General features: G+C 68.8%; 61 protein-coding genes and 1 pseudogene (2 of these 62 only partly in view). 31 read left to right on the top strand and 31 right to left on the bottom strand.

Annotated features, from left to right (window positions below; genetic code table 11):
- The 3 genes from NO878_RS11995 to NO878_RS12005 all read left to right on the top strand — a co-directional run.
- A protein-coding gene (locus NO878_RS11995) for a hypothetical protein (protein ID WP_379823202.1) crosses the window boundary here: on the top strand, positions 1-49 show its 3' end. The gene continues 668 nt to the left of window position 1, outside the view; the window shows 49 of its 717 coding nt (coding positions 669-717); its start codon lies off the left edge, out of view; its stop codon occupies positions 47-49.
- Between the two features lie 199 nt (positions 50-248).
- A complete protein-coding gene (locus NO878_RS12000; protein WP_256406234.1) occupies positions 249-1,535 on the top strand; it encodes a glucose-6-phosphate isomerase in 1,287 nt (428 codons plus the stop codon).
- A gap of 30 nt (positions 1,536-1,565) precedes the next feature.
- Positions 1,566-2,504 (top strand): CPBP family intramembrane glutamic endopeptidase, encoded by a 939-nt coding sequence (locus NO878_RS12005; RefSeq protein WP_256406235.1) that lies wholly within the window; start codon positions 1,566-1,568, stop codon positions 2,502-2,504.
- 1 nt (position 2,505) lies between these two features.
- Here the strand turns inward: NO878_RS12005 and NO878_RS12010 are convergent, their stop codons facing one another.
- On the bottom strand, positions 2,506-3,465 hold the full coding sequence (locus tag NO878_RS12010) for a hypothetical protein (RefSeq protein ID WP_256406236.1): 960 nt from the start codon (positions 3,463-3,465) through the stop codon (positions 2,506-2,508).
- Between the two features lie 107 nt (positions 3,466-3,572).
- On the opposite strand from NO878_RS12010, the gene NO878_RS12015 reads away from it, so the two are divergent.
- The gene (locus NO878_RS12015) at positions 3,573-4,145 is read left to right on the top strand and encodes an NUDIX hydrolase (RefSeq protein ID WP_256406430.1); all 573 of its coding nucleotides are present in this window, start codon (positions 3,573-3,575) and stop codon (positions 4,143-4,145) included.
- Positions 4,132-4,575 (top strand): desampylase, encoded by a 444-nt coding sequence (locus NO878_RS12020; RefSeq protein WP_256406237.1) that lies wholly within the window; start codon positions 4,132-4,134, stop codon positions 4,573-4,575. The genes NO878_RS12015 and NO878_RS12020 overlap by 14 nt, the downstream gene beginning before the upstream one ends.
- On the opposite strand, the gene NO878_RS12025 is transcribed toward NO878_RS12020, so the two are convergent.
- The 5 genes from NO878_RS12025 to NO878_RS12045 form a co-directional block, all read right to left on the bottom strand.
- Positions 4,554-5,558, bottom strand: a complete 1,005-nt coding sequence (locus NO878_RS12025; protein WP_256406238.1) for an AIR synthase family protein — start codon at positions 5,556-5,558, stop codon at positions 4,554-4,556. The genes NO878_RS12020 and NO878_RS12025 overlap by 22 nt on opposite strands.
- Positions 5,559-5,637: 79 nt before the next feature.
- Complete coding sequence (locus NO878_RS12030; RefSeq protein WP_256406239.1) at positions 5,638-6,870, bottom strand: MFS transporter; 1,233 nt, start codon at positions 6,868-6,870, stop codon at positions 5,638-5,640.
- A gap of 51 nt (positions 6,871-6,921) precedes the next feature.
- A complete protein-coding gene (locus NO878_RS12035) occupies positions 6,922-7,815 on the bottom strand; it encodes an alpha/beta fold hydrolase (protein ID WP_256406240.1) in 894 nt (297 codons plus the stop codon).
- 46 nt (positions 7,816-7,861) lie between these two features.
- Positions 7,862-8,377 carry a phosphate-starvation-inducible PsiE family protein gene (locus NO878_RS12040; RefSeq protein WP_256406241.1) on the bottom strand — a complete coding sequence of 172 codons (516 nt, stop codon included), beginning with the start codon at positions 8,375-8,377 and terminating at the stop codon, positions 7,862-7,864.
- Between the two features lie 80 nt (positions 8,378-8,457).
- Positions 8,458-8,802 (bottom strand): cupin domain-containing protein, encoded by a 345-nt coding sequence (locus NO878_RS12045; RefSeq protein WP_256406242.1) that lies wholly within the window; start codon positions 8,800-8,802, stop codon positions 8,458-8,460.
- A 190-nt stretch (positions 8,803-8,992) separates the two neighbouring features.
- Between NO878_RS12045 and NO878_RS12050 the strand changes: the two genes are divergently transcribed.
- The 4 genes from NO878_RS12050 to yciH all read left to right on the top strand — a co-directional run bounded on the left by NO878_RS12050 (position 8,993) and on the right by yciH (position 13,523).
- On the top strand, positions 8,993-9,955 hold the full coding sequence (locus tag NO878_RS12050) for an AAA family ATPase (protein ID WP_256406243.1): 963 nt from the start codon (positions 8,993-8,995) through the stop codon (positions 9,953-9,955).
- A gap of 1 nt (position 9,956) precedes the next feature.
- Positions 9,957-10,967, top strand: coding sequence for a DUF58 domain-containing protein (locus NO878_RS12055; protein WP_256406244.1), 1,011 nt, complete (start codon positions 9,957-9,959; stop codon positions 10,965-10,967).
- Positions 10,964-13,156 (top strand): transglutaminase TgpA family protein, encoded by a 2,193-nt coding sequence (locus NO878_RS12060; RefSeq protein WP_256406245.1) that lies wholly within the window; start codon positions 10,964-10,966, stop codon positions 13,154-13,156. Before NO878_RS12055 ends, NO878_RS12060 begins: the two co-directional genes overlap by 4 nt.
- Before the next feature lie 73 nt (positions 13,157-13,229).
- Positions 13,230-13,523, top strand: a complete 294-nt coding sequence (yciH, locus tag NO878_RS12065) for a stress response translation initiation inhibitor YciH (protein ID WP_049935096.1) — start codon at positions 13,230-13,232, stop codon at positions 13,521-13,523.
- 46 nt (positions 13,524-13,569) lie between these two features.
- Here yciH and NO878_RS12070 read toward each other — a convergent pair whose 3' ends face one another.
- The 3 genes from NO878_RS12070 to NO878_RS12080 form a co-directional block, all read right to left on the bottom strand.
- On the bottom strand, positions 13,570-13,917 hold the full coding sequence (locus tag NO878_RS12070) for a rhodanese-like domain-containing protein (RefSeq protein WP_256406246.1): 348 nt from the start codon (positions 13,915-13,917) through the stop codon (positions 13,570-13,572).
- A 38-nt stretch (positions 13,918-13,955) separates the two neighbouring features.
- The gene (locus tag NO878_RS12075; protein ID WP_256406247.1) at positions 13,956-15,131 is read right to left on the bottom strand and encodes a hypothetical protein; all 1,176 of its coding nucleotides are present in this window, start codon (positions 15,129-15,131) and stop codon (positions 13,956-13,958) included.
- Positions 15,132-15,192: 61 nt separating this feature from the next.
- A complete protein-coding gene (locus NO878_RS12080; RefSeq protein WP_256406248.1) occupies positions 15,193-16,542 on the bottom strand; it encodes an ABC transporter substrate-binding protein in 1,350 nt (449 codons plus the stop codon).
- Between the two features lie 295 nt (positions 16,543-16,837).
- On the opposite strand from NO878_RS12080, the gene NO878_RS12085 reads away from it, so the two are divergent.
- From NO878_RS12085 to NO878_RS12100, 4 genes are read left to right on the top strand one after another with little or no spacing between them, the layout of a single operon-like run.
- Positions 16,838-18,277 carry a branched-chain amino acid ABC transporter permease gene (locus NO878_RS12085; protein WP_256406249.1) on the top strand — a complete coding sequence of 480 codons (1,440 nt, stop codon included), beginning with the start codon at positions 16,838-16,840 and terminating at the stop codon, positions 18,275-18,277.
- A gap of 1 nt (position 18,278) precedes the next feature.
- Positions 18,279-19,964, top strand: a complete 1,686-nt coding sequence (locus NO878_RS12090) for a branched-chain amino acid ABC transporter permease (protein ID WP_256406250.1) — start codon at positions 18,279-18,281, stop codon at positions 19,962-19,964.
- Complete coding sequence (locus NO878_RS12095; RefSeq protein WP_256406251.1) at positions 19,961-20,932, top strand: ABC transporter ATP-binding protein; 972 nt, start codon at positions 19,961-19,963, stop codon at positions 20,930-20,932. Before NO878_RS12090 ends, NO878_RS12095 begins: the two co-directional genes overlap by 4 nt.
- A gap of 2 nt (positions 20,933-20,934) precedes the next feature.
- On the top strand, positions 20,935-21,642 hold the full coding sequence (locus NO878_RS12100; protein WP_256406252.1) for an ABC transporter ATP-binding protein: 708 nt from the start codon (positions 20,935-20,937) through the stop codon (positions 21,640-21,642).
- Positions 21,643-21,646: 4 nt separating this feature from the next.
- Here the strand turns inward: NO878_RS12100 and NO878_RS12105 are convergent, their stop codons facing one another.
- Entirely contained in the window at positions 21,647-21,829 is a 183-nt protein-coding gene (locus NO878_RS12105) for a glycine zipper domain-containing protein (protein WP_256406253.1), read from the bottom strand.
- A 173-nt stretch (positions 21,830-22,002) separates the two neighbouring features.
- On the opposite strand from NO878_RS12105, the gene NO878_RS12110 reads away from it, so the two are divergent.
- The 3 genes from NO878_RS12110 (at position 22,003) to NO878_RS12120 (ending at position 26,303) form a co-directional block, all read left to right on the top strand.
- Positions 22,003-23,733, top strand: a complete 1,731-nt coding sequence (locus NO878_RS12110; protein ID WP_256406254.1) for a methyl-accepting chemotaxis protein — start codon at positions 22,003-22,005, stop codon at positions 23,731-23,733.
- A gap of 118 nt (positions 23,734-23,851) precedes the next feature.
- Positions 23,852-26,077 (top strand): type II/IV secretion system ATPase subunit, encoded by a 2,226-nt coding sequence (locus NO878_RS12115; protein ID WP_256406255.1) that lies wholly within the window; start codon positions 23,852-23,854, stop codon positions 26,075-26,077.
- Between the two features lie 52 nt (positions 26,078-26,129).
- Positions 26,130-26,303: a hypothetical protein gene (locus NO878_RS12120; RefSeq protein WP_256406256.1), complete on the top strand. Its 174-nt coding sequence runs from the start codon at positions 26,130-26,132 to the stop codon at positions 26,301-26,303.
- Positions 26,304-26,339: 36 nt separating this feature from the next.
- Here NO878_RS12120 and NO878_RS12125 read toward each other — a convergent pair whose 3' ends face one another.
- The 10 genes from NO878_RS12125 to NO878_RS12170 all read right to left on the bottom strand — a co-directional run bounded on the left by NO878_RS12125 (position 26,340) and on the right by NO878_RS12170 (position 36,016).
- Complete coding sequence (locus NO878_RS12125; RefSeq protein WP_256406257.1) at positions 26,340-26,987, bottom strand: hypothetical protein; 648 nt, start codon at positions 26,985-26,987, stop codon at positions 26,340-26,342.
- Between the two features lie 45 nt (positions 26,988-27,032).
- A complete protein-coding gene (locus tag NO878_RS12130; RefSeq protein ID WP_256406258.1) occupies positions 27,033-27,818 on the bottom strand; it encodes an SDR family NAD(P)-dependent oxidoreductase in 786 nt (261 codons plus the stop codon).
- Positions 27,819-27,870: 52 nt separating this feature from the next.
- Complete coding sequence (locus NO878_RS12135) at positions 27,871-28,722, bottom strand: ABC transporter permease (RefSeq protein ID WP_256406259.1); 852 nt, start codon at positions 28,720-28,722, stop codon at positions 27,871-27,873.
- Positions 28,723-28,728: 6 nt separating this feature from the next.
- Positions 28,729-29,634 carry an ABC transporter permease gene (locus NO878_RS12140; RefSeq protein WP_256406260.1) on the bottom strand — a complete coding sequence of 302 codons (906 nt, stop codon included), beginning with the start codon at positions 29,632-29,634 and terminating at the stop codon, positions 28,729-28,731.
- Positions 29,631-30,695 (bottom strand): ABC transporter ATP-binding protein, encoded by a 1,065-nt coding sequence (locus NO878_RS12145; RefSeq protein ID WP_256406261.1) that lies wholly within the window; start codon positions 30,693-30,695, stop codon positions 29,631-29,633. Before NO878_RS12145 ends, NO878_RS12140 begins: the two co-directional genes overlap by 4 nt.
- A 28-nt stretch (positions 30,696-30,723) precedes the next feature.
- On the bottom strand, positions 30,724-31,785 hold the full coding sequence (locus NO878_RS12150) for an ABC transporter substrate-binding protein (protein ID WP_256406262.1): 1,062 nt from the start codon (positions 31,783-31,785) through the stop codon (positions 30,724-30,726).
- Between the two features lie 65 nt (positions 31,786-31,850).
- Positions 31,851-33,236: a cryptochrome/photolyase family protein gene (locus tag NO878_RS12155; protein WP_256406263.1), complete on the bottom strand. Its 1,386-nt coding sequence runs from the start codon at positions 33,234-33,236 to the stop codon at positions 31,851-31,853.
- An 85-nt stretch (positions 33,237-33,321) separates the two neighbouring features.
- Positions 33,322-34,059: an SDR family NAD(P)-dependent oxidoreductase gene (locus NO878_RS12160; RefSeq protein WP_256406264.1), complete on the bottom strand. Its 738-nt coding sequence runs from the start codon at positions 34,057-34,059 to the stop codon at positions 33,322-33,324.
- A 116-nt stretch (positions 34,060-34,175) separates the two neighbouring features.
- A complete protein-coding gene (locus NO878_RS12165; RefSeq protein WP_256406265.1) occupies positions 34,176-34,928 on the bottom strand; it encodes an ABC transporter permease in 753 nt (250 codons plus the stop codon).
- 53 nt (positions 34,929-34,981) lie between these two features.
- Complete coding sequence (locus NO878_RS12170; RefSeq protein ID WP_256406266.1) at positions 34,982-36,016, bottom strand: ABC transporter ATP-binding protein; 1,035 nt, start codon at positions 36,014-36,016, stop codon at positions 34,982-34,984.
- A 119-nt stretch (positions 36,017-36,135) separates the two neighbouring features.
- On the opposite strand from NO878_RS12170, the gene NO878_RS12175 reads away from it, so the two are divergent.
- From NO878_RS12175 to hisE, 4 genes are all read left to right on the top strand, one after another.
- On the top strand, positions 36,136-36,909 hold the full coding sequence (locus NO878_RS12175) for a hypothetical protein (RefSeq protein WP_256406267.1): 774 nt from the start codon (positions 36,136-36,138) through the stop codon (positions 36,907-36,909).
- 182 nt (positions 36,910-37,091) lie between these two features.
- The gene (locus NO878_RS12180) at positions 37,092-37,256 is read left to right on the top strand and encodes a preprotein translocase subunit Sec61beta (RefSeq protein ID WP_256406268.1); all 165 of its coding nucleotides are present in this window, start codon (positions 37,092-37,094) and stop codon (positions 37,254-37,256) included.
- On the top strand, positions 37,256-37,861 hold the full coding sequence (gene pdxT, locus NO878_RS12185; RefSeq protein ID WP_256406269.1) for a pyridoxal 5'-phosphate synthase glutaminase subunit PdxT: 606 nt from the start codon (positions 37,256-37,258) through the stop codon (positions 37,859-37,861). Before NO878_RS12180 ends, pdxT begins: the two co-directional genes overlap by 1 nt.
- A gap of 72 nt (positions 37,862-37,933) precedes the next feature.
- Positions 37,934-38,245: a phosphoribosyl-ATP diphosphatase gene (hisE, locus tag NO878_RS12190; RefSeq protein ID WP_256406270.1), complete on the top strand. Its 312-nt coding sequence runs from the start codon at positions 37,934-37,936 to the stop codon at positions 38,243-38,245.
- Here the strand turns inward: hisE and npdG are convergent.
- From npdG to NO878_RS12215, 5 genes and pseudogenes are all read right to left on the bottom strand, one after another.
- A complete protein-coding gene (gene npdG / locus NO878_RS12195; protein WP_256406271.1) occupies positions 38,242-38,910 on the bottom strand; it encodes an NADPH-dependent F420 reductase in 669 nt (222 codons plus the stop codon). The two genes, hisE and npdG, sit on opposite strands and share 4 nt — an antisense overlap.
- A gap of 125 nt (positions 38,911-39,035) precedes the next feature.
- Positions 39,036-39,209: a hypothetical protein gene (locus NO878_RS12200; RefSeq protein ID WP_256406272.1), complete on the bottom strand. Its 174-nt coding sequence runs from the start codon at positions 39,207-39,209 to the stop codon at positions 39,036-39,038.
- A complete protein-coding gene (locus NO878_RS12205) occupies positions 39,206-40,072 on the bottom strand; it encodes a TIGR01548 family HAD-type hydrolase (RefSeq protein WP_256406273.1) in 867 nt (288 codons plus the stop codon). The genes NO878_RS12200 and NO878_RS12205 overlap by 4 nt, the downstream gene beginning before the upstream one ends.
- A gap of 87 nt (positions 40,073-40,159) precedes the next feature.
- Positions 40,160-40,829, bottom strand: a pseudogene (locus NO878_RS12210) (beta-class carbonic anhydrase).
- Positions 40,830-40,885: 56 nt separating this feature from the next.
- Positions 40,886-41,305, bottom strand: coding sequence for a UPF0146 family protein (locus NO878_RS12215; protein WP_256406274.1), 420 nt, complete (start codon positions 41,303-41,305; stop codon positions 40,886-40,888).
- 39 nt (positions 41,306-41,344) lie between these two features.
- Here NO878_RS12215 and NO878_RS12220 point away from each other — a divergent pair, with 39 nt between their 5' ends.
- Positions 41,345-41,866, top strand: coding sequence for an archaemetzincin family Zn-dependent metalloprotease (locus NO878_RS12220; RefSeq protein WP_256406275.1), 522 nt, complete (start codon positions 41,345-41,347; stop codon positions 41,864-41,866).
- On the opposite strand, the gene NO878_RS12225 is transcribed toward NO878_RS12220, so the two are convergent.
- Positions 41,863-42,312 (bottom strand): YbhB/YbcL family Raf kinase inhibitor-like protein, encoded by a 450-nt coding sequence (locus tag NO878_RS12225; protein ID WP_256406276.1) that lies wholly within the window; start codon positions 42,310-42,312, stop codon positions 41,863-41,865. The genes NO878_RS12220 and NO878_RS12225 overlap by 4 nt on opposite strands.
- An 80-nt stretch (positions 42,313-42,392) precedes the next feature.
- Here NO878_RS12225 and hmgA point away from each other — a divergent pair, with 80 nt between their 5' ends.
- The gene (gene hmgA, locus NO878_RS12230) at positions 42,393-43,640 is read left to right on the top strand and encodes a hydroxymethylglutaryl-CoA reductase (NADPH) (protein WP_256406277.1); all 1,248 of its coding nucleotides are present in this window, start codon (positions 42,393-42,395) and stop codon (positions 43,638-43,640) included.
- On the opposite strand, the gene NO878_RS12235 is transcribed toward hmgA, so the two are convergent.
- Both NO878_RS12235 and NO878_RS12240 read right to left on the bottom strand, forming a co-directional pair.
- Positions 43,641-44,165 carry a DUF5817 domain-containing protein gene (locus NO878_RS12235; RefSeq protein WP_256406278.1) on the bottom strand — a complete coding sequence of 175 codons (525 nt, stop codon included), beginning with the start codon at positions 44,163-44,165 and terminating at the stop codon, positions 43,641-43,643.
- Between the two features lie 40 nt (positions 44,166-44,205).
- Positions 44,206-44,973 (bottom strand): helix-turn-helix transcriptional regulator, encoded by a 768-nt coding sequence (locus NO878_RS12240; protein ID WP_256406279.1) that lies wholly within the window; start codon positions 44,971-44,973, stop codon positions 44,206-44,208.
- A gap of 119 nt (positions 44,974-45,092) precedes the next feature.
- Between NO878_RS12240 and NO878_RS12245 the strand changes: the two genes are divergently transcribed.
- The 4 genes from NO878_RS12245 to NO878_RS12260 all read left to right on the top strand — a co-directional run bounded on the left by NO878_RS12245 (position 45,093) and on the right by NO878_RS12260 (position 47,268).
- The gene (locus NO878_RS12245) at positions 45,093-45,983 is read left to right on the top strand and encodes an ArsR/SmtB family transcription factor (RefSeq protein WP_256406280.1); all 891 of its coding nucleotides are present in this window, start codon (positions 45,093-45,095) and stop codon (positions 45,981-45,983) included.
- Positions 45,984-46,193: 210 nt separating this feature from the next.
- Entirely contained in the window at positions 46,194-46,562 is a 369-nt protein-coding gene (locus NO878_RS12250) for a MarR family transcriptional regulator (protein WP_256406281.1), read from the top strand.
- Positions 46,563-46,565: 3 nt separating this feature from the next.
- Positions 46,566-46,895 (top strand): type II toxin-antitoxin system PemK/MazF family toxin, encoded by a 330-nt coding sequence (locus NO878_RS12255; protein ID WP_256406282.1) that lies wholly within the window; start codon positions 46,566-46,568, stop codon positions 46,893-46,895.
- A gap of 55 nt (positions 46,896-46,950) precedes the next feature.
- Complete coding sequence (locus NO878_RS12260; RefSeq protein WP_256406283.1) at positions 46,951-47,268, top strand: MTH1187 family thiamine-binding protein; 318 nt, start codon at positions 46,951-46,953, stop codon at positions 47,266-47,268.
- On the opposite strand, the gene NO878_RS12265 is transcribed toward NO878_RS12260, so the two are convergent.
- The 3 genes from NO878_RS12265 to nasA are packed head-to-tail and all read right to left on the bottom strand — an operon-like array spanning position 47,265 to position 50,850.
- Positions 47,265-47,396, bottom strand: coding sequence for a hypothetical protein (locus NO878_RS12265; RefSeq protein ID WP_256406284.1), 132 nt, complete (start codon positions 47,394-47,396; stop codon positions 47,265-47,267). The genes NO878_RS12260 and NO878_RS12265 overlap by 4 nt on opposite strands.
- Complete coding sequence (locus tag NO878_RS12270; protein WP_256406285.1) at positions 47,396-48,745, bottom strand: MFS transporter; 1,350 nt, start codon at positions 48,743-48,745, stop codon at positions 47,396-47,398. The genes NO878_RS12265 and NO878_RS12270 overlap by 1 nt, the downstream gene beginning before the upstream one ends.
- Positions 48,742-50,850, bottom strand: coding sequence for an assimilatory nitrate reductase NasA (nasA, locus tag NO878_RS12275; RefSeq protein ID WP_256406286.1), 2,109 nt, complete (start codon positions 50,848-50,850; stop codon positions 48,742-48,744). The genes NO878_RS12270 and nasA overlap by 4 nt, the downstream gene beginning before the upstream one ends.
- 332 nt (positions 50,851-51,182) lie before the next feature.
- Here nasA and mch point away from each other — a divergent pair, with 332 nt between their 5' ends.
- The 5 genes from mch to NO878_RS12300 form a co-directional block, all read left to right on the top strand.
- Positions 51,183-52,115, top strand: coding sequence for a methenyltetrahydromethanopterin cyclohydrolase (gene mch, locus NO878_RS12280; protein WP_256406287.1), 933 nt, complete (start codon positions 51,183-51,185; stop codon positions 52,113-52,115).
- Positions 52,112-52,606: a double winged helix-containing putative transcriptional regulator gene (locus NO878_RS12285; RefSeq protein ID WP_256406288.1), complete on the top strand. Its 495-nt coding sequence runs from the start codon at positions 52,112-52,114 to the stop codon at positions 52,604-52,606. The genes mch and NO878_RS12285 overlap by 4 nt, the downstream gene beginning before the upstream one ends.
- 44 nt (positions 52,607-52,650) lie before the next feature.
- A complete protein-coding gene (locus NO878_RS12290) occupies positions 52,651-53,160 on the top strand; it encodes a DUF8056 family protein (protein ID WP_256406289.1) in 510 nt (169 codons plus the stop codon).
- Positions 53,161-53,342: 182 nt separating this feature from the next.
- A complete protein-coding gene (locus NO878_RS12295) occupies positions 53,343-53,810 on the top strand; it encodes a DUF5812 family protein (protein ID WP_256406290.1) in 468 nt (155 codons plus the stop codon).
- A gap of 55 nt (positions 53,811-53,865) precedes the next feature.
- A protein-coding gene (locus tag NO878_RS12300; RefSeq protein ID WP_256406291.1) for a mechanosensitive ion channel family protein crosses the window boundary here: on the top strand, positions 53,866-54,324 show its start. The gene runs 609 nt beyond the window's last position; only the first 459 of its 1,068 coding nucleotides appear in the window; its start codon is at positions 53,866-53,868; its stop codon lies beyond the right edge, outside the window.

Raw genomic sequence — 54,324 nt, forward strand, 5'->3', positions numbered from 1 at the left:
ACTCGCGGTTGTCGTCGCGATGGTGTATCTGCGCTGGCCGGCGGCCTAATCGACCGACTGCCCCAACGAGAAACAGCGCGCCGACGCCGACCGACACGCAATCCATCACCAGCGTGAGGGCGGTGCCGACTCGTCCGGAGGCCCCGCTGCGTCGCGTCCCCGTCCGCAGAGCGCTGGGGATCGTCCCCCGTCCGCTCGGGTTTGCCGAACTGGAAACGGTTTTCCCGGAGCGCACCCCCGATTCGGCCATGTACGTCGACCTCGGCAACGCGCTCGACGCCGAACCGCGACTCACGCGCGAGGCCCTAGAGCGACTGGACGAACGCGTCGCCGACGCCCACGACCGCATCGACCGCCTGCGGGACGAAGGCGCACACGGCTACGCGTCGCTGAACCTCCCCGAGACGGTCGACCCGGCGGCCATTCGCCGGGCGGTGGCCCGCTTCGACGACCCCGCGGCCGTGCTCACCGTCGGCATCGGCGGGAGCGCCCTCGGCGCCGCGACCCTCACCGAGGCGCTCGGAACCGACCTCGACGCGTACGTCCTCGACAACGTCGACCCCACCCACGTCGCCGCCCTCCTCGATACGCTTCCCCTTTCCGACACCGTCGTCCACGTCGTCTCTCGCTCTGGCACCACCGCCGAGACGCTCTCGAACTTCCTGGTCGTGCGCGAGGCGATGGCCGACGCCGGTGTCGACTGGACCGAGCGCACCCTCGTCACCACCGGTCCGTCGGGGAACCTCCGAGACCTGGCCGCACGCCACGACCTGCCAGTCCTCGACGTGCCCGCAGGCTCTCCCGGGCGCTTCTCGGTCCTCTCGACGGTGGCGCTCCCCGTCGCCGCCCTCGCCGGCCACGACATCGAGGCACTCCTCGACGGCGCGCGCGCCGAGGCCGACCGGCTCACGGGTTCGCTGTTCGAGGCACCCGCCTACGCCTACGGCGCGACCTGCTACGCCCTCGAACGCCGTGGCGCAGGCGTCAACGCGATGATGCCCTACGCCGAGTCCCTGGAGTCCTTCGCGGAGTGGTTCGCCCAGCTCTGGGCCGAGAGCCTGGGCAAAGACGCCGTCGGCCAGACGCCCGCCCGCGCGCTCGGTGCGACGGACCAACACTCACAGCTCCAGTTGTACCGCGCCGGCCCGCGGGACAAACTCGTGACGCTCGTCCGCCCGCGCGAGCGCCCCGACGTCTCTATCCCCGAGACGGACTTCGACGGCCTCGATTACCTCGGGGGCGGAAGCCTCGGTGACCTGCTCGAGGCCGAGTTTCGGGCGACCGAGGCGAGTCTCGCGGCCTCGGACTGCCCGAACGTCCGGATCGAGGTCGACCGAATCGACGAACGAGGTGTCGGCGAACTCCTCTACGGCATGGAGGCGGCCTGTACTCTCTACGGCGAACTCGCGGGCGTCGAGACGTTCACCCAGCCGGCCGTCGAGTGGAGCAAGCGCGCCGCGCGTGGCCTCCTCGGCGGCGGCGACGTCGACGCCGACGACGCGGTGCCCGAGAAACGCCGCCTCGTCATCGACTGATACTTACTTTCGGGCCGACAGATATCGGGTATGGTCAACGAACTCCTCGTACCCGGGGCGATGTTGCACCTGCTCGTCGGGCTGGTGCTCGCGACGCTCGTCCACCAGGACGCGTCGCTCCGGGGGAGCGACCGCGCGGCCGAACTCGGGGTCGCAACTCTCGCCGTCGGACTGGTCTTTGCCGTCGGCTACTACCTCCGCTGTGAGCGGATCGGCGATCTGCCCCCCGACGCCGGTCGGCGCCGCGCCTCGCTCGTCGACCGCGGGTGGGACCTCCTCCGGGGCCTCCTCCTCATCGTCGCCGCCTTCCTCGCGGCCACGGCCGTCGTCGGTCTCGGGATGAGTGCTCTGGTCGGGGCCGGCGTCATCGTCCGCGACACGCTTGAATACCGCGTCGTCGCCTCCGTCTTCCAGTTCGTCGGCTTCGGCCTCGCCGTCGGCGGCTACCTCGCCATCACCCGCGAGTGGGAACTCCTGCAGGTGCGCCGGCCCTCCGTCCGAGAGGTCGGCCTGATCGCCGTCGGCGTCCTCGCACTCGTCGGCGCCCAACTCGTCATCGCGCGTCTCTTGACGGCACTTAGCGTCGACGTAGCCCAGAATCAGGTCGTCGTCACCGGTCAGCGCGACCCCAGCTACTTCCTCTATATGATTCCCGTCGCCATCCTCCTCGTCGGCCCGTTCGAGGAACTCGTCTTCCGGGGCGGCGTGCAGGGTATCCTACGGCGGACCTGGGGTCCCTCCGTCGCCATCGCCCTCTCCAGTGTCCTGTTCGGACTCGTCCACTGGATTGCCCTCACCGGCGGGGGCGGCTCGCGGCTTCCGTACGTCACCGTCGCGGCCGTTCTCGGCCTTGTCCTCGGCTACCTCTACGAACGGACCCGCAACCTCGTCGTCCCGGCGGTCGTCCACGGCCTCTACAACACCGTATTGTTCGGCGTCCAGTACCTCTCCGCGACGGGGATGGGCTAGGTCACCGTACCTCGATATCCAACTCGTCGAACTGCTCGTCGAGTCGGGACTCGACGCCGGCCCAGTCGACCGGTGGTTCGAGATCATCGAGCGCCGCCTCGAACGCCTCGACGGACGCCGCCACCGCGCTCCACGACTCCTCGAAGCCGTCCATCGAGTCGGCGGTCATCTCGAGGCGCTCCGAACACGTCTCGTGACGCGCCACGAGGTCGGTGACCCGGTCGCGGATCGCCGCTAGGTCGTCGTCGTATGCCCCGTCTTGCCGATTCAGCCACGCGCTGAGTTCGTCCCCGTCGAGTCGGAGTTCGTCGAGGATGACGCCCATGGTCTGCTGGAGGTGGTAGGCGGCCAGCCATCGGTCGAACGCGCGGTCCTCGTCTCCTTCGCCCACTTCGATCCGGTCGAGGAGACCGTCTGTGTTGTCGAGATATCGCTCGAACCCCTCGAGTTCGTCGCGAAACGCGTCGATCCGTGCCGCGGGGTCGTGGAGCCACGACTCGAACTCGTCGAGGGCCTGGTCGACGTGATGGAGGCCGTGTGCAACCTCGTGGACGGCCCGCTCGCACGCGGCCAGCCGCTCGGCACCGGTATAGAGGTCGGCGGCCGATGCTGGCGCCGTCGGCGCTGCGTCGAGTCGGTCGCCCGCCGCCGACAACTCCGCGCGCAGTGTCTCGAACTGTGATTCGAACTCCTCGACCTGCGCCCGAACCTGGTTGTGTTCGCGGTCCGCCGCCTCGACCCCTGCCAGCAGGTCACGGAGGCGCGACTCCGCGGCGTCGACGTCCTCGGCCGTCGACGCCCGCTCCCGTCGGCACTCTTGGTACCAAGACGTGAACGCCTCGGTCACGTCCGCTCCGTCCGCCGCACGCTCCGCCAGCGCGTCGAGTACGTCGGCGTCCGCCGCGTCGACGCGTTCGCGGACGGTCGCCACGTCGAGGTCCTGCTCTCGGTCGTCGGTCATCGACGGCCCTTCGAGGGGTTCGCATTTAGGTGATTCGAGGCGCCCCGCGGAACCGACGGTCAGAGCGCATCGAAGACGCCATTACCCTCGCCTTCGGAACGTCGATCATGAGTGCGAACGAGGGCGACACCGGGGCGTCGGAGCAACACCCCAACGCCGAACAGGCGGTCATCGCCGTCGACGGAGACGATCAGGAGCAGGGGACGGTCAACCGCCTCGACGCACACACCGGCGAGGGCGTCCGTCACCGTGCGTTCACCGCTATCGTCTTCGACGGCGAGGGGCGAGTGCTGCTCGCACAGCGCGCGCCGGGCAAGCGCCTCTGGGACACCCACTGGGACGGCACCGTCGCTTCCCACCCGCGGCCGGGGCAGACCCAGAAGGAGGCCACCCGCCAGCGACTCGTCGACGAACTCGGCGTCACGTCCGACCAGTACGACGACCTCCGGGTGACCGACAAGTTCGAGTACAAACGCTACTACGAGAACGCGGGCCTCGAGTGGGAGGTCTGTTCTGTCCTGCAGTGTACCCTCGACGACACGAGCCTCGACCCCGACGAGGCGGAGGTCGCCGGCCGCCTGTGGGTCGACTACGACCACCTCCACGAGAACCCGGCATGGTACCGACAGCTCCGCCTCTGTCCGTGGTTCGAGATCGCGATGCGTCGTGACTTCGACTGATCCGATCCGGCTCCGCCCGGCCGTCCGCGACGCCCTCCTCGACCACGCCCGCGAGGGTGCCGCCCGCTCGCCGCCAGCGGAGGTCTGTGGCGTCCTCGCGGGGGCGCGCGGCCCACCCGACCGCGTGACCGACACGCACCGCGTCGACAACGTCGCCGCCAGTCCCCGCAAGGCGTACGAACTCGACCCTGCAGCCACCGTGGCGACCGTCGACCGGATCGAGAACGCGGGCGAGGACGTCGTCGGCTTCTATCACTCACACCCGGAGAGTCCCGCGGTACCGAGCGCGACCGACCGGGCGAAGGCGACCTGGACCGGCTACGTCTACGCCATCGTCTCGCCGCCGGAGACCATCCGTGCCTATCGATTCACCGGCGAGCGTGATAATCCGTTCCGGGAGCTTCCCGTTCAGGTCGAGAGCCGCGAGTAGGCGGCCCACGAAGCGTCGACCGACGGCGCCGTGATCTGCTCGCCGTCGACATAGACCCCTTTGCCTTCGACTACCTGCCCGATCCGGGCGGCGGCCGTCCCTCGCTCGTCGAGCGCCGCGAGCACTGCGTCCGTTCGCTCGGGGTCGACGGCGGCCACCAGCGACCCCGAGGCCGTGGCGGTCCAGGGATCGATATCGAGGGCGGCACACGTCTCGGCGACGCCTGGCCGGACGGGAATCCGGTCGCGCTCGATTTCGAACCGGGCGCCTGCGCCCGTCGCCATCTCGACGAACGCGCCGTAGAGACCGCCTTCGGTGGCGTCGTGCATCGCGGTCACCGGCCCCGCGGCCGCGGCGGTCAGGGCGTCGCGGACGCAACTCGCCTCGTCGAGTCGTTCCTGAGCCGTCGCCAGCGTCGCCGGCGGGAGATCGATCCGCTCGGGGAACAGCGTCGTCAACAGCCCTGTCGTCTCGACGGCCGGCCCGCCGGTCACCAGCAGGTCGTCACCCGGTCGCGCTCCGTCCGGGCGCACCACGTCCGCGGCGTCGCCGACGGCAAGCGCCGTCGCCCCGCCGACCCAGGGGAACGAACACCCCTCGTACCGGGCGGTGTGGCCGGTGACGATGCTCACGCCGAGATCCGCCGCCTCGGCGTGGAGGCCCTCCCACACCGCCCCGAACGCCTCGTCGCTCATCTCGGGTGGCAGGGAGAACGAGACGGCGAGATGCGAGGGCTGGAGACCGCTGACCGCGACGTCCGCGAGGACGACGTCGAGTGCGAAGCGGCCGGCGCGCTCGTAGCCGAGCGCCGGGAGGACCGAGACGGGGTCGGTGGCGATGGCGACGACTTGGTTGCCGACCGACAGCAGGCCGAAGTCGACGCCGGGTGTCGGGCCGAGGCGCACGTCGTCGCGTTCGGCGCCGAGACGGGGGCGCACGTGGGTCTCGAAGAACTCACGGTCGATCTTTCCGAGATCCGGCATACCGTCGCTGGCCGCGCCGGGAGTAAAGGCGTGCCGCTCGCCGCGCCGGACAGCCGACCCGCACGGCCGTCACCGCCGCCTACTGTCCGGTGGTGGCGGACACCGCCCGGTCGGCGCACAGTACGCACACCGTCCCAACGGCGACGCTCCCGACGACGACGGCGAGGAGCGTCCCGCGGACGGCGGCGCTGAAGCCAACGCGGGGCGTGGCGAACGCGACGGCCCCGCCCATGACGACGGGCGCGACGGTGCTGCCGATCCGGCCCGCGGACTCGCCGAGGCTGACGAGCGACCCCCGGAGCGACGCGGGGGCGACCGTCGAGATCGTGCTGCGATAGAGCGTGAGCACGACCCCGAAGCCGGCGCCGACGACGAGAGAGCCGACGCCGGCGACGGGAAGCGAGGGGGCGAGCGCGACGGCCGCGAGGCCCACTCCGGCGGCGGCCGTCCCGACGAGCAGGGGGGCCTGCCGGGTGTCGAAGGCGGCGGTGAGCCGCCCCACCTGGGAGCCGCCGACCGAACTCGCGACGCTGGCGACGGCGACCAGCGCCCCCGCCACGCCAGGTGTCCCGTCCAGTAGACGCACCACCACGATGGAGTTGTAGGTGAGAAAGCCAAACCAGACAAAGGAGGGGACGGCCCGGCCGAGCAACACCAGTGCGATCCGGGGTGTCCGGACGAGCGCGAGCAGTCGCCGCACGTCGAGGCCCCCCGGCTCGGGGGCGGCAGCGGGTTCCTCGAATCGCCGGTGGACGACGGCGGCCGCCGGCAGGCCGAGCGCGAACAGGTAGAAGGGGTACTGCCACGCGACGGCGACGAGCAGCCCGGCGAGAAACGGAAAGAACGCGAGGGAGGCGCCGACGGTGGTAAAGCGGAGGCCCTGGGCCGTCGCCTCGCGCTCGCCGGTAAAGAGGTCGCCCGTGGCCGCGATGAGGACGGGCGCGATGCCAGTGAAGCCGACGCCTTGGACGAGTCGCAGAGCGACGGCGACCCGAAAGTCAGTCGTGAAGGCAAGTCCCAGGCCGGCGGCACCGAACAGGGCCAGCCCGGCCGTGAGCACCGGCTTTCGGCCCACCCGATCCGACACCATGCCGACGAGTGGGATGGCGAGGATTCCCGGGGCGGTGAAGGCCGCCATCACGAGACCGATCTGCGTTCCTTCGACGCCGTAGACGCCGGTCAGCGAGTCGAGCAACGGCGAGACGAGCGAGGCACCCATCGGCGAGACCACGCTTCCGAGGAGGATCACCCTGAACCGCGGGTCGGCCATCACGTCCGCGTCGTCGCCGGCGAACCGTGTTGCGAGTCCCACGACGGTCGCTGTGGGTCGTCGGCTTTGAGCCTTCCCGTTTCGGACGGCCGGTCACTCGGCGGCGTCGAAGCCTGTTTGCAGGTGGTCGACCACCTGGTCCGGCTGCTCGTGGTGGAGCCAGTGGGTCGCGTCGTCGAGCAGGACGGCTTCCCCCTGCCGGCAGTAGGCGACGCTCTCCTTGGCCATCGACGCCCGGAGGAAGCGGTCGCGGACGCCCCAGATCACGCGCGTCGGTGGGTCGACCGGATCGGTTCGTTCGGGCGGCGGATACCGCGCCACCGCCCGGTACCAGTTCACCATGGCGGTGAGCGCGCCGGGCTGGCGCCACGCCGCTCGGTAGCGCTCGAAGTCGGCGTCGTCGAACGCTCCGGGGCGGCTGGACTCGCGCATCGACCGCTCGAAGAGGCGGTAGTTCCCCGCCCGCGCGGCGAGTTCGGGAAGTCGAGGGAGTTGGAAGGCGGCGAAATACCAGCTCCGACGGCGTTGGTCCCACGACCGGTCGAGGGTCCGTCGCATCACCGTCGGATGCGGGACGTTCAGCGCCGCGAGCGTCCGGACTCGGCTTGGGTGATCGAGCGCCAGCCACCAGGCGACCGCGGCCCCCCAGTCGTGGCCGACGACGTGGGCGGTGTCGGCGCCGACGGCGTCGAGGAGGCCCGCGGCGTCGGCGGCGAGTGTCGGCAGGCGGTAGGCGCCGACCCCCGACGGCTTCCCGCTCGCGTTGTAGCCGCGCTGATCGGGGACCAGCACCCGATAGCCCGCGTCGGCGAGGCGGCGGGTCACCGGGTCCCAGCCGTACCAGCACTCGGGAAAGCCGTGCAGGAGGAGCACCGGCTCCCCGTCGGCGGGGCCGGCCTGCACGACGTGGAGGCGGACGCCGTTCGCCGTCACGACGGTCGACTCGCCCTCGGACGCCCGGGGACGGGCGGGATCGGGATCGGTCACGTTCCGGCCTACGGCCACAGCGATAAAAGCCCGCCGTGTAGGTCGCTCATCCCATGAGCTGTTGGCCGTTCCCCCGCTCGACGAGCAGGAGTCCGACCAGTCCGAGAATGAGCACGGCGTAGGCGACGGCGGCGAGGAGGGCGTTGGTCGTCGTCGCGTACTCGCCGGTCCGGAAGATGATCGTCTTTCGCACCATCGCGATGACGCCCGTGTAGATGACCAGTCTGACGATCCGACGGGTCTCGCTCTCCTGGGTGTAGGCGATAACCGTCTCGTACACCTCGACGATGATGAGCAGGAGGAGGCCCGTGTCGATGAAGCCGATGACGACCAGCGGATCGGTGATCCGGCCGGCACGGGTCGCCTGGACGATTTGGATCATGAGGTCGACGACGCCGATGGCAAAGAGCAGCGCGAAGATTCCGGCGGCGACGAGTTCGACCGCGTGAACAAACCGGTTGGTAATCGCCGCGACCCGATCTGGATTCGTCCGGCTGCGCGGTTCGAGTCGTTCGGACGAGTCGTCCTCGGCCGTCGGTTCGTTCTCGGTATCCTGTCCCACAGCACACACGTACGTGATTCGACCCCTAAAAGACGAGGCCGCCCGTGGCTCGGCGGCGGGACCTGCCCGGCGCCGGCCGCTCAGTCGCGGTCGGTCCAGAAGTCGAACGAGCGCCCCGGTGCGAAGACGTCGAGGCCGACGGCGCGTTCCTCGCCCGTGTTCTCGACGCGGTGGGGTTCGTCGGCGTCGAGCCACACCGAGTCGTTCGGGCCGAGGGTGACCGCGTCGTCCGCGGTGGCGACGGTGAGTTCGCCCGACAGACAGAGACAGACCTGTTCGTTCTCGTGGTCGTGCATCGGCGAACTGTGCCCTGGCGGCTTCTCGAACCACTCGAAGGAGAAGCGGTCGCTCCCGGCGAGCGCGACGCGCCGCCACCCCTCCTCGGGTTCGTAGGTCTCCGCCTCGTCGAAGGCGACGGGCTTCATCGGGGCACCTCCGCCGGACTACCGGTGGCCGGAATCATGTGATTCCCACCGCGGGCGACGGGCAAAATCCTTTCCTCGATACACCCGGTGGCCGAAGGTATAGGTAGGCCCGGGTGTTATACTATCTCACCCACTGCTGTTCCCGGTCGGTTGCCGACCTCGGGCCGGCCGTCGGCCCGCTTCATCACCCATGACGGACGCAGGTATCCCGGACTCGGAGCACGCCGAGCAGGTCCCGCCACTGTCGGTGTCCGCCGCCACGACACTCACCGACCGCATCGTCGACAACGTCGAGGAGGTCATCGTCGGCCAGCACGACGCCATCGAGCACATCCTCGTCGCGACCCTCGCCCGCGGACACCTCCTTCTCGAGGACGTCCCAGGGGTCGGCAAGACGGTCCTCGGACGAGCCGTCGCCACCTCCGTCGACTGCTCGTTCAAGCGCGTCCAGTTCACGCCCGACCTCCTTCCCTCGGACGTGACCGGCGTCAACGTGTTCAACCAGAAGACCCGGGAGTTCGAGTTCCGCCCCGGACCCGTGTTCGCGAACGTCGTCCTTGGCGACGAAATCAATCGCGCCCCGCCGAAGACCCAAGCCGCCCTGTTGGAGGCGATGGCCGAAGGGCAGGTGACCGTCGACGGCGAGACTCGCCGGCTCCCCGACCCCTTCACCGTCATCGCGACGCAGAACGACGTGGAGCCGGGACGAACCTACGACCTGCCGATGGCCGAGGTCGACCGCTTCATGAAGAAACTCCGACTCGGCTACCCCGACGAGGACGCCGAGACGCGCCTGCTGGAGCGGGTCGCCGGCGCTCACCCCATCGAGTCGCTCGACCCCGTCGCGACCCTCGACGACCTGCGGGGCGCCCGCCAGACCGTCGCGAACGTCACGCTCAGCGAACCCGTCCGGCGGTACGTCTCGCGGCTGGCCGCCTACACCCGGGAGGAGGCCGCCCTTGGCGTGAGTCCTCGGGGTGCCATCGCCCTCACCCGCGCCGCGCAGGCGCGGGCCGTCCTGAACGGCCGCGAGTACGTCGTCCCCGACGACATCCAGACCGAGGCGCCGAGTGTCTGGAGCCACCGCATCGACACCGACCGACCGGGGCGCGACGTCGTCGACGCCGCGCTGACCACCGTCACGGTCGAGTGAGATGCCCCGGCGCCTTCTGCCGACCCGTCGCGGGATCGCGGTTGGCGTCGTCGCCGTCACCGCCGTCGCCGCGGGCGCGACGTTCGGCCCGCCGTCGCTCGACGCCGTCGTCGTCCCCGCGGGCGTCGCGCTTCTCGCCGCGGGCGTCCAACTCCTCTCACTCGATCCGCCAACCGTCGAGCGAACGACCCCACCGTCCGCCGATCCGGGAACGACCGCGACTGTCCGGCTGGCGTTCGCCACCGACACGCCCGTCACCGCCGTCGTGCGCGACCATCTCCCGCCGGGCGTCGACGGCGACGCCACCGCGACGACCCTGGTCGGGGGCGACCCCGTTGCCTACACGGTGACCTACCGCGAACGGGGTGCACACGCGCTCGGTCCCGCGACCGTCGACGCCCGCGACGTGCTCGGTCTCGCGCGGCGAACGTTCGTCATCGAGGGGCGGGACACGGTGCTGGTGTATCCGCGAGTGTTCCACCCGTCGTCGGCCGTCGCCGGACGGCTCCGTGCCCTCACGGCGCCCGACGCGGGCGCCAAGCGTGGCGCGTTCGATCACCTCCGGGAGTACGTCCACGGCGACTCGCTGCGGGACGTCCACTGGAAGTCGAGCGCCAAACGTGAGGGACTCGTCGTGCAAGAGTTCGCGGACGACGGTGACCGCCGGACGGTGACGGTGGCGGCAAGCGCCGAGCGCGGGTGGGCGGACGCGATGGCGGAAGCGGCCGCCACCGTCACCGTCGCCCTCCTCGACGAGGGCGTGTCCGTGTCGCTCGCGACGCCCGACGGCCGGGTTCGGGCGACGCCGAGCGACGCCGACCGACCTCTCGCTCACCTCGCTCGCGTCGGCGCTGGCGACGCCGACACCGACGCCGACGTCGCGGTTCGCGCCGCTGCCGACGGGGTGACGGTCCACATCGACGGTGTGTCACACCCCTTCGACCCCCGACGGCGACGCCGGATCGACGACGCGAGTGACGCCGCCCCGTCCGCCCCGGAGGTGCGAGCGTGAGCGCCGAGGCGGCCGACCGCTCCGGTCTCCTCCCGGGGTCGTTCGCCCCGGACGCTCGACTCGCCGCTCTCGGCTCGCTGGCCGTGCTCACCGCCGCCTACGGGAGCGTCCTCTATCACGTGACGGACGTGGTCGGGGGGTCGCGGCTCATGCTCGCGACGCTCGTCGGGACGGCGACGCTGGCCGTGGCGACGGGGCGGGTTCTCCGGGTCCGAACCGCTCTCCTCCTGGCGGTGCTTTCCCTGGCCGGCGGGTTCGCGGTGTACTTTCTCTCCGTGCCCGCGAGCCAGCGGGCGCTCATCTCCCCCGAGCGTCTGCTTTCCGACACCGTTGCCCTGCTCACCGGGCTGTCGGTGCTGCGGCTGACACAGGCGAACGTCTGGGCGTTGTCGGTCGCACCGACGCCCGTCTTTCTCTCGTGGTATCTGGCGGTCCGCCGGCGGTACGTCCCGAGTGTCATCGTGGGCGGGACAGTACTCGCGGTGCTCGTGCTCACGGGCGATGCGGGGCTACTCACGACGCTCGCGGGCGTCGTCGGCGCGGCCGCCGTCGTCGGCTTCGGGACGCTGGATCGCCACGGAGGGACGGCCACACAGGTCGATACGCTGGTGATCCTGCTCGCGGTCATGGTAGTCGCTGCGGCGACGCTGTCGGTGGTGCCCGCGACGCGGACGGCGCCGGTCCTCCCCGACCGCGGTTCTCCCTCGGGGGTGACCAGCCTCGTCGACGCACGGGACCGGGTAGAGGTCGTCGGGACGATCAGACTCTCGCCGCAGGTGCAGTTCACCGTCGAGAGCCAGGCCGAGTCCTACTGGACGACGGCCACGTACGACCGCTACACCGGCACGGGGTGGGTACGATCCGGCGACACCAGCCCCTACGAGGAGCCGTTGTCCGGCCCGCCCGGGGAGGGGCCTGCGGTGCAGCAGACGGTGACCGCCGAGACGGAACTCGGGGCGATGCCGGCGGCGTGGCGGCCGACCACGGTCACGGACATCCCCGCCTCACGGGTCCGGGTGACGCCACAGGGCACCCTCCGCCCGGCGACGACGCTCGACCCCGGCGAGCGATACACCGTCACCAGTCGACTGAACCGGCCGTCCCCCGACACACTCCAGGCGGCCGGCACCGACTACCCCGACGCGGTGGTCGAGCGCTACACGCAACTGCCGGCGTCGACGCCGGATCGGGTGCGGGAGCGCGCCGCGACGGTTGCGGACGACGCCGGCGCCGAGACGCCGTACGAGACGGCTGTCGCGTTCGAATCCTATCTGGAGTCGACCAAGCGGTACTCGCTGACCGTCGAGCGCCCCGAGGGGAGCGTCGCCGACGCCTTCCTGTTCGAGATGGACGCGGGCTACTGCACCTACTACGCGACGACGATGGTGACGATGCTGCGGGCCGAAGGGGTGCCCGCGCGGTTCGCCACGGGCTATACGGCGGGAGAGCGCGTCGGCGCGGACGAGTGGGTGGTCCGTGGCCTCGACTCCCACGCGTGGGTGCAGGTGTACGTCCCCGACGAGGGCTGGGTGCGGTTCGATCCGACGCCGGCCGCCCCCCGCCAATCCGCCGAGCAGGCCCGCTTGAGCGACGCCCGTCGGTCCGACGCCGGTGGCGTCGACACGGCGGAGACGCTCAACGCGACGCCCGTGCCAACGCCCGCGGACGACGACTCGGTCGTCGACGCCACGCCGACGCCGGCGCCCGCCGGCGGTGGCAACATGCCCGGAAACCGGGCCGCGCCGGACGCCGTCGCCGATCCGGTCGCAGCCAGTGACGCCGGCGGCGGCCCGACCCTGCCCTCGCGGGAGACGCTCGCGCTGTGGGGAGTGGTGCTCGTCGGCGTCGGGGCGGCGGTCAGGCGGACGGGGGCGGGCGCTCGGGCGGTGCGAGCGGTGTGGCTCCGGCGGCGTGGCCCGCGCCGTGACCCCGATACCGACGCCGTCCGGGCGTTCGAGCGACTGGCGTACCTGCTCGAACAGCAGGAGCGCCCCCGCCGCCCGGGCGAGACGCCGCGGGCGTACGTCGAGTGCGTGACGAGTGACGACCGTGCCCGACTGGTCTTGCGGGCGTACGAGCGTGCGCGATACGGCGATGGGGTGGACCGCGAGACGGCGGACGCGGCGACCGATGCGGTCGGTGAACTGGTCCGCGAGCGGACGCTCCCGACCCGCCCGTTCGCCCGCTGATCGACCGCCCGGCCGGCCGTCGTGACCGGTCCCGACACTGTTTAATAGTCCCGTCCAGTAGCTTTACCCTGTAATGTCGGAAGTCTGCTCGACGTGCGGGCTCCCTGAGGAACTCTGCGTCTGCGAGGACGTGGCCAAGGAGTCTCAGGAGATCAACATCCGCATCGACGAGCGCCGCTACGGAAAGGAGGTAACGATCATCGAGGGGTTCGATCCGAAAGACGTCGACATGGACAGCCTGTCGTCGGACCTAAAGTCCAAGTTCGCCTGTGGCGGCACCGTCGAGGACGGGTCCATCGAACTCCAGGGGAACCATCTCGGCCGCGTGGAGGACTTCCTCCGCGACAAAGGGTTCAACGTCGCGTGATCGCCGGCTAACCCCGCCCGTCGAGCGCCTTTCCTTTCTGCGCCGATCAGAACGGTGAGTCCGGCCGCTCGCCGTCGGTGGCCGCTTCGAGCGGTCCCTCCCACGCTTCCAGTCCGCCAGCCATGCTCTCGACCCGTGCGTCGGCTGTCCCCTCGAAGGACCCGATGAGGCGTGCGGCTTGAACGCTCGCCTTCCCGTGGGGACAGACCGTGACGATGCGGTCGGCGTCGGTGAACTCCGCGATGCGGTCCGGCAGTTCCTCGAAGGGAACGTTTTCACTGCCCGGGATGTGCCCGCGCTCGAACTGTCCCGGCGAGCGAATGTCGACAACCCGCGGCCGCTCTTCGGTTTCCAGCAACGACTCGACTTCCTCGGGTGTGATTTCGTCGTCCATACTCGCCCAAGAGACGCCGAGGCGAATAAGCCCCCGGGTCAGTCGGTGTGGAGTACCGCCGTCGGGAATTGTTCGCGGCGCGCGGCCGGATCGTCGGGCAACTCCCGCGGTTCGTCGAAGTCGGCGTCGGGACTCGTCCACAGGAGCGTCGTTCCCTCGCGGTCCGCGTACTCCGCAGCCGTGAGCTTCGTTCCCGCGCCGACGGTGAGCGTGCGGTCGTCGAGGACCAGTCGGTCCACCCCTTCGAGGGGGTCGTCGGCATCCGTCGGCCCGATTGCCAGGAGGTGTGCGCCGGTGCCGACGGGGTCGTCGGCCACGGCGAGGCCCGTCACGCCCGCCTCCCGCGCTCGGTCGACGAGCGCCGGCAGCGTCGTCTCGACTCGCTCTAGCGCCTGCTGGAGGCGTTCGACGCCCGCCGCAGGATCAGTGTCGTCGGCCGCGAACAGGGTGAGCAACGACCCCGTTCCGGCGTCGGCCGGGCGATGCTCGATCCCGAACGGGTACGGCGTGTCGTCGACGCGGACCGCCGTCGCCTCGACCTCGAACGCCACCGACTCGGGACCGTGGACCGACAGCGGTAGCTCCCGGTCCCATCCCGGGTTGACGGTCCGGACGCCGACGTAGGTCGCGCCGGCCTCACGGAGCCGTTCGAGCAGGGTTTCGAGCGGGACCGCGTCGACCGTCTCGTCGAGGAGCCGTTCGAGTGCGTCGTTGTACCCCTCCTCGGGGCCGAGACGGCGCGCGAGACGCTCGGCCACCTCGCCGTCGACCCACAGCATCGTCGGTTCCGCGTAGCGGTCGTCGGGGTACGGCGGCGGCTCGATCCGCTTGACCGTCGCCTCGGCGGCGTCGACCTTCTCGACGGCTCGCTCGTGGTAGCCGTCGACGATGGTCCGCGAGAGGGGGTCGCCGTCGGCCGAGCGACCGATCGCCCAGATGTAGAGCCCGATGGCCTCGAACGAGAGGCGGTCGGCGCCCTCGTAGACGAGGTTCCGCAACACCCACGTCTGGGCCTCGCGGCGGGAGAGCGTCGTCTCCGCGGTCATCTCGTCGACGTAGGCGCCGTACAACTGCTCGAGCGTGTAGCAGTACTCCTCGATCTGGTCGCGCGTGACGTTCTCCGGAAGGGGGTCGACACTCGTGAAATCCAGCGCCGCGCCGATGGCGTTCAGTTTCGTCGAGGGGTGCCACCGCGTCTCGATCTCCACGTTCACGTCCCGGGGTAGTGGCGTCGGCCCGTTAAGTGCGCCGGGCGGGCGTCCGGCGCCGGTCGACTCAGACCTTCCCCTCGAAGTACGACAGCGGCACCTCTTCGACCATCTGTGCTTCGCCGCTCTGCACCTGTAGGATGCGGTAGGGGACGACCGGTTCGAGGTTCTCGTTCAGGTCGACCGACCCCGAGGCGCCGTTGTAGTCCACGGCCTCGTCGTTTCCGAGCGCGTCCTTTCCGGCCTGGAACTCGGCGACCGAGACGGTCGTGTCACCGTCGTTGGCCCGGGAGACGGCCCGGATGTTCTCGGCGATACCCGTGCCGCTGGCCTCGCCTGCGGCCTCCATCGCGAGGCCCATGAGGTACGTCGCGTCGTAGGCGTGGGGGGCGAACTGCGTGATGTTCCCCTCGCCGCCCATGTTCTCTTGGAACGTGTCGCTGTTTGCGGTCTGGGGTGAGGTGATGTACATCCCCTCGACGATATCCGAGAGATCGGAGAGCAGTTCGGGCGACAGGATCGCCTCGGCGCCGACCCACTCGCCGCCGTAGCCGCCTTGGTTCCACTGCTGGAGGATCGTCCGCCCGCCGCCGGGGTACATCACCGCGCCGACCGCGTCGGGGTCGCCGTCGAACACCGAGTCGAGGGTGGACGTGTAGTCGCTGGTCTGCTGGGAGTAGCCGACCATATTTAGCGTCTCGCCCTCGAAGTTCTCGCTCGCCGCCTCCGCCAACCCCTGTCCGTAGGGGTTGTCGACGTAGAGGAAGGAAGCCGTCTCGGCCTCGATAGATTGGTTCAGCACGCGCGCCATCACGAGCGCCTGCTGGACGTCGTTGGGCGAGGTCCGGCCGTAGTACTTGACGCCGTTGCTCTCGTTGACCCCCGCGGTCGCCAGCGCGGGCGAGGTGTTGCCGTTCGAGACCTCTATCACCTGGTTGTCGCGGGCGATGGGGGCGAGCGTCGTCCCGATACCGCTGGAGTACGGCCCCACGAGGCCGACGATTCCCTCCTGATTGATCATCGTCCGGAACTTCTGGGCTGCCCGCGACGGACTCCCCTCGGTGTCGCGGTTGACCGGCGTGATCTCCCGGCCGCCGAGGACGCCGCCGGTGCCGTTGATCTCCTCGACCGCGAGGTTGAACGCCTGCTGATGGCCACCGCCGTACGCGCTGTTCGTCCCCGTGATCGGGAAAATCGAGCCGAGCGCGATAGGCTCGCCACCGCCGGACTCCATCTCCGTCGCCGTCTCCTCCATCTCGCCGTCGCCGCCGTCGCCGTCCATGCTCCCCTCGGTTTCGGTCGCCGTCGCGGTACTTCCCTCGCCGTCCTGTTGTGAGCAGCCAGCGAGCGAGACTAGCCCGGCCGTACCGGTCGCACCGAGTCCTCTGAGGATGTCCCGTCGACTGTGATCAGACATTACGTGCGCCATGTTATTCCTTTCCACAAATTAATCTACTGCTCATTTGTACACAAATGTATAGGTTCGAGGGCGAAAAATATGTACGTAGGGCTCTCATGTTCGCCGATAGTGTCCGTCTATCTCACTGGTGGTCCGATATGTTAGCCGTACCATCATGTATCCGACACACGATTGCGGGAATCCGCGAGAGGCCCGCACGCATCGGGAGGGCGGTGCCGCGACGGTCGACCGACCGGTGGTGGTCGGTTCCACACGACCGCTCCGATGGCACCCAAACGATATTAACCGTGGTATGTCATTCCGACCTATGGTCGCCGAAACGGGACTGCTGAACGCTGTCGTAACGGGCGTCGTCACCGGAAGCATCGTCGCCCTCGGTGCGACTGGGTTGGCGCTGGTGTACGACATCGCCGAGGTACCCAACTTCGCACACGGGGACCTGCTGACCCTCGGCGCGTACGCCGCCTTGCTGGTCAACAAGCCGGACACGGTTCCGCTGTTTGACCTGCTGTCGACCGGCCCCCAACAGGTCGGCGTCGCCGGCGCTGCGGTGTTGTTCGTCCTGTCGGCCGCCGGCGTCCTCGGCACCGTCTATCACCTCGGCGGGGCTCGGGCGTTGAAGGGGAGTTGGTGGGGCTTCGACGCTCCAGACGGCGTCGCACTCGCCGTTCACGGCGCCGTGGCGGCGCTGGTCGGCGCGGCCGTGGTGCTCGGCGCGCCTGCCTTCCCCGCCGCGTTGCTCTTTGCGTTCGTCCTGCTCGGTGCCGTCGTCCCACTCTTGGAGTCGCTGATCTTTCGCAAGTTCCGCGAGAAGGACGTCGAACTCGCCTTGATGCTCATCGTCTCGCTCGCCGTCGCCTTCGTCGTCCGGTTTGGGATCCAGACGATTTTCGGCGGTCAGATCCGGTATTACACCGTCGAAACGACCGTGCCGTTTTTCGGCGGCGTGCTCGATTTCACCCTCGCGAAGTTCTTCGACTTCTTCCTCGTCGACGGTGGACTGACCCTCGCGATTATGGAGAGTCGCGGTGACGCTCTCCGGCCACTGCTCGTGATGAGTTACTCGTGGCTCGAACTCCTCGTCGTCGTCGTCGCGACGGGCGCCGTCGCCTACGCCGCACACCGCCGGCGGCGGGGCACCGCCGGCGTCGTCGGCCCGCGTCTCGCCGCCACACTCTCGGGACTCGCCGTTCTCGCCCTCGGTGGCGCAGTCCTCCAGGGTGGCGGGACTGGCGTCCCGGAGGCGGCCATCGCGGCCACCCGCGTCCGCACCTCGCCGCTCCGTCTCAGCATCATCGTCCTCGCCTTGCTCATGATGTCCGCGCTGCATTACCTCCTGCAGGCGACGACCCTCGGCAAGGCCATGCGGGCGACGAGCGACAACCGCAAACTCGCGATGGTTCGCGGGATCAACACCCGACAGGTAATGATGTCCGTCTGGATCATCTCCGGTCTCTTTGCGGCCATCGGCGGGGTCATGCTCGGCTTCCTGTTCAGTTCGATCACGATCAATCTCGGGTTCAACCTCTTGTTGGCGATGTTCGCCGGCGTGATCCTCGGCGGCATCAGCGTCTACGGCGCCATCCTCGGGAGCTACGTCGTCGGCCTCGCGATGGAGGTGGGCATCTTCGCCATCCCGGGACTCAGCGCCACCTACCGCATCCCCGTCGCGTTCGTCGTCCTGTTGCTCGTGTTGCTCGTTAAACCCGAAGGCATCGTGGGGGGGAGCTGAGATGGCGGCCGCCGACGTCGTCATCTCGTTCATGCTGTTGGTGTCGATTTACGGCATCCTCTCGCTCGGCCTGAACGTCAAGTACGGCCACACCGGCCTACTCGACTTCGGCCACGTTGGCTTCTACCTGATCGGCGCGTACACCGCGGCGCTGTTCGTCCTCGGCCCGGACGATCCCACCGACTTCACCGCCTATATCATCGGCCTCGGTAACGTGCCTGTGGTTGGCACCTGGCCCGTCGCTATCGCCGCCGCGACGCTTCTGGCCGGGGTGATCGGTGGCCTAGTCGCGCTGCCGACGATCCGTCTGCGCGAGGACTACCTCGCTATCACGGTGCTCGGCGTCTCGGTCATCTTCCAACGGGTCATCCAGTCCGAGACGTGGCTGGCGAACGGGCCTGACGCCCTCCGGGGGTACAGCCCGCCGCTTCAGGATCTGTTCCCGCTGGCGATGGAGACGCTGGTCGGCCCCGCGATGTTCGGTCTCATCGTCGCCGTCGTCTGGGGAATCGCCACGGGCGCGCTCGGGCGACTCCGCGGATCGGACTCGCGGCTCCCACTCGACGGCGTCTACACCGTCACGACGTTCGGTCTGACGCGTCTCCGCCGCCGAACCGACGCGCTCGGCTCGGCCACGACGGTCAGCGCCGCCGCGGGCGCTGTCGCCGGCCTACTCACGTTCGCCCTGCTGGTGGCGGTCGATCCCCTCTTGAGCCTCGGAGCGGTCGTCTCGCTGTACACCTGGTTCGTGGCGCTCGTGGCCGTTACTCACCACTACGGCGGCCTGGGTCGCCGCGAGGGGCTGTTCGGTATCGCACTCGGCACCGGACTGCTGGTTGCCCTCCTCCCGCTCCCACTCATCGACTCTGTCGGACTCAAAAGCGCGCTGGCGCTCGCCTTACTCGGCGCGCTGGTGGCCGCCTACTACCTCGGCGTGACGCGGGTCGACTGGCTCGCGGACGTGAAACTCGCCGTCGTCGGCGTCGGCGCGCTCTGGTTCGTCGCGCTGTGGTACTTCCTCCTGCCCATCCTGGGACCGCTCGGCGACGGTGACGTCGGCGGCGCCCTCAACATACTGGTCCAGAACGTCGTCTGGCTCCTCGGATTCGGCGGCGACACGGGCATCGGCTACGCCGTGGTGCTCGTCGGCGAGTTGACCGTCAACGTCGACTACGCACGATTCCAACTCGCCGCGTTCGTCCTCTTCCTGGCCGGACTGTACTACGTGCTGGAACTCGCCGTCCGGTCGCCGTTCGGCCGCGTCCTGCGGGCCGTCCGCAACGACGAGACGGTCGTGCAGTCACTCGGCAAGGACCCCTTCGTCTACAAGGTTCAGACGATGGTCTTGGGGTCCGCGCTCGGCGGGTTCGCGGGCGCGCTCTGGGCCATGTACGCCCAGGGGCTGACGTTCACCACCTTCGCCCCCCGGGTTACGTTCATCACCCTGCTGATCATGTTCCTGGGCGGTGCCGGCAACAACAAGGGTATGATCCTCGGGGCCGCCATCTTCTGGGCGTTCCAGCAGGCGACGACACAGCTTGCCTCCTTCTTCCCGCCTGCCGTCCGCGTCAACATCCAGGCGTTCCGACTGGTGGTCGTCGGCGTCCTCTTTTTGCTCGTCCTCTACTACGTTCCCGAAGGACTGCTCGGGCGTGAGGAGGGGACGTCCTCGGAGGTGGACGGATGAGCGACGCCATCCTCGAAGTCGATGGTCTCCGCAAGACCTTCGGCGGCATCGTCGCCGTCGACGGTGCCACCTTCGACATCGCCGAGGGGTCGATCACGGGTCTCATCGGCCCGAACGGCGCGGGCAAGACGACGACGTTCAACCTCATCAGTGGCTTCTACGAACCCGACGGCGGCACCGTCCGGTACGACGGCCGCGACCTCCAGACGATCATGCGCCCCCACCGGGACGAGACGGTCATCTGGGGGGGTGCCAGCGGCCTCACGGCCGGCACCCTCGGTGGCGTCGTCGGCCTCGGACCGCTCGGGCTGGGGGCGGCTCCGGCCGCCGGTGCCACCGTCGCCGGCGCGGCGCTGGGCGCGGGCGGCTACCTCGCCAAACAGCGGCTCACCCAGCGTCGCCCTGGCCACACCAACAGCCGCCCGTACATGCTGGCCCGCGAGGGACTGGTCCGCACCTTCCAGCTCACCCGTGAACTCGGCGACATGACCGCCCTAGAGAACCTGATGCTGGCCCCGCAGGGACAGGCCGGCGAGAACCTCGCCAACGCCTGGTTCCGTCGCGGGGCCGTCGCCGAGGAGGAGGCGTCGGTCCGGGAACGCGCCGAGGAGACCCTCGAACTGCTCGAGATCGACCACCTCCGGGACGAACCGGCGGGCAACCTCTCCGGCGGGCAGCGCAAACTGCTGGAGCTTGGGCGGGTGTTGATGCTCGAACCGCGGGTGATCCTGCTCGACGAACCCGTCGCCGGCGTCAACCCCGCGCTCACCGAGAAGCTGATGGCCCGCATCGAAGCGCTCCGTGCGGACGGCTACACCTTCTGCATCGTCGAACACGACATGGAAGTGATCATGGAACTCTCCGATACGATCATCGTGATGAACGAAGGGAAGAAACTCGTCGAGGGACAGCCCGACGCGATCAGAAACGACGAGGCGGTTATCGACGCCTACCTCGGGGTGGGGTGACGATGGCGCTGCTCGAAGCCCGCGGCGTGGTCTCGGGCTACGGCGACGCCGAGATTCTCCACGGCGTCGACCTAGACGTCGAGGATCGCGAAATCGTGACCATCATCGGTCCGAACGGCGCGGGCAAGTCGACCATGATGAAAGCGACCTACGGCCTCATCGACTGCTGGGCCGGGACGGTCACCTTCGACGGCGAGGACATCACGCCACTCCGTGCCGATCAGGTGACCGAACGCGGCATGTGTTACGTTCCCCAGCGGGAGAACATCTTCCCGACGCTGACGGTGCGCGAGAACCTCGAGATGGGGGCGTACATCGACGACCCCGATCCCGAGGACTTCGAGGCGGTGTGGGACCGGTTCCCGTTCCTCGAAGAGCGAGAGAACATGCGGGCAAGCGCCATGTCCGGCGGCCAACAGCAGATGCTCGCCCTCTCCTCGGCGCTGATGATCGACCCCGACCTCCTCCTCGTCGACGAACCCTCCGCCGGCCTCGCGCCCGACCTCGTCGACGACATGTTCGAGCGCCTGGTTCAGATCCGCGACGAGACGGACACGGCCATCCTGATGGTCGAACAGAACGCGCGGCAGGCGCTGGCCGTCTCGGATCGGGGGTACGTCCTCGACATGGGCGAAAACCGGTTCGAGGGGTCCGGCGAGGAACTCCTCGAAAGCGACGAGGTGGCGGAGCTGTACCTCGGGGGCGGTTGACCGCCTACTTCGAGCAGGGACAGCGCGATTCCACGCGGTCCCGGACCGTCCCCGCGAGGTAGCCACCCGCTCCGCCGAAGCCCGCGCCGATTCCGGCCCCGACCGGGCCGAGCGGACTGCCCATCACCGCGCCGACGGCCGCGCCCATCGATGCACCCTTCCGTGCGTGGTTGTCATCCTTTCGCATCGTCGGTCCTTCGACTCGATGGACAAAAGCCTATCCACGAGGCCGACGCCGGCCTGCGAACTTCCAGCCATGAGATCCAGAGCACCCGCTCGACCGACGTGGGTTGGATTCCAGTTATTACAATTTGATAATTGGCACCGCGGATTCATACGTCAGTAGTATATTTCCCGGATATGCTCATGGACCAGTACCGACGAGCGCTGTGGGGGACGATGGATGTCCTCGGGATCACCGAGTCCATCGAGCGCAAGATCGTCGCCGCGGTGACGATTCAGTTCAGCGTCGCCGTCGCCCTCGCCCTCCTCCCGTTCGTCCTGACCGGTGTCGCCCGGACCGCCCTCACGGTCGCGCTCCTGGGTGGTGCCGCCCTCGCGTTCGTCAACACGCTGCTCATCGCCCGCCGTGACTTCGTCGCTCCAGTACGGATGCTGGAGGACGCGGTGACGACGATTGCCGCCGGCGAGATCGACGAGGTTACAATCGAGTCCCACGACCAGGACGACGAGATCGGGAGCCTCGTGGCGGAGTTCGACGACATGCGGGCGTCGCTCGTGACCATCTCCGCGCAGGCCGACGCTCTCGCCGAACAGGAGTTCGACGCGCCGGTCCTCGAGGAGTCGGTCCCCGGGTCGTTCGGTGACTCCCTGGACCGAATGGCTGACAACCTCCGACAAAACACCCGCGAACTGGAGGCGCTGACCGACCACCTCGAGCGGACGGCCGACCGGTACGGCGACGTGATGGCTGCCGCCGCCGACAAGGACCTCTCGGTCCGAATGGATCCCGACGACGAGAGCGACGCCATGGCCGCCATCGCGCGGTCGTTCAACCGGATGCTCGACGACATCGAGGGGACGGTCGGTGAGGTGTCCGCCTTCGCCGACACCGTCTCGGAGCGCACCGTCGACACCTCGACCGAACTCGACGAGGTGGCGCGGGCGAGCGAACGGATCAGCGATGCCACGGACGAGATTTCCGACGACGCCGAGGAACAGCGCGACCAACTCCAGCGGATCGTCTCGGAGATGAGCGACCTCTCCGCGACTGTCGAGGAGATTGCCGCCTCGGCCGACAGCGTCGCCGAGGTGGCCACCCGCACCGCCGAGATGGGCGACGACGGACAGACGGCGGCGGTCGACGCCCTCGAACGGATGGACGCCATCGAGACCCGGGCGACCGAGACGATGGACCAACTCCACGAACTCGACGACCGCATGGCCCGCATGGGCGATATCGTCGCCACTATCTCCGACATCGCCGAGCGGACGAACCTACTTGCCCTGAACGCCTCCATCGAGGCCGCCCACTCGGACTCCGGTGACGGCGCCGAGGGCTTCGCCGTCGTCGCCGACGAGGTGAAGTCACTGGCCGAGGAGGCCCAGGCCGAAGCCACGGACGTCCAGGAGATCATCGACGGTCTCCAGACACAGACCACGGCCACCGTCGAGGGGATGCGCGAGACGACCGAGGAGGTCGCCGACGCCGTCGAAACTGTCGAGGACGCCATCGACTCGCTCGACCGCATCGCCGAACTCGCCCACGAGACCGACGAGGGCATGCGAGAGATTTCGGACGCGACCGACCAGCAGGCCGCCTCGACCGAGGAGACCGTCTCCATGGTCGAACAGATCGAAACCACGAGCCAGGAGACCGCTACCGGCGCCACCGACGTCGCCGTGGCCGCCCGCGAGCAGTCTACCTCTCTCGACGACGTCTCCGGCCGCGTCGACGACTTGGCCGAACAGGCCGACGCCCTCCGAGAACTGCTGGAGACGTTCGAACTGTCGACACGGGTGGACGACATCGACGCGACCGACGGCGATGTGGGCGCACAGACGCCCGACGACGACGGCGCCACACCCCCCGAGGTCGAAGCCGACGGCGGGATCACGTTCGACCGCTGACGAAGCGCGTCATCGGTTGGTAGTCCGTCCCCGACGAACGGTGTCCGCGCCGCCCCGAATATTATAGGTGATACCGCGGCACCAACGGCTATGTTGATTCCGTCGGAGGTGTGGCGTGATGAGTGACGGACCGACCCTCTCGTTCGGGGACACGGACGGGGACGCGGCGGATGGGCCGGTCCCCGCCCCGCGGCCGCCGGACGACGCCGACGCGTGGTACGCGCCAGCCGTGGTCGATCAGTACGAGGTCACCCCTGGTGTCGTGGCGACGGTGCGCGAAGCCGACGACGAGTTCGCCTACGCCGTCCGGGAACCCGGTCTCGGCCCCGCGGACCAAGCCGCGATGGAGCGCATCCGCGAGCACTTCACGGTCGTCAACCGCCGCCGACCGCTGACCCGCGAGGGGACCGCCGAGCGAGCCGCCGCGGGGTTCGAACCGAAGTACCGTCGGGCGCTCGACCGCCTGATCGACGCCTCGCCCGCCGCGTGGCGTCGGCTCACCTACCACGCGCTCTGTGAACTCCGCCTGCTCGGGGCGTCGACACCGCTCGCGCTCGACGACCGAATCGAGGTGGTCGACGTCGGCCGGGCGGACGACCGCGTGGTGGTCCACACCGAGGACTACGCCCCTGCACACACCGCGTTCGACGCCGACGCCCGCTTCGTCGACCGGGTCGCCGGCGAACGCCTCCGGCGCTACGCCGTCGACTTCGCCGGCTTCGACGTCGACGTGGTGATCTACCGCGAACACCTGCTCGGGAGCGACCAGTTCTCGACGAAATACGCCGTCCTCGAACCCGACCTGCTTCCCGGCGACGAGCAACTCATCGCGGAGTGCAAGGAGCGCATCTGGGAGGCAAACGTCGAGGACGTGGTCGAGGACCGCCACGCCTTCGTGCGGGAGCGCGCTCGCGAGTTCCTCTCTCGCCGGCTCACCGCTCGAAACACCCGCGCCTGGGTTGCCGCGACGAAGTACCGCCTGACGACCGCCCTCGCGGAGTACGGTCTCGCCGTCCCGCCGGTCGACAGCCGCTACGCCACCGACCGCCTCGACGACCTGGTCTACTACGTCCTTCGGGACTACGTTGGCCACGGCGTGCTCACCGTTCCCATCCGTGACCCGTCGCTGGAGGACGTAGAGGCCAACCGCGTCGACGAGCGGGTGAAGGTGATCCCGCGAACCGACGAACTTCCCGTCGGCCGCGTCCCGACGAACCTCGCCTTCGAGGACGAGACGGCCTTCGTCAACGTGGTCACTCAGTTGGCGGCGAGCGACGGGACGGAACTCAGCGCGAGTCAGCCGAGCGCGAAGGTGAACCTCGAACCGCCGGGCGTCGACGAGACGATTCGGTGTGCCGTTGCCCTCCCCGTCATCTCCGAGGACGGCCCGCACGTCTCGATCCGCAAGCAGGCCGGCGACCCGATGACTCCTGTCGACCTGATCGAACGCGACGCCCTCTCGACGGAACTCGTGACTCTCCTCTGGATGCTGTACGAGAGCCACGGCGTCGTCCTCTTCTCGGGACCGACCGGCGTCGGCAAGACGACGCTCATGAACGCCCACATGCCGTTTGTCCCCTACGACGACCGCCCGGTCTCCATCGACGAGGGGAGCCGCGAGGTGCGACTCCCCCACGAGACGGGTATCTCGCTGACGACGCGGGACCACGAGAACGAGTACAAGCGTGTCTCGATGGCGCGGCTGATGACCGAGACCAACTATCTCAACCCGGACGTGGAGGTAATCGCGGAGATCAACACGCCCGCCTCCTTCGAGACGTTCGGTGAGACCCTGAATACGGGCCACGGCGTCATCGGCACGACCCACGCCGAGGACGTAGAGACGCTCATCAACCGCGTCATCGAACAGGGACTCGCGCCCTACCTCCTGCGGGAGATCGACCTCGTCGTCTTCCCGCATCACGTCGACGGTGACCGCTATGTCGCCGAGGCGGTCGAACTCCTGAGCGAACGCGAGTACGAGGCGCTCGGGTCCGGCACGCTCCCCTCGGGAGCCGTCGAGAAGGAAGGCCGGACGCTCTACTGGAACGTCGTCGCTCGCCGCGACACCGACGGCCACTTCCACCTCGATTACACCCACCCTCACCTCGACGACGGCCACCGGGCGCTTGGCTTCCGACTCTTTCATCGCCTGGCCGACGCCAGTGACCGCGAAGTCGAAGCCGTGGAGGCGGAGTTCCACCGGAAACACCGGTACGTGCAGTATCTCGTCCGGGAGGGTATCGCTGACTTCGACGCCCTGTTCGGCTTCGTCTCGGACCTCCGGACCGACGAGGCGGCGACGGTCGAACGCGCCACGAGCGAGGCGACCGGCGACGACTGACGCCCCACGTGTCACCGCGGAATCGTTTTACGCGTCGAATCCACAGTGTCGTGTGGGTAACGTACCCATGTGTCATCACCACGAACGCACGTCCTGGTGGACCGACTCCGAGCAAGAACTCGCGGAGGACGACCCCGAGACAGCGGACGACGACTGGACCCCCGAGGAGTTCGAAGCGGACCGCGACGTCGAGGTCGAACTCCTCACCGACGGCGGCGACGAGTAGGCCGCGCGGTCGCGTCTCCGTCCGTCTCGTTCCGACTCAGATACCGTAGGGATCGAACGCCGGCCGGGTGTCGGCGTCGAGGGGACAGTCGTACTGCTCTCGGAGACGCGTCGCGAACCCCGTCGACGAGCGCGTAAACAGGAAGACGACGCCGTAGGGCTGCGTGTGCGACGTGGCGTCCGGGGGTGACGGGTCGAGAAACACCGCCTCGACGGCCGGGTCGCCGACCGTCGGGACCGCCTCGAACTCGGCTTCGAGCGGGAGCAGCCCGGTCACCACGCTCGGAACGAACGTGCCGTTTGGCAGTGGGTCACGCGGCTGGACACCACAGACACCGATAGGGGCGCCGTCCTCGGTCAGGCGGGTGTACGCCGGCGTCGTCCGGTCCGGCGTCCAGCAGTCCCGGGCAACGTCCGGCGGGTCGACGCCGACGGCGAAGGCGGTTCGCACCCGCCCGACCCGCTCGACGGCCGTCAGGCGCCACGGCTCGGCCTCGTCGTCGGGGTCGCCGGCGAGTGTCGCTTCGATCAGGTCACCGGTTTCGAGGTCGTCGACCGTCGACTGGACGGTGTCGTAGCCGGTCCGATAGACCGAGTACAGCGTCGGCGAGTCGACAGCTTGGACGTTGATGTGGGGCACCGATTCGACGCCGCGGTACACCCGAAACCGCCCGGATCGCTCCATACGGATCGGCCGGCCCACACCGGGGTATGGGTTTCGCCGCCCCCGTCACCGCGGCGCCCGGGTCACCCCGCCGTCGATCCGGACCGTCTCTCCGGTGACGTAACTCGCCCGCGGCGAGAGCAGGAACGCGACGAGGTCCGCGAGTTCGGCCGGGTCGCCCGGGCGACCGAGCGGAACGTCACCGCCCCACGCCTCGCGGGCTGCCGCGGCCGAGTCGAAGGCGCCGACCTCGAGGCTCTCCTCGACCAATGTGTCGATTCGCCCGGTCTCGAACGGGCCGGGCGCGACGGCGTTGACCCGCACCGACGGCGCGAGTTCGCGCGCGAGCGTCGAGTCCAGCCCGACGATGGCGAGTCGAAGCGCGTTCGACAGCGCGTAGTTCTCGATGGTCTCCCAGACCGTCCGGGACGTGACCGAGACGACCGATCCGCCGCCGTCCCGGAGATGCGGTGTCGCCGCCCGGACGACGCGGACGACGCTCAACACTAACAGCTCGTACGTATCGAGCCACGCTGCGTCGTCGATATCGAGAAACGGGCTGGCGGCAGGTCCCCCCACGTTCGTGACGACGTGATCGAGGCCGCCGAACGTCGCCACCGTCTCGTCGACGAGCGCCGCCACCGCGTCCGGATCGGTGAGGTCGGCCGAGACGCCGACCACCTCACCCGGGCCGTCGTCGAGTGACGCCACCGCCTCCGCCAGTCGCTCCTCGTCCCGGCCGTTACAGACGACGTGTGCGCCCTCGTCGACCAGCGTCCGGGCACACGCCTTGCCGAGTCCACGACTCGATCCCGTGACGAGCGCGACGTTGCCGTCGAGTTCGAGGTCCATACGCCGGAGTTCGGCGCCAGCGACTAATACCGACCGGCGGCGGGCGGCCGACTCAGGTCGGCGGCTCTAGGCTGGCGGCGACCGACGCGACCGCCCCGCTGATGAGAAGCACCAAGACGCTCGCGGCGTTGAGAAAGCTCGTCGCCCCGATGCGGACCTTTCCGTAGATTTCTAGTGGCATGGTCGTCACGCCGCTCCCGGCGAGGAAAAACGTGATCAGAAACTCGTTGAACGAGAGGGTAAACGCGAACAGGACCGACGCGACGAGTGCCGGCCTGAGCAGGGGAAGGGTGACGGTCCGAAAGACGGTGAGACCGTCGGCACCCAGGTCACGGGCCGCTTCGTCGAGGCCGTCGTCGAGGCTGGCGTAGCGGGACGTGACGAGGAACGTACTGAACGGCAACACCCAGTAGAGGTGGCCGGCGAGGACGGGAGCGAGTCCGAAGCCGAGACCGAGTCGCCCCGCGGCCATCCCGATGCCGAGCGCCACGACGACGGTCGGAACGAACAGAGGGAGCGCGACGACGAGTGCGACACCGAGCCGGACCCACCGGGGAAGTCGCGACCTGACGATGGTGCGGGCCGCAAGCAGTCCGAGACCGGTCCCCGCGACGGCGGTGACGACGCCGATTGCGGTGCTCGTCGCCAGGCCGCGGACGAACCGCGCGTCGGTGAACACCGCGCCGTACCACCGGAGGGTGACGCCGTCGAGCGGAATCGACGGCTGTGACCGTGGCGACAGCGACAGATACGCCACGACGATGACGGGCACGTAGAGGAAGACGGCGGTCAGGGCGACCGTGATACGGAAGAAGCCGCCGTCGACGGCCGCGGTGAGCCGTCGATGGAGACGGCCGGACGACTCGTCGGACGCGTCGACCGTCGACGAGGGGAGGTCGTTCATGTTGGGTCACCACCGCGCGAGCGCCGCGCGCACGTCACTCGACATCGCGCCCATCCCGAGTCCGACGACGACGATCACGAGGAAGGCCACCGAGAGCGCGGCCGCGAACGGGTAGTCGAGGACGTCGTAGAACTGCGTCGCGATAACTTGGGCGATCATCTGTTCGGACGGGGCCGCGAGGATCTGTGGCGTCGCAAAGGCGCCGGCGATGCGGGCGTAGACGATGAGTGCGCCCGCGACGGCGCCGCCGTACGTCCCCGGGAGCACCACGTCGCGAAAGACCCGAATGGGTCCGGCGCCGAGGTCACGGGCCGCCTCGACCTGCCGGTAGTCCAGTCGCTCCATCGAGACGTACATCGTCAGGAGGACGTACGGGAGGTAGATATGAACGAACCCGAGGCCGAGCGAGAGTCCCGGGAGTTCGAGCGGTCCGACGCCGACGCCGGCGTCCCGAAGCAGGTCGAGCGGTTGGCCAACGATTCCCGTCCCCGTGAGAAACGCGTTCACCAAGCCGTCCTCCGCCAGGAGCCACACCCAAGTGTAGTTGAGGACGACGTAGTTCAGCCAGAGGGGAAGGGTAAACGAGATCAAAAGCGGGAGGCGATAGCGAACGGGACAGCGGTGAGCGAGCCAGTAGGTCACGGGGTATGCGACGGCCAGACAGACCACGGTGACGACGGCTCCGATGCTCAGCGACCGGAGCATGATCGTCGGGTAGACGCTCTCGCCAAGGGCCGCGTAGTTCGCGAGCGTCACCGGTGGGCTGACGCTCTCGACGAACAGGACTCCGAGCGGGATAACACCGAGGGCGACGGCGAGGAGGGTCGGCAGCGCGGCCACTCCAACGTCGGCGAGCGTTCGGCGCCCGGCGGGGGTCGACGGCCACCATCGTCGGTCGGTCCGCCGACTCATCCCTGGCTCCCCGCTCCGCTCGAGTCGGTCTCGGTCACCAGCGACGCCTCGTCTACGTCGAGGCCGACGGCTTCACCCGGCGAAACGTTCTGCCCGGCCGGGGCTCGCACCCGGACCGTTCCGCCGGCGTCGAGGTCGACGGTGTACTCCTCGTCGGCCCCCTTGTACGTGACGTGGCGAACGGTCCCAGTGAGCGTGTCGCCACCCGGCCGGAGATTCTCGGGCCGGATCACGGCGGTCGTCGACTCCCCCGAGATGTCGGCATCGTCGGCGGCGGCGACGAACTGCCCTCCGCCGGCTTCGACGGTCACCCGACCGTTCCGCCGTTCCCGAATCGTGGCGGAAACGAGGTTGGCATCGCCGAGGAAGTCGGCGACGAAGGCCGTCCGCGGGTGATCGTACAACGCCGCTGGCGGCCCCGACTCGACGACCTGGCCCTCCCGCATCACCGCCATTCGGTCGGACATGCTCAGCGCGCTCTCCTGATCGTGGGTGACATAGAGAAACGTCGTCCCGACTTCACGCTGTATCCGGCGGAGTTCGGTCCGCATCTCCCCCCGAAGCTTCCGGTCGAGCGACGAGAGCGGTTCGTCAAGGAGGAGAATCGAGGGTTCGTTGACGAGCGCCCGAGCGAGCGCGACCCGCTGGCGCTGCCCGCCGGAGAGTTCGGTGGGGTCGCGGTCCCCGTACCCAGATAAGCCGACCGTCGCCAGCATGTCGGTCACCCGCTCTCGGCGTGCCGCCGCCGGCACGCCGTCGCGGGCGAGGCCGTATCCGACGTTCTCCGCGACCGACATGTGCGGGAAGAGCACGAGGTCCTGAAAGACGAGGTTGGTGTCCCGCAGTCGCGGCGGTCGGTCGGTCACGTCCCGGTCATCGAGTTCGATCCGTCCCGTGGTCGGTGACTCCAACCCGGCGAGTAGCCGGAGAGTCGTCGTCTTCCCGCAGCCGGATGGGCCGACGAGCGAGAAGAACTCGCCCGCGGCTACCGACAGCGAGACGCCGTCGACGGCGACTGTCTCACCGAACCGTTTCGTCAGGCCGTCCGCGTGCAGGATCATCGTCGGAACGTCGCGGTCCGTCCCGTGGTCATGTGCCCGCGGCGCTTTTCGCCTCGCTCCACACCTGCGCGTACTGCTCGATCAGCGACTGGGGCTTGGGTTCCTCGTAGATGAACCGCGTCGGGTCGTCGAGGCCGAACGCCGCGGGGTCGACGTCGTTTTCCTCGAACACCCGCGTGTTCGGGACGGCGATGTTCGAGGGGGCCATCAGCGAGTCGTACCCCATCCCGGCGTGCCATTCCTGGACGAACCGATGGGCCGCCTCGACGTTCTCGGCACCCTCGGGGATACAGAACTGGATGAACCACGCCTTGGTCCCTTCCTCGGGGTAGACTCGCTCGACTGGGTCGCCGCTGTCCTGCATCGACGAGATGACGTAGTTCCAGACCGGCTGGATCGCCACCTCGCCCGACCGGAGCAACTGCTCGGACTCGCCGCCGGACGACCACAGGCCGGCCGCGAGGTTGACGTGACTGGCCAGGCGCTGTCGGGTCGTCTCGAAGTCTATCGCGTCGGCGTCGGTCGGGTTGAGCGGCTCCGCCCCGAACGCCGCCCGTTCGTACAGGAACTGGAGTCGGGCGTCGTCACGCCCGCCGATCCGCCCCTCGTACGCGTCGTCGAACAGTGCGCGCAGACTCCGCACATCGTCGTCGACCACGTCCGTATTGATCGCGAGCGGCGTCTGGCCGAACGACCGGGGGACGCCGTAGACCGAGCCGTCGGCCCGAAAGTACTCCCGCTTGACCACGTCGAGGATGTCGTCGTACGCGGGTACCTGCTCCAGATCGATTGGTCTGAGCAGTCCCTCCTCGATAGCCGGCGGGACGGCGTAGTTGCCGAGTCCGACGAGGTCGTGATCCGACCGCCCCGAGCGCAGCAGCGAGAGGTTCTGTGCCGAACTCTGTGCGGCTTGGAGTTCGACCGAGATTCCCGTCTCTCGCTCGAAGTCGTCTAGGATTCCGTCGGCGTACACGTAGTTCCAGTCCAACAGGCGGAGGGTCGTCCCGCCGCCGCCGCCACCGGTACAGCCCGCACCGACGGCGACACTTCCCGCACCGACGCTGGCGAGATACTGCCTCCGTGTGAGCATCGGCGCGAGTTACGACCGAACCATAATAAGTCACGTGAGTGGCATGTGAACTCGTCCCGTCCAGCTCAGCGCTTGCCGAGCGCCCGCTCGAAGGTGCGCTGTGCCCGTTCGTACGCCGCATTTCGGTCGACGATTGGGTGTGGATAGTCCGGCGCGAGCGATTCCCGTTCGTCCCGCGAGAGCGTCGGCCACTCGACGATTCTATCGGCCGGCACGTCCCGCAGTTCCGGGACGTACTCTTTGACGTACGCCGCTCCGTCGTCGTACTTCGACAGCTGGCTCACGGGGTCGAAGATGCGCACGTCCACCGAATCGGTGCCGGTCGACGCAATCCACTGCCAGTTTCCGTTGTTCGAGGCGTAGTCGTGATCGATCAGCTGTCGCTGGAAGTGACGCGCGCCGCGCCGCCAGTCGACGAGTAGGTGTTTGGTGAGAAAGCTCGCGACCACCTGCCGAGGTCGGTTATGAATATACCCCTCCCGATCCAGTTGCCGCATCCCCGCGTCGACGAGTGGATAGCCCGTCTCGCCCGCGACCCACGCCTCGAAGGCGTCGTCGTCGTCGGCCCACGCGATGTCGCCGGGCGGGTCGTCGTAGTTCGACTTCCCGAGGTCGGGGTTGTGATACAGGAGGTGGTAGTTGTGCTCGCGCCACGAGAGCTCGTAGCGGTATTTGTCGACGTTTCGTGCCTCGCCGCCGCTCACCGCGTCGTACACCGCGGTGGCGTCCGCCCACACCTCTCGAACACCGATCATCCCCGCTGCGAGATACGGCGACAGCCGTGAGACGGCCTGTGTCGGTGCCTCGACCGCCCGTGCGAGGTCGTCACGGGTGTCGTTGTAGTCGTAGATTCCGGCGTCGAGGAAGTCGTCGAGTCGGTCGCGCGCAGCGTCGTAGCCGGCCGTCGGGAGGTCGATGTCGACGTCCGGCAGCGGGACGGTCGTCTCGTCGGTCACGTCCGCGAGGTGGTCGCCGCTCGGCTCGTCGAACGGCCGCGATTTCGGCACCCGCTCCCAGTCGTCGTAGAACCGCCCGTGGGATGGGTATCGCGCGTCGAGTCGCCCCGGATCGACCAACACGAGGTCGGTCCGGGCGTCGGTCCCGACGCCTTCCGCCGACAGCGCCCGCTCGACTGCCCGTTGTCTCGTGCGCCGTGCCGGGCGGTAATGTTCGTCGTAGTGGACGGCCTCGGCGTCGAACGTCGTCGCCACCTCGGTGAGGACTTCCGCCGGCGTCCCGCTTCGGACGAGTAGGTCGCCGCCGAGTTCACGATACCGCGATTTCAGTGCTCGCACGCCACGCATGAGAAACGCACGCTGGCGCCGTCCGATGGTGCCGAGCGCCTCCGTATCGTAGACGTACACCGGAAGCACCGTCTCCGACTGCGCCGCCGCCGCCAGTCCCGCGTTGTCGCGTGTCCTGAGGTCGCGCTGATGCCAGTAGAGACGCATACCACCCGTATGGACTGCGGCGGCGAGTACCTATCGCGTCGGCCGGGGGGCACCCCGTCCAGGCACGACCGGCGCCGCCGCGTCGCTATCTCTCGGCGAGGCGGCCGCCGTCGACGGCGACGTTCTGCCCGCTGATGTAGGCCGCCGCCTCGCCGAGGAAAAAGAGCATGGGCGCGGCCACGTCGTCGAACGACGCTGCCCGACCGCGGGGAAACGACGACACGTCGGAGACGGTGTTCTCGACGGCGAACGGCGACACCGCGTTGACCGTGACTCCGTCGTCCTGTGTGTCGGCCGCGAGCATCCGCGTGAACATCAACACGCCCGTCTTCGCGACGAAGTAGGGAAAGTTGACCGGGTGAGCGACCCCGCGGTCGCTGTCGGCGAAGCCGACGTTGACGATCCGACCCCAGTCGGCCGCACGCATTCCCGGAAGCGCTCGACGCGAACAGAGGACGGTCCCGTAGAACGTACTTTCGACCACGTCGCGCCACGCGTCCCACTCGATGTCGGCCCAGTGGCGCGGATCGAAGTTTCCGACGTTGTTGACGAGGATGTCGACGGTCCCCAGTGTCTCCTCGACGGACTCGAACATCGCGTCCACGTCGTCGGGGTCGGTCACGTCGGCCTGGACTGTCGTCGCCTCGACGCCGCTCTCGCGTGCCTCCTCCGCCGTCGCCGTCGCCGCCGCCTCGCTCGTCCGGTAGTGGACGGCGACGTCCGCGCCGCTCGCCGCAACCGACAGGAGCAGTTCGCGACCGACCCGCGTCGCGCTACCGGTCACCAGTGCCGTTCGTCCGTTCAGATCGGGACGCGTACGCATATCGCCTCAACGGACGGGACGGTGTTGAATCCCTCGCGCCGGTGGCGGCTATCGTCGTCCCCGTGGGATCGGTCGAGTCGTCCTATTGACCGGCCGATACCGTCGCCTCTCTGCGGTCAGTAGTCTCCGAGGACGCCGAGACGGCGTGCCCGCCGGGTCGCGTACCGGAAGACGAGATAGCCGAGGCCGAGATACGCGACGGCGACGCCGACGAGAAGCGCGAGGTCGGCCGCCGGGAACGCCAAGAGGTGGACGCCGTCGACCATCGCTCGCTGGAGGAGGGCGCTCCCGTGGGCCAGCGGGAGCACTCGCGTCCAGCCCAACTCGAACACCGGGGCGGAGATGAGGACAATAAACCCGAACTGGAGGAGGTTCAGCCAGTTGCCGATCCGCTTGTACAGGACGGTCACGCCGCCCGCGGCGAGGCCACAGCCGAGCACCGACGCGACGCTGAGGGCGGCGACGACGACTACTGTCGGCACGTTGACGTGGAGTCGCGTCCCCGTCACGAGGAGCATCACCGCCAGGATCACCGCGGAGGTGAGGAAGGTCCGGACGAGTTTCGCCACGCCCTTCAGCAGCGCCACCGGCGCGAAGCCAAACGGCGTCATGACGTGTCGTTCGAGCGTGCCCCACTGGACTTCGCTCCCGATGTCGTTCGCGATAGCGGAGTAGGCACCCACCGAGAGCGTCCAGAGGAAGTACCCGACGACGATTCCCTCGATGGAGTCGGTGAGCGCACGGCCAGCGACCATCCGCCCGCCGTAGAAGAGGACCCCGAAAAAGAAGACGGCGACGACGATACCGCCCACGGCGTTCGCGGGGTAGCGGACGAACACGAGGAGTTCGCGGTACAGTACGGCTCGCATGAGGGCGGCGTACCCCGCTCGTGTCGCCGTCGAATCGTCCGAGTGCCCCCCAGTCACTCACCTGTCCCCCGCCCCGGGTCGTCGCCGGTGAGGTCGAGCAACACGTCGTCGAGTCCCGGGTCGACGCTTCGCACCTCGGTCAGCGGCACGTCGCGGCGCCGGAGGGCGTCCATGAGCGCGTACAGGCCGTCGGTGTCCGCCGTCACCTCGATCCGTGCGCCGCGGTCGAGGCGCTCGACGTCCGTCACGGTGAACCGCTCGCGCAGGCTCGTCACCACGTCGGCGTCGAACGCCGGACTCGTCAGCCGAAGGGTATGCTCGTCGGCCCGGAGCAACGCGTCGACCGTGTCGTCGGCGACGATCCGTCCGTCGGCGACGACGATCACCCGGTCACAGACGGCTTCGACAACCTCCATGTCGTGGCTGCTGAGGACCACCGTTAGCCCCGTCTCGGCGGCCAGTCGGCGGATCTCCGCCCGGAACGTCCGCGCGCTCGCGACGTCCAGTCCGAGCGTCGGTTCGTCGAGAAAGACCACGTCCGCACCACCCGCGAGGACGCTCGCCAGCGACACCTTCTGTTTCATGCCTCGGGAGAGGTTTCGGACCGGTTCGTCGGCCTTCGCGGCGAGGTCGAGTCGGTCGAGCAGTCGGTCGTGGCGCGTCGCCACCGAGTCCGGATCGACGCCGCCGACGGTCGCGAAATATCGGAGATTCTCCCGAACCGTGAGCCGCCAGTAGTCGTTGCGGGCCCCTTCGAGCATCGCGTCGACGTGGGCGTACGCCTCCCGCGGCGCCTCGCGAACGTCGACACCCATGATCCGCACCGCGCCCGCGTCCGGCAACACCGTCCCGATGATCGACTTGATGAGCGTCGTCTTCCCGGCGCCGTTCGGCCCGAGAAGGCCAACCACCGACCCCTGTTCGACCGCGAACGAAACCCCGTCTACGGCCGTCACCGCGTCGGGACCGCTCCCGAACCGCTTGTAGAGTCCGTCGACGGCGACGGCGGGTGCCACGTCGTCGTGCTCCGCGTGCGGGGACGACGACCCCCCACGGCCCCTGGCGTCCTCCCGATGTCGCGTCGTCATCGTCCCCTCTTGCTGTGTGTAGGGATAAATGACGCGGCGGCTCGCCGGCATCCGATGGCGTAGACGGGCACCCGCGCCGGCACCGCCGCGCTTGTGTCCCTCCGGCCCTCACGCCACCCATGGAAACCGACGCCGACGACCGAGTGGCCGCCGCCGTCGCCGCCCTGTCCGAACGAGAGACCGAGCACGCGGGCGACGAATTCACGCGCGCGGCGTGGCTGACACTCGCCGATCCGCGCCCCTCCGAAGCGCAGAGTCCGTTCGATGCCGACGACCGGGGCTGGGTCGGCGCGGGACTTCGGTGGCTAGCCGTCGCCGCCGTCGCCTACCGGGTCGCGGGGCGAGACGCCCGCGCCGCTCGCCGGAGTGCCCAAGGAATCGCCGTCGCCCGCGACCTGCACACCGCTCTCGAGATGCCCGCCCAACAGGCCTGTCTCAACGAGTTCGTCGCCGACTTCCGCGCCGTCGCCGACATGGACGGCGTCGAGGCGGCGTACACCGACGCCGCCGACGCCTACCGTGCCGCCGGCGACACCGTGGACGACCCGCATCGACTCGCGACCAGTCCCCTGTTCGAGGCTGCCGCGGCGCCGATCAAACAGGTCGCGCGCGGCCCTTCGAACGGCGAAATCGCCGTCGAGTGGGACGACCTGCACGGCGACGACCCCGCCAATCCCGGCCCCTTCCTCGCCGCCCGGGCGACGTACAAGCGACAGCGATTCCCCTCACTCGTCGCGCGGGTCGTCGACGAGGGACGACTGGCCGCGCCGCGGGGCACGACCGCTTACGGCGACGACCACCACCGTTGTCCGGACTGTGGGTCAAGCGACGTGAACTGGACCGCCGGGCACGTCCTCTGTCTGCGGTGTTCGGCGGCGATGGAGCGGGTGTAACACACGCGCCGACCGCCGTGCCGAGCCGACAGACGCCGCCGGCCGTCGACGCGGGTGGTCACGCGCACCGGACCGATCCTCGACACGTTCGGCCGTCGGGACGCCGCCCGGACGAATCCGTCGTGTGGACGCCTCGCGGGCGGAGCGAAACGTTTAGGCGCGCGACGGACCCAGAGACAGGTATGAGTGGAAGTCAGGGCGGCGGCGGACTGATGTCGAGTGCGGGACTCGTCCGCTACTTCGACGCGGAGGACCGCAATGCCATCCGGATCGACCCCAAGACGGTCGTCGCGTTCGGCGTCCTCTTCGGCGTGCTGGTGCAGGTACTGAACATCGTCTCGCTGTAATGGGCCGCAAGATCGGCGTGATCGCCGTCCAGGGAAACGTAAGCGAACACGTGGCGGCAATCGAACGGGCGGCCGACGCCGTCGGCATGTCGGTCTCCGTCGTCGAGATCCGTGAGGCCGGTCACGTCCCCGACTGTGACGCCCTCGCGCTCCCAGGCGGCGAGTCGACGACCATCTCCCGACTCCTCGGCATGGAGGGCATCGACGCGGAAATCGTCGATCACGTCGCCGCCGGCAAGCCCGTCCTCGCGACGTGTGCCGGGTTGATCGTCGCCTCGCGGGACGCGCGCGACGACCGCGTCGACACCCTCGGCGTCGTCGACGCCGTCGTCGACCGCAACGCCTTCGGCCGACAGGTCGACAGCTTCGAGGCCGGTCTCGACGTCGGCGGCCTCGACGACCCGTTTCACGCGGTGTTCATCCGCGCGCCCGTCGTCGACGAGGTGGGACCGGACGTCGAGGTGCTGGCGACGTGGGAGGATCGCCCGGTGGCGATCCGCGACGGCCCGGTCGTCGCCACCTCCTTTCACCCCGAACTTACCGACGACAATCGCATCCACCGGCTCGCACTCTTCGACCCGCTTCGGGCGTCCGCGTCGGCGTAACGACAGGCCCTTGGCCCCGCCGGCCGTCCGGACGCACATGACCTGCGACTACCGCCCGGCGGTGATCGGTGCGTGACCACCGACGCCGGTTCCGACGACCCCGAGGCCGTCCTCGACGCGCTCTTTGCCACCATCGAGGACCGCCGTGACCGCCTCCCTGACGACTCCTACACCGCCTCGCTGTTCACCCACGAGAAAGGCGAGAACGCCACGCTAGAGAAACTCGGCGAGGAGACCACCGAGGCTATCCTCGCGGCGAAAGACGACGACGACGACGCACTGCTCGCGGAGTCCGCGGATCTGGTCTATCACCTACTCGTCCTGCTAGCGATGAAGGAACTGACCGTCGACGACCTGCGGGACGAACTCGAAGACCGGTTTTAATCGAAGCGAACGCCGAGGTCGTGGAGTCCTTCGTTGTGGGTGGCGACGTTGATGAGCAGCGGCGTCAGCGCCTCGATTTCGGGGGCGTTGGCGAGGCCGCCGGCGTCGAGCGGTCGGAGGCCGTCGATGCCGTCCGCGAGCAGACGGACCGTCTCCTTGGCGTCGTCGTCGTCGGCAACGAGCAGCGTGTCGATGCCGAGATCAGCGTCGAGGTCGGCGAGACGGCCGGCCGCGAGGTTGTGGAAGGCGCCGACGACCGGGATACCCTCGGGGGCCGCGTCGACGGCCAACTGCGTTACACTCCCGGCGCCGGGGCGGTGGTAGTGGAAGCCGTCCTCGTCGCGTTGCATACCCGTCGCGGGCGTGACGAGGACGTCACCCTCGCTGAGGCCGTCCGCCACCGCCTCGACGGTGTCGCTGACGTGGTAGGCGGGGACCGCGAGGACGACGACCCGCGCCCGGTCGGCCGCCATCGCGTTCTCGAAGCCGTTCACCTTCCGGTCGACGCCTCGACTCGACAGTTCCGTCTCGTACTCCTCGGCCTTGGTCCGTGCTCGCTCGGGGTCGCGCGACCCGATGACGACCTCGTGGTCGGTGTGGTACGCCCACCGGAGCGCGAGGCCCTCTCCGATGTCGCCGGTACCGCCGAGTATCGCGATTCGCATGGTCAGACTGTGGCCGGCCGAGAGGTAAGGGTTAGGATTATTGTCGCCGTCGGTGGGTGTTCGCCGGACCCACCGACGAGCGCCCATCGCGGCTGACGATCCGCGCCTCCCCGTCGGGGGTGACCCTACCGTCCGCTGCTGCTGACGAGGTAGGCGACGATCAGTGCGACGACGACGCCCGGGACGACCCCTCGTAGTTGTGTGTACGGATCGGCCGCCCCGGTCGCCGCGACGACGGCGACGACGACGACCACGAGGGCGCCGGCGACGACGCCAAACTCCACGGGATTGGGTCTCATGACCGCTCCAGCAGTTCGGGCAGGTCGTTCACCGTCTCCACTACCGCGGCGGCGCCGGCATCGGTGAAGGCCTGCCGGCCGCGCTCGCCCGTCAGCCCCCCGGTGAGGACGCCGATTCCGTGATACGTTCGCTCGGCGTCGGCGTCGGCGGCGTTCACCGCCGTCCGCACGTCGTCCAGCGTATCGCCGGCGAAGGCCACCCGCTCCGCGTCCAAGCGGTCCGCGAGCGTCGTCAGCGCCCGGGGGTGGGGTTTGCCCTCCGTCCAGTCGTCCATCGTGAACCGGTGAGCGTCGGGCACCGAGAGGCCGACCCGCGAGAGGGCGATGTCGGCCTCGGCGGCCGGCCGGCCCGTCAGGACCCCGAGTGCGAACCGCGCTTCCAGCGCCTCGAGCGCCGACTCCGCGACCAGCACGGGTTCGTCGTTGATGTAGCCACGGGCCGTGAAAGGGGGGTCCGCTCCCTCCAGGTCGCGATACAGGTCCGTCCCGAGGTAGAGCGCCTGAAAGGTCTCGCGCAGTCGCTCGCGGTCCCACCGGTCGAACACCGCGCCGTCGTCGACGGGGGCGTCCCGGACGACCGTCTCGGCGGCGTCTAGGCCACCACCGGCGGCGGCGACGGCGTCGGTAAACGCCGCCACGTCGCCCTCGTACCCCGCCTCGCGGGCGAGGACGAACAGCGCCGCGGCGTCCGTAAGCTCCCAGTCGTTGTTGAAGCCGCCGGCGTCCTTGAACCGCTGTACCCCGTCGTCGTCTATCGTCCGGCCGTACACCCGGTCGACGGACTCGACGATGGCCCGGCGGTAGGAGTCCGCCACGTCGACGAGCACCCCGTCGATATCGAGGACGACCGCGTCCGCGTTCATACGTCGTAGCGGTCGCGTCGGGGCAAGTGCCTTGCCCTTCGCCCGTCCGCTACCGCCTCGGCGGGCGGCCCGCGTTCCCCGCGGCGATCACTCCCCGACGCGGGTGCTGATCTCCTCGGCGACCCGGCCACCGGGGTAGCGGAGTTGCCCACTCTCGACCTCGTAGACGTAGCCGTGGACCGTCGCGTCGATCAGCGGATGTTCGTCGAGATAGCGCACCTGGGCGGCGCAGGTTTCGTCGATGTCGTCAGAACGCGACTGCGTTCTGACTGCTAACCAGAAATCTCCGATTTCTGGTGATGTCGTCGGTCATCCGCACCCAGTCGGCGACGCTCGCGTCGCCGATGGACAGTTCCGGCAGCGCGGGATCGAGGTCGACGTCGTCGAGGTCACCGCCAGCGGCGGCTTCCATCCCCTCGACGATGGCGTCGTCCGGCGCACTCATCATCCCGCAGTCGGTGTGGTTGATCACGATGATCTCCTCGGTGTCGAAAAACTGAGTCGTCAGCGCCGCCGACCGGATCACGTCGTCGGTCACCTTGCCGCCCGCGTTGCGGTAAATCTGGGCGTCGCCGAGTTCGATGCCGAGCGCCTGCTCGACGGGGATGCGCTCGTCCATGCAGGCGACGACGAGTAGCTGTTTGTTCGTCGGAATCCCCTTTCGGCGCCGCCGCGCCCAGTCGTCGTGGGCGTCGACGGTGGCGTCGACGTGTTCGTGGTGGTGCCCCGGCTCGTGGTCGTGGTCTCCGCCGGACATACCACTCTCTACGGGCGCCGACGGTTTCACGGGCGACCCGCCGGCAACGATACCCGCTACCTACGACGCGACCGCGCGGTGTAGAGCGTCTCGCGGCCGATCTGCTCGCGCCCGACGGGGATGGTCGGCTCCTCGAACCCGAGAGTAGTAAACAGGCAGTCGGCGCCGGCCGCGCGGGCCACGTCGCGGACGGGCGCCTGGAGTTCGGCCGGGAGGTTGAGTGCGTAGACGGCGTCGACGCGGTAGGGGTCGTCCGGTTCTGTCCCGTCGGTGAGACGCTCGGCCCGGGCAACCACGTCGTCGCGGACGAACCCGACGCCGTCGGGGACGGGAGCGTCGAACACGTCCGTCGCGGTCACCGTACACCCGGCGTCGACGAGGGTGCTCGCCACCTCGGGGCGGCGGCCGATCCCCACCTCGACGAGGCGGTCGTAGTCGGTGAGGCGGTCGGCGAGTGCGGCGCGAGGGGACGTCACGTCGGGATATTTATAGCGGGGCCGCGCTTAACGCCTTTCATGCTCGTCGACATCGTGCCGATCGGGGACGTCCCGGCACAGGTGAAACGCGAGGCCTCTGCCGGTCTGCGGACGGTCTACGACTGTGACGTGTCCGTCCACGACGCCCAATCCATCCCCGACGGCGCGTTCGACCGGAGCCGGAGCCAGTACCGGGCCGAGGAACTCATCGAACTCGCCAGTCGCGTCGGCGACGGTGAGAAGAACATCGGCATCACCTCGGAGGACCTCTACTACCGCCGCCGGAACTACGTCTTCGGGCTCGCCTACCTGAACGGTAACGGATCGGTCGTCTCAACCTACCGCCTGCAGACCTCCTCGGACGGCGGCATCACCTCCAAGCCCCAGTCGGAGGTGTTCGCCGACCGTGTCCGGAAAGAGATCGTCCACGAGATCGGTCACACCGTCGGCTTGGAACACTGCGACAACGAGCGCTGTGTGATGAGTTTCTCCCCCACGGTCCGCGAGGTCGACAAGAAAGAGCAGAACCTCTGTGGCTCCTGCGACCGAACGCTGTTTTAGCCGTACGTCCCCTCGTAGCCCGCCTCCGCGAGGACGTGGCCGTCCATCACCCGCTCTAGGTCGTCGAGTGTCGCCCCGGCGTCCAGATCGAGCGTCGTATCGAGTGCGAACAGCCGGAACCGGTAGGTGTGTTCGCCGTCCGGCGGGTTCGGGCCGCCGTAGCCCACCTCGCCGTAGTCGTTTTCCCCTTCGACGGCGGTGGCCGTCCCGGTCGACCAGTCCTCGGGGATTCGCTTGCGCGTCGGATTGAGGTTCCACACCAGCCAGTGACGCCACACCGTGCCCGCAGGCTCGAGGGCGTCCGGGTCGTCGACGACGAGTACGAGCGACTCGGCCCCGGCGGGCGCGTCGGCAATCTCCAGCGGCGGGTTGACGTTCGCCTCGGTGTAGCCGTACTCCGAGGGGATCGGACCGCCGTCGGTGAAGGCGGGGCTCGACAGGTCCATGGCGACCCATGTGCGCCGCGAGGAATTATGTCTGTGGGCGACCGGTAACGCTTAGGCGCGCGCGGCGCCACGACTGGGGCATGGCCGACGACTCGAACGCGCCCGACGCGGCGACGGACGCCGACGCGGAGACCCTCGTCCGCCGGGTCCGCGACGGCGACCTGCGGATACACGAACTCGAAGCGCACGCCGACGCCGACACCGCGGCGACCGCGAGGCGTCGCCTCGTCGAAGCCGAGAGCGGGGTCGACCTCGACGCGGTCGGCTCGTACGGCTTCCCGGCCGACCGCGCCGACGCCAACGTCGAGAACATGATCGGCGCCGCGCGGATCCCGATGGGTGTCGCCGGTCCCGTCACCGTCGACGGCGGCGCGACCGAGGGCGAGCGCTACCTCCCTATGGCGACGACGGAGGGCGCCCTGATCGCCAGCGTCAACCGCGGCTGTTCGGTCCTCGACGCCGCGGGCGGCGCCACCGCCCGCGTCACCAAATCGGGGATGACCCGCGCGCCCGTCTTTCGGGTGGCGGACGTCGCCGAGGCCCAGGCGCTCGTCACGTGGGTGCGGGACAACGAGAACCGCCTCCGCGAGGCCGCTGAAGCGACGACGAATCACGGCGAACTCCAGGACGTGACCCCCTACGTCGTCGGCGACTCGGTGTTCCTGCGGTTCCGCTACGACACCAAGGACGCGATGGGGATGAACATGGCCACCATCGCCACCCGAGCGGCGGCCGACGTCGTCGAGGACGAGACGACAGCGTCGTTGGTCGCGCTCTCGGGCAACCTCTGTGCCGACAAGAAGCCTGCGGCGATCAACGCCGTCGAGGGGCGAGGGCGAAGCGTCACCGCCGACGTGGTCATCCCCCGTGACGTGGTCGAGGAGCGCCTCCACACTACCCCCGCGGCGGTCGCCGAGGTAAACACCCGCAAGAACCTCGTCGGGAGTGCGAAAGCCGGTGGCCTGGGGTTCAACGCTCACGTCGCCAACGTCGTCGCCGCCGTCTTCCTCGCGACGGGTCAGGACGCCGCGCAGGTGGTCGAGGGGGCAAACGCCATCACGACCGCCGAAGTCCGCGGCGACGACCTCTACGTCAGCGTCTCGCTGGCGAGTCTGGAGGTGGGAACCGTCGGCGGCGGGACGGCCCTCCCCACCCAGGGCGAGGCGCTCGAACTCCTCGGCGTCGCCGGCGGCGGCGACCCCGCGGGATCGAACGCCGACGCCCTCGCGGAGTCTATCGCGGTCGGCGCGCTCGCGGGCGAACTCTCCCTGATCGCGGCGCTCGGCTCCCGACACCTCTCCTCGGCCCACGAATCGCTCGGCCGGTAGCTACAGCAGGCGGTACGTCCCGCCCGACTCGCTGGCCTCGCCGCGACGCACCAGCCGATCCAGGAGGTCGGCGGCGGCCGTCTCGGGCACGCCACGGTCGGCCGCATACGCCACCACGTCACCCTCGTCGGGGGCATCGAGCGTGCGGATGGCCTCGCGGACGATATCGGGGCGACTCCGCGTTCCCCCGTCGCCGCCGCCGGCCCGCTCACCTGCCGCCTCGACGGCCTCGGGATCGATCCCCGCGGCGTCGAGGTACTCCTGGTCGTCGACGACAGCCCCCGGATCGTCGTGGTCGCCCGCCGCGGGCGCCGCCTCGAAGGCCTCGGTGGCGTCCGCACGTTCGGCGAGCATCGCCGCCCGGGCTTCGCGGGCCGCGTCCCGGTCTTCGGCGGTGTAGAAGCGCTTCAGATTCGTGGTTTGGTGGCGCGTCTGACAGCGCGGACAGGTCGCTGTCTCGGCGGACCGGGGGTCAGCCAGTAGCCACAGCGCGCGACACTCCGAACAGCCGACCACCGCGTACATGACCGTCGGTCGGACGTCTCGGGTAAAGAACCCGTTGGCGTCACGGCGGGACGCCCCGGTCGAGATACCGGTCGACCGACCGATTGGCCCAGTCGACGACGGTGTCATCGTCGCTCTCCAGCAACGCGCCCGGCATGCCGTCGCGTTCGGCCACTCCGACGAAGGCGTGGCCGTCGGCGACGCCGACGGTCACGGAGACGTCGTCGACGACGCGGACGTCGACGGTGGGCGCGTCGAGCAGGTCACGGAAGTGATCGCAGTACGCCCCCGAGTACGATTCGGGCGACGGCGCCGCGTCCTCAAGGACGAGTGTCACGTCGGGCGGCGACTCGGCGGTCACCCGGTCGGCGAGTTGCTCGACCGTGTCCCGGAGCAGGAAGGGCGCGGCCTCACGAAGCTCGCTCGCCTCGGCGCGGAGGTCGAGGAGTCGATCCAGGGGGGCGGTGGGGTCGCTGTCGGGTCGGATCACCGTGGCGTCGGCCAGCGTCTCGATATCGAGACCGAACGCCGAGGCGGGGGCATGTTCGAGGATCGGCCGAATCTCGCGGGCGATTCGTTCGCGCTCCCGACACTGCTCGTACGTCGCGAGTGTCGCCGCCCCGAGAGCGGTGAGTTCGTACGCCCCGCCGACTGGTTCGACCCATCCACGGGACTCCATCGTCCGCAACGTTCGTTTCAGCGTCCGTCGGGACGCGGACACGCGCTCTTCGAGACGCCGCGAGGAGAGACGACCGGCGTCCCGGAGGGCCGCCAGCGTCGCCGGTCGCGTCGCCGATCCAAGGAGATATTCGAGGGCCGTTTCCGACATTCGTCGCTCCCGACTGACTCGCCGGATGATAAAAACCCCCGGCGTGACTCACCATGCCGGCGGCCGGTTTCCGGGCGACGGCCAAGCGTATATGTAGACGTGTCCCGCACGTGGAGACGGTGACCGAGGAGAGCGAGAGTCTACGCCCTGACGACGTCTTCACCCTGTTGGCCGACCGGACGCGCATCGAGATTATCGGCGCGCTCGGCGACGCCTCGACACCCGGAGTGACCGAGACGCTGTCGTTCTCGGAGCTGCGGCGTCGAGCCGGCGTCTCCGGGAGCGGCCGGTTCAACTATCACCTGAAGCAACTGGTCGGCCAGTTCGTCGAGGAGACGGCGGACGGCTACCGGCTCAGCTACCCCGGCGTGCGGGTGTATCAGGCGATGCAAGCCGGCACCTTCACCGAGCAGGTTCGCCTCGACCCGTTCGAACTCGACGTGACCTGTCACGTCTGCGGCGCGGCGCAGGTGGCCGCCTACCGGGATAGCATGTTCCGGGTCCGCTGTCGCGACGACGACTGTGGCGCGGTCTTTTACAAGTACTTCTGTCCGCCGCGGAGCCTCGCCGAGCGAGAGCGCGACGGAGTTCTCCGGGCGGTCAACGAACGGGTTCAGCGCGAGATTGCGTCGATGGCCAAGGGCGTCTGTCCCTGGTGTTGCGGGCGGATCGAGTCACGCGTCCTGCCCCCGGACGCGGAGATGCCCCAGCGGGAGAATCCGGCCATCGAGCATCGGGTCCTTCACGCGTGTGAGACCTGTGACGGCGCCCTCTACACCCGACTCGGGGGATTGGTGGTCACCCACCCCGCCGTCGTCGCCTTCTTCTACGACCACGGGGTCGACGTGACGCGACGGCACATCTGGTCGTTGCCGTTCGCGGCCTCCGACGAGCGCACGACCGTCACAGGGACCGACCCCTGGCGGGCCACCGTCCGGGTCGACTGTGGGGACGACCGGCTCCAGGTTCGCCTAGACGACGAGCCGTCGGTGGTCGAAACCCAGCGCTGACGCCCGACAGGCGCCCCCCAAACGCATCGGCCCAAGCGGAACGTCCACACTCGTCGCCGCTGTCACGACGATCACAGTACGCACGAACCCCGATATAACCCCACATGCAGCTCTCTGACAAGTAAACCAACTCTCAGCAGTGTTCGCCAACTCACAGAAGGACGGGACCTCTCCCCAGAAACTAATACAGAATACGTACAATTGTCGTATGTGCCTGTCGATTTCGAAACACACGACCCCGGAAACTCACGCGTTGACCTCTCAGAAGGGACCAACGCGAGGCGATTGCTAGAGTTCCTGTTGAAGACTCCGACCGTCGGATACACGCCAGCGGAATTGGCAGCGGAAACAGGAGTCCCGCGTGGGAGTGTCGGACCGACACTGAACCGGCTCGAAGCTGCGGGCCTCGTTCGTCACAAGGAACCGTATTGGGCAGCCACGGAAGACGACCGGATCGCAGCAGCGACGGCTGCCTTCGTTGGGGTCGAGACGACAGCATCCGCGTACAGTGATGACTGGTACGCTCAGAACGACGGATGGGACGAGGAGCTACCCGACTTGAGCGACGAGGGCCAGTAGCGAATGCCGTATTCGCAGGGTGCTGTTGTCATCGCAGAGGACCCATTCGGCAACAACCCGAAGCGACCGTACCTCATCCTTTCGAATGATCGCGTCCCCTTCCACGGCCAAGAGTACGTTGCGGCAGTGGTCACGACGACGGCTCGGAGCGAGGCTGTTGACCTCACTGCTAACAGACTCGAAAGGGGACGGCTCCCCCGGAAGTCCTTCGTGTCTCCGTGGTCGATCCTCACGCTCAAGGAGTGGATGATCACGAAGCAACCCGCACAAGCGACTGACGCGACAGTCGATGCGGTCCGGCAAGCGTTAGATACGTATCTTCAGACCGGATAATCAATATTCGGAAGGGTCACATGTACAATTGTTCACATACCCGCGTGTACCGATCATGACCGTCGTTGCACTCCTCTCGGTCGCCCCGGTGACAGAAGGAAGTATGGCCGAAGATGTCGCGGACGCCGTCGCGGCGCTCGATGACTTCGACGTCGCCTACGAGACCAACCCGATGGGGACGGTGATCGAAGCCGACGACGTGGGGACGCTCTTTGCGGCCTGCGAGGCCGCCCACCGCGCCGTCGACGCCGACCGGGTGAGCACGGTCCTGAAAATCGACGACAAGCGGGCGAGCGACGCGTCGGCGGCGGCGAAAGTCGAGGGAGTTGAGGAGGCGTTGGGGCGGCCGGCGCGCGACGGTGACGACCGCTAAGCGATCCCCGCGGCCTGGCCGTTGAACGCCATATACAGCGAAAAGACGGTCACGAGAATCGCGATGACCATCTCCAGATAGAGGACGGCCTTTCCCCACTTGTACCAGTCGCCGTACGTCTCACCCATCAGTCGTCACCTCCCGCGGGTGCCGTCTCGTCGCCGCCCAGCCACCGCCGGGCGGAGCCGAAGCCGTGTTCGCGTGGGTCCTCCTCGTACCGCATCGCCCAGACGTAAAAGAGCATGAACGGGACGAAGAAGGCGAGGGCGACGATGGCGTAGCCCATGTGGATGTTGGGGACGTAGCCGTAGACGAGTGGGTAGACGATGCCGCCGCTGGTCGAGACGCCGCCGATGAACCCCGAGGCGGTCCCGGGCCGGTCCTCGAACAGGACGGGAACGATAGCGAAGACGCCGCCGGTCCCGAAACTCACCGTCACGCCGAAGACCGCGAGGACGACGACCGACGCCGGCAGGATCCCTGCGAGGCCGACGAGCGTCAGCGCGACCATCGCGACGGTGATGAGGAGCAAGGCCGTCATCAGCCAGTGGACCCGGGGCGAGTACGGCTGACTCGTCGACAGTAGGGGGTACGGCGTCCACCCTTTGCGCTGCCAGAGGTCGGACATATACCCGGAGAACGGACGGAACAGCGAGGCGTTGAACGACTGGACGGCGGCGAAGGTGCCCGCGGCGGTCTGGATGGCGGCGGTACCGGTAAAGCCGAGGTCGGCGATGGCACCGTCGAAGCCCTCGGCGTAGTAACTCGGGAGCCAGGAGTTCATCGCGATTTCGAGGCCGAACGACATGGCGTAGCCGAGCATCAGGGCGATGGCGGCAAAGCGCGTCCAGACGAACAGCGTGTCTCCGAGTGACGTGTTCGCCTTGGCGGTCTCGGCGGTCGCGCGATCCTTCGCGGGTTCGCCCCGCCACCGGTAGATGACGGCGATGAGGAGCGCGACGATCCCGAGATGCAGGAAGGCATCGGTGAAGTTGGTGCCGTAGATCCGGGGCAAGAGGAGCGCGCCGACGCCCGCGCCGACGTTACCGGTCCCCGCGTACAGCCCTTCGGCCGTACCAATCTCGTGTTCGTCGAACCACTGGGCGACGTGTTGGATGCCGACGACGAAGCTGATGCCCGCCGAGGCGACGATCATACGCTCGACGAACAGCACTTGAAAGTCGGAGAGAAAGCCGATTCCGGAGGCGTACGCCGATGCGATGCTGACCAGCCCCGAGTAGGTGAGGATAATCGTGAAGACGTTGTGGGCGCCGAGGCGGTCGGCGGCCCACCCTGCGAGGACACGGCCCGGTGGCGCCAGCCAGATGGCCGAACTCGCGAGCACGGCGAGTTGTCCGGTCGTCAGCCCGTAGAACTCCCCGATGCTCGGGCTGAACGCCGCGGTCGAGAACCACATCAGGAAGGCCCAGAAGAAGGCGACTGTCGCCAGAATCAGCTGTTCGATCTTGTTCGTCATGGGTGCTGTGGGGGACGCTCACGCTCGAAGGCGGGCGCCGCCCCCTCGGCATCGGGACGGGTGAGACACACCGCACACTGTTTGAGGTTCGGCTCGTCGGACTGCGGATCGGTCGCGGGGTGGGTCAGGTCGTTCGTCGCCGGGTGGTGGATCGGGAGCCAGACCATCCCCGTCGGGACCGCGTCGTCCGGACGGACGCGGGCGACCACGCTCCCGCGACGCGACTTGATGCGTGCGTGGAGTTCGTCCGCCTCGTTTGGCTCGACGGCCTCGCGTGTCGCTTCGACGGTCTCCGGGTGTATCCGCGCGACGAGGCGGCCGGGGTCCTCCGGCGAGTCTCGGGAGCGAACGCCGGTGTTGTAGCCGTCGTCCTCGCGGGCGGTCGTCAGGACGAGCGGATACTCGTCGTCGGCGGGTTCGGGGAGCGCTCGGCCGGTGCCGGCGGCGAACCGCGCCCGACCGGACGGGGTGGGAAAGGACCACTCGCCGTCGTCGTCGTACCGATACCCCGCGCTGGTGTCGGGATCGGGCGCCGGCCAGCGCACCGCGAGTTCCGCGTCGAGGCGGTCGTAACTGATCCCGGAGCAGTCGGCGTCGGTGTCCGCGGTCAGGGCAGCGAACTCCGCGAACACCGACTCGGGGTCGGTCGGCCGGTCGAACAGGTCGTCGACGAGGACGTTCCCGAGCGTCGCGATGATGTTGAGGTCGGTCCGCACCCCCCGGGGCAGGTCGCTGGCGGGCCGTACCCGCGACACCGTCCGCTCCATGTTGATCGCGGTGCCGTCGGACTCGCCCCACGTCGCCGCCGGCAACACCACGTCAGCGTGCTCGACGGTCTCCGTCCGGAAGGCGTCCTGTACGACGAGGAAGGCGTCGTCGAGGCGGTCGGCCACGTCGGTGGCGTCGGGCATCCCCGCGACGGGGTTGGTGGCGACGGCGTACACCGCCTCGACCGGGCCGTCGGCGATGGCGTCGACGACGCCCACCGGCCCCGGCCCGGTGTCGTCGGGCAGGCGGTCGACGGGCACGTCCCACGCCTCGGCGACAGTCTCTCGTTCCGCCGGGTCGTCGAAGTCGCGGTGGCCGGGCCACGTTCCCTTCGACGAACAGACCCGCGTCCCCATCGAGTTGGCCTGCCCGGTCAGCGAGAAGGGGCCACTCCCTGACCCCATGTTGCCGGTCGCGAGACAGCAGTCGATCAGGGCGCCCGCGGTGTCGGTCCCCTGGACGCTCTGGTTGACCCCCATTCCCCAGTAGATCAGGGTATCGCGGTCGAGCGCGGCGGTCAGACGATCGACGGCCTCGGTCGGGACGCCGGCGCGGTCGGCCGCGGCGTCGGCGTTGGGCAGGCCGGCGCGAAGTTCGTCGAACCCGGTCGTCGCCGCCTCGACGAAGGACTCGTCGACGCCGCCCGTCTCGACGACTCGCGCTAGAACCGCGCGGGCGAGTGCGAGGTCGCGGCCGGGGTCGACAGCCACGTGGTGATCCGCGGCCTCGGCGGTCTTCGTCCGCACCGGATCGACGACGATCAGATCGCCGTCGGTCGCGCTCTCGGTGATCCAGCGCCACATGACGGGGTGAGCGACCGCCGGGTTCGCCCCCCAGACGACGTGGCTCTCGGCCTCGGGGATGTCCTCGTAGGTCGGTGGCGGCGCGTCACTTCCGAAGGCGTCGTAGTAGGCGGTCACCGCACTCGCCATGCACAGCGTCGTGTTGGCGTCGTAGTATCGCGTGCCGACGCCGCCGCGTGCGAGTTTTCCGAGGGCGTAGGCCGCCTCGTTGGTCTGCTGGCCGCTCCCGAGCACCGCAACGGCGTCGGGATCGGACTCCATCGCCCGGCCGAGGCCACGCTGGGCCGCGAACAGCGCCGTGTCCCACGTGGTCTTCTCTAACTCGCCGTCCCGACGGACCATCGGCCGGGTGAGCCACTCTCCTTCGGGATCGGCCGTCTCGCTGATCCCCCGGGAACACGCCATCCCGCGGTTGACCGGGTGGTTCGCGTCCCCGCGAACGGTATCGACCCCGTACCCGATGTCGACGCCGCGCTGGATCAACCCACAGCCGACCGCACAGCGCATGCACGTCGTCGGGACTGGGTCCGTCATCGCGTCCACCAGCCTCTCGCTTCCCTCGTCGAATCACGATTCCACGCACGTTCCCCGTGTGTCGCTCCGCTGATGTTCAGAATCATACGTACATAATCCTTGAATGTGATTTTGGTTCCGTGATTGGGTGAACGCTCGTCAGTAAAAAGGTTGTGTGGTCGTTTGTGCATAATATCAGAGGATATACAAACAATCATAGGTCTATACCTGTCCTAGTACTCCATCAGTTTGATACTCCCCGACGAAGGTGTTCGTTCGGTAGTGTATCGCTCTGTCCGGGCTGTCCGTCGGCACCGACAACCCATTTAACCGAAAGCGCCCAAGCCGCCCGCATGGAGAGTCTCAACCGGATGGCCGTCGAACTCGTCGACGAAGCCATCGACTTCGCCGGCGAACTCAACGTCGACGTGATCGAACTCGACTCGGGGGCGACCGTCCTCGATTTCGGCGTTCGGGCCGCGGGTGGTCTCGAAGCCGGGCTGTTGCTCGCGGAGATTCAGACTGCGGGGCTGGCGACCATCCAGACCCGGATGGACGAGGTGGCGGGAACGCCATTTCCCCACGTCGAACTGACGACGGACAAGCCCGCGCTCGCCCTGCTCTGTTCGCAGAAGGCGGGGTGGGAACTCGTCACCGAGGCGTTCGACGGGCTCGGTTCCGGCCCGGCGCGGGCGCTCGTCGGCGAGGAAGGCGAGTTCGAGGCCGTGGGCTACTACGACGAGTTCGACCTCACCGTCCTGGCCGTCGAGTCTGGGACGCTGCCGGGCGACGACGCGGCCGAGCAGGTGGCCGAGCGCGCCGGCGTCTCGCCGAGTAGCGTTTTCCTACCGGCCTACCCCACGGGGTCGATGGCCGGGAGTGTCAGCGCCGCGGCTCGCGCCCCCGAACTCGCGCTCTTTCGGCTGTTCGAACTCGGCTACGATCCGGTGGATGTGGTGTCGGCGGCCGGGAGCGCGCCCGTCGCGCCCGTCAGTCACGACGAGGCCGAGGCGATGGGGCGGACGAACGACGCGCTGGCCTACGGCGGCCAGGTGTACCTCCAGGTGCGCGAGGACTTCGACCGGTTCGACGAGGTGCCCTCGACGGCCGCCGCGGAGTACGACACCCCCTTCGAGCAGGTGTTCGCGGACGCGGACTGGGACTTCTACGAGGTGCCCGAGTCCGTCTTCGCCCCCGCGCAGGTGACCGTCGACGTCGTCGACGGCCCGACTTACGCGCTGGGCGGGACGAACCACGACCTGCTGGCCGAGTCGTTCGGACTGTGAAGCTCAAACCCGTCCCCGAACCGCCCGCCGAGTTCGCTTTCGTCGAGCGTGCACAGCGGGCCGTCCCCTTGGTTCCGGGTGACGAGGACGACTGCTGTGCCCGCCTGCTTCGTCGGCTCGACCTCCCGAGTCGCGACGTGGCGCGGACCTGGCTCACCTTCCTTCGGGCGCTCGAACTCGCCGCGGAGACGCCCTCGGGATTCCGGCGAACCGACGTCGAGCCGACGGTTGCGGGCTGCCGGGCGGCGCTGCTCGACCGGGTGTTCGCCGCCGCGGCCGTCCACGATGCGCTCGATACCGACGACCCGCGGACGGTCGACGACGTCTTCGCAGCCGTCCGCGAGACGGTGCCCGCCTGGGAGCGTCACAAGCACGCCACGCGGTGGGAGTCAGTCTGGCACGACCGGGTTGCGGACCTACTCGGGTGGCTGACCCTCCTCGGGGCCGCCGACCGCGTCGCCGACGACCCGCCGCAGTACGTCCGTCGCTGACCGAATCCGGGTCCATTAACTCGCCGCGACGACTACGGCCGCCGATGACAGACGACTACGGCGGGCTCATCGGCGCGTTCCCCTACGCCTTCCGCGCGAGCGACTCACTCCTGTTTCGGTCGTACATCGTGGTCGGGACGGTAGCGACGGCGGCCGTGAGTCTGCTGTTCGTCACCGCGCTCGTCGGCGTCATCGCGGCCACGTCCGGCGGGCGGGGCGGGAGTCTGACGCTCTCGCGCTCGTTTTTCGCCGTCGTGGGGCTGTTCGTGGTCGTCCCGCTCGTTGCGCCCGTCCTCCTCGTGGCACGCCGTCACCGACGAGTCGGCGGGCACGCGACCCGCTACGACGCCGCGCTGGCGGCGACCGGCTACCTCTTTCTCCTGTCGCTGTACGTGGGCCTCGTCATCTCGGTGCCGCCGGCCCAGCAGACGACGCCCACCGGCGTGCTAGCGCCCGCTGTCGCCGTGCTGTACGCCCTCCCGCAACTCGCCGGGGTCGCCCCGCCACTGCTGGCGGCCACCGTCGAACTGGGCTGTCACCGGCTGTTGCGGTAGGCGCTGAGCCGGTCGGAGCGGTAGCCGTAGACGACGGCGGCCACCAGCGTGGCGGCGTCGTTTGCCGAACCGGTTGTGCGTCACCCGCCAGACCGGAACCACCAGTGAACGGTCGTCCCGCGAGCGACAACGACCCTCGGCGTGACGAAACGCCGAAACCCGTCGACCGTCTACGGCGACGTATGGACGAGAAGACGGGTACGTTCCTCGTGACGGCGGCCGACGACGACGCGGCCGTCCTCACCGACGTCGACGACGGTCAGGTCCACACGCTCGCGACGAACCCCGACGTGACGGTCGGCGAGGCCATCGAGGGCCGCCTCGAACCAGAGCCACCGCTCGAGGTGGCGTGGCGCCTCGCGACCGTCGACGACCGGTGGGAGATCAGTATCGAGGAGAGCGCCGAGGCGCCGACGACCTTCGCCCGCGAAATCGCGGCCGAGCAGGCGGTCGGCGAACTCACCCGGCGCGAGCGTGCGGGCACCGGCGAGGTGCACGTGCTGACGGTGACCGAATCGGAGACGGACGCCGCCGTCGCCGACGTGTTAGACGACAGCGAGGGACTCCGCTCGCGGGCGGCCCGCCTCGGCGTCGCGCGTGTGGTCGTCCGCTCGGAACCCGGCGTGGTGAGCGTCCGCTACCTGCCGTAGGCCGACGCCCCCGGCGACACTAGAGTTATGCCGGTGCGGCCTGTTCGGGCCATAAATGTCAATCGAACCGATATTCTCCGAGACCCACTTCGGGAGTTCGGTCCCGCAGTATCTCCTCTTTTTCGCCATCGTCGGTCTCGGAGCCGTGATCGGGCGGTCGCTAAGCTACCTGTACCGGCGACGGCTGAAGAAACGGGCTGCGGCGACTCAGACCCGGATCGACGACATCCTTCTCGAGTCGGTCGGCCGGCCGGTCGTGTTGCTCGGGGTGATCGGCGGCGTCGCCCTCGGTCGGGAGGTGCTCACGCCCGTCGAACCCCTCCGATCGGCTCTGAACGCCTCGATCCGGATTCCGATCATCGTCGCTCTCGCCTGGATCGCCGTCCGCCTGACCGACGGGTTCATCGAGACGTACGCGGCGGCGTACGCGGATCGAACGGAGTCGAAACTGGACGACGAACTCGTTCCCATCGTGGGCCGGATCACCAACGTCGCCATCGTCACCACCGCCGCC

This window comes from Haloplanus ruber, assembly GCF_024494725.1.
GTDB lineage: Archaea > Halobacteriota > Halobacteria > Halobacteriales > Haloferacaceae > Haloplanus > Haloplanus ruber.

Excerpts from the sequence above, each read along its gene's own strand:
- NO878_RS12150 (WP_256406262.1), bottom strand. The coding sequence starts at position 31,785 with ATGCTCACACGGAGGCAGTATCTCGCCAGCGTCGGTGCGGGAAGTGTC.
- NO878_RS12130 (WP_256406258.1), bottom strand. The coding sequence starts at position 27,818 with ATGGACCTCGAACTCGACGGCAACGTCGCGCTCGTCACGGGATCGAGT.
- NO878_RS12295 (WP_256406290.1), top strand. The coding sequence starts at position 53,343 with ATGGACGAGAAGACGGGTACGTTCCTCGTGACGGCGGCCGACGACGAC.
- NO878_RS12070 (WP_256406246.1), bottom strand. The coding sequence starts at position 13,917 with ATGGACGACGAAATCACACCCGAGGAAGTCGAGTCGTTGCTGGAAACC.
- NO878_RS12125 (WP_256406257.1), bottom strand. The coding sequence starts at position 26,987 with ATGGAGCGATCCGGGCGGTTTCGGGTGTACCGCGGCGTCGAATCGGTG.
- NO878_RS12110 (WP_256406254.1), top strand. The coding sequence starts at position 22,003 with ATGCTCATGGACCAGTACCGACGAGCGCTGTGGGGGACGATGGATGTC.
- NO878_RS12050 (WP_256406243.1), top strand. The coding sequence starts at position 8,993 with ATGACGGACGCAGGTATCCCGGACTCGGAGCACGCCGAGCAGGTCCCG.
- NO878_RS12095 (WP_256406251.1), top strand. The coding sequence starts at position 19,961 with ATGAGCGACGCCATCCTCGAAGTCGATGGTCTCCGCAAGACCTTCGGC.
- NO878_RS12290 (WP_256406289.1), top strand. The coding sequence starts at position 52,651 with ATGACAGACGACTACGGCGGGCTCATCGGCGCGTTCCCCTACGCCTTC.
- NO878_RS12160 (WP_256406264.1), bottom strand. The coding sequence starts at position 34,059 with ATGCGTACGCGTCCCGATCTGAACGGACGAACGGCACTGGTGACCGGT.
- NO878_RS12270 (WP_256406285.1), bottom strand. The coding sequence starts at position 48,745 with ATGACGAACAAGATCGAACAGCTGATTCTGGCGACAGTCGCCTTCTTC.
- NO878_RS12235 (WP_256406278.1), bottom strand. The coding sequence starts at position 44,165 with ATGTACGCGGTGGTCGGCTGTTCGGAGTGTCGCGCGCTGTGGCTACTG.
- pdxT (WP_256406269.1), top strand. The coding sequence starts at position 37,256 with ATGGGCCGCAAGATCGGCGTGATCGCCGTCCAGGGAAACGTAAGCGAA.
- hmgA (WP_256406277.1), top strand. The coding sequence starts at position 42,393 with ATGGCCGACGACTCGAACGCGCCCGACGCGGCGACGGACGCCGACGCG.
- NO878_RS12015 (WP_256406430.1), top strand. The coding sequence starts at position 3,573 with ATGAGTGCGAACGAGGGCGACACCGGGGCGTCGGAGCAACACCCCAAC.
- NO878_RS12225 (WP_256406276.1), bottom strand. The coding sequence starts at position 42,312 with ATGGACCTGTCGAGCCCCGCCTTCACCGACGGCGGTCCGATCCCCTCG.
- NO878_RS12010 (WP_256406236.1), bottom strand. The coding sequence starts at position 3,465 with ATGACCGACGACCGAGAGCAGGACCTCGACGTGGCGACCGTCCGCGAA.
- NO878_RS12205 (WP_256406273.1), bottom strand. The coding sequence starts at position 40,072 with ATGAACGCGGACGCGGTCGTCCTCGATATCGACGGGGTGCTCGTCGAC.
- NO878_RS12045 (WP_256406242.1), bottom strand. The coding sequence starts at position 8,802 with ATGAAGCCCGTCGCCTTCGACGAGGCGGAGACCTACGAACCCGAGGAG.
- mch (WP_256406287.1), top strand. The coding sequence starts at position 51,183 with ATGGAGAGTCTCAACCGGATGGCCGTCGAACTCGTCGACGAAGCCATC.
- NO878_RS12055 (WP_256406244.1), top strand. The coding sequence starts at position 9,957 with ATGCCCCGGCGCCTTCTGCCGACCCGTCGCGGGATCGCGGTTGGCGTC.
- NO878_RS12005 (WP_256406235.1), top strand. The coding sequence starts at position 1,566 with ATGGTCAACGAACTCCTCGTACCCGGGGCGATGTTGCACCTGCTCGTC.
- NO878_RS12180 (WP_256406268.1), top strand. The coding sequence starts at position 37,092 with ATGAGTGGAAGTCAGGGCGGCGGCGGACTGATGTCGAGTGCGGGACTC.
- NO878_RS12240 (WP_256406279.1), bottom strand. The coding sequence starts at position 44,973 with ATGTCGGAAACGGCCCTCGAATATCTCCTTGGATCGGCGACGCGACCG.
- NO878_RS12220 (WP_256406275.1), top strand. The coding sequence starts at position 41,345 with ATGCTCGTCGACATCGTGCCGATCGGGGACGTCCCGGCACAGGTGAAA.
- NO878_RS12255 (WP_256406282.1), top strand. The coding sequence starts at position 46,566 with ATGCCGTATTCGCAGGGTGCTGTTGTCATCGCAGAGGACCCATTCGGC.
- NO878_RS12170 (WP_256406266.1), bottom strand. The coding sequence starts at position 36,016 with ATGACGACGCGACATCGGGAGGACGCCAGGGGCCGTGGGGGGTCGTCG.
- NO878_RS12100 (WP_256406252.1), top strand. The coding sequence starts at position 20,935 with ATGGCGCTGCTCGAAGCCCGCGGCGTGGTCTCGGGCTACGGCGACGCC.
- yciH (WP_049935096.1), top strand. The coding sequence starts at position 13,230 with ATGTCGGAAGTCTGCTCGACGTGCGGGCTCCCTGAGGAACTCTGCGTC.
- NO878_RS12105 (WP_256406253.1), bottom strand. The coding sequence starts at position 21,829 with ATGCGAAAGGATGACAACCACGCACGGAAGGGTGCATCGATGGGCGCG.
- NO878_RS12080 (WP_256406248.1), bottom strand. The coding sequence starts at position 16,542 with ATGTCTGATCACAGTCGACGGGACATCCTCAGAGGACTCGGTGCGACC.
- NO878_RS12115 (WP_256406255.1), top strand. The coding sequence starts at position 23,852 with ATGAGTGACGGACCGACCCTCTCGTTCGGGGACACGGACGGGGACGCG.
- NO878_RS12265 (WP_256406284.1), bottom strand. The coding sequence starts at position 47,396 with ATGGGTGAGACGTACGGCGACTGGTACAAGTGGGGAAAGGCCGTCCTC.
- NO878_RS12200 (WP_256406272.1), bottom strand. The coding sequence starts at position 39,209 with ATGAGACCCAATCCCGTGGAGTTTGGCGTCGTCGCCGGCGCCCTCGTG.
- NO878_RS12260 (WP_256406283.1), top strand. The coding sequence starts at position 46,951 with ATGACCGTCGTTGCACTCCTCTCGGTCGCCCCGGTGACAGAAGGAAGT.
- NO878_RS12135 (WP_256406259.1), bottom strand. The coding sequence starts at position 28,722 with ATGAACGACCTCCCCTCGTCGACGGTCGACGCGTCCGACGAGTCGTCC.
- NO878_RS12140 (WP_256406260.1), bottom strand. The coding sequence starts at position 29,634 with ATGAGTCGGCGGACCGACCGACGATGGTGGCCGTCGACCCCCGCCGGG.
- NO878_RS12025 (WP_256406238.1), bottom strand. The coding sequence starts at position 5,558 with ATGCCGGATCTCGGAAAGATCGACCGTGAGTTCTTCGAGACCCACGTG.
- NO878_RS12085 (WP_256406249.1), top strand. The coding sequence starts at position 16,838 with ATGTCATTCCGACCTATGGTCGCCGAAACGGGACTGCTGAACGCTGTC.
- NO878_RS12145 (WP_256406261.1), bottom strand. The coding sequence starts at position 30,695 with ATGATCCTGCACGCGGACGGCCTGACGAAACGGTTCGGTGAGACAGTC.
- NO878_RS12165 (WP_256406265.1), bottom strand. The coding sequence starts at position 34,928 with ATGCGAGCCGTACTGTACCGCGAACTCCTCGTGTTCGTCCGCTACCCC.
- NO878_RS12090 (WP_256406250.1), top strand. The coding sequence starts at position 18,279 with ATGGCGGCCGCCGACGTCGTCATCTCGTTCATGCTGTTGGTGTCGATT.
- NO878_RS12155 (WP_256406263.1), bottom strand. The coding sequence starts at position 33,236 with ATGCGTCTCTACTGGCATCAGCGCGACCTCAGGACACGCGACAACGCG.
- npdG (WP_256406271.1), bottom strand. The coding sequence starts at position 38,910 with ATGCGAATCGCGATACTCGGCGGTACCGGCGACATCGGAGAGGGCCTC.
- NO878_RS12000 (WP_256406234.1), top strand. The coding sequence starts at position 249 with ATGTACGTCGACCTCGGCAACGCGCTCGACGCCGAACCGCGACTCACG.
- NO878_RS12175 (WP_256406267.1), top strand. The coding sequence starts at position 36,136 with ATGGAAACCGACGCCGACGACCGAGTGGCCGCCGCCGTCGCCGCCCTG.
- nasA (WP_256406286.1), bottom strand. The coding sequence starts at position 50,850 with ATGACGGACCCAGTCCCGACGACGTGCATGCGCTGTGCGGTCGGCTGT.